Source organism: Thauera butanivorans NBRC 103042 (assembly GCF_001591165.1).
Lineage (GTDB): Bacteria > Pseudomonadota > Gammaproteobacteria > Burkholderiales > Rhodocyclaceae > Thauera > Thauera butanivorans.
The window spans coordinates 1-55500 of the sequence record NZ_BCUG01000038.1; the positions used below are offsets into that span (position 1 = coordinate 1).

The 55500-nt window shown below is 63.3% G+C and carries 54 protein-coding genes, 3 tRNA genes and 2 pseudogenes (1 of these 59 only partly in view); 29 read left to right on the top strand and 30 right to left on the bottom strand.

The features are described from left to right. The 11 genes from istB to TBU01S_RS23135 all read left to right on the top strand — a co-directional run. Positions 1–573 (top strand): IS21-like element helper ATPase IstB (istB, locus tag TBU01S_RS15275; protein ID WP_068637679.1); only part of this gene is annotated, 573 nt, incomplete at its 5' end. Positions 574–1521: 948 nt separating this feature from the next. Continuing rightward, positions 1522–2724, top strand: a complete 1203-nt coding sequence (locus TBU01S_RS24535; RefSeq protein WP_000954590.1) for a tyrosine-type recombinase/integrase — start codon at positions 1522–1524, stop codon at positions 2722–2724. Between the two features lie 147 nt (positions 2725–2871). Beyond that, positions 2872–3093, top strand: coding sequence for a helix-turn-helix transcriptional regulator (locus TBU01S_RS23120; RefSeq protein ID WP_001179606.1), 222 nt, complete (start codon positions 2872–2874; stop codon positions 3091–3093). A 4-nt stretch (positions 3094–3097) separates the two neighbouring features. Further along, complete coding sequence (locus tag TBU01S_RS15285; protein WP_001162384.1) at positions 3098–3925, top strand: helicase RepA family protein; 828 nt, start codon at positions 3098–3100, stop codon at positions 3923–3925. Further along, a complete protein-coding gene (gene repC, locus TBU01S_RS15290; RefSeq protein WP_000743064.1) occupies positions 3912–4793 on the top strand; it encodes a replication protein C, IncQ-type in 882 nt (293 codons plus the stop codon). The genes TBU01S_RS15285 and repC overlap by 14 nt, the downstream gene beginning before the upstream one ends. 1032 nt (positions 4794–5825) lie before the next feature. Further along, the gene (locus TBU01S_RS23125; protein WP_000024442.1) at positions 5826–6014 is read left to right on the top strand and encodes a FitA-like ribbon-helix-helix domain-containing protein; all 189 of its coding nucleotides are present in this window, start codon (positions 5826–5828) and stop codon (positions 6012–6014) included. Positions 6015–6154: 140 nt separating this feature from the next. After that, positions 6155–6934 (top strand): P-type conjugative transfer protein TrbJ, encoded by a 780-nt coding sequence (trbJ, locus tag TBU01S_RS15295; protein WP_000836966.1) that lies wholly within the window; start codon positions 6155–6157, stop codon positions 6932–6934. A 12-nt stretch (positions 6935–6946) separates the two neighbouring features. After that, positions 6947–7183: an entry exclusion lipoprotein TrbK gene (gene trbK, locus TBU01S_RS15300; protein ID WP_000718002.1), complete on the top strand. Its 237-nt coding sequence runs from the start codon at positions 6947–6949 to the stop codon at positions 7181–7183. Between the two features lie 10 nt (positions 7184–7193). Continuing rightward, the gene (gene trbL / locus TBU01S_RS15305; RefSeq protein ID WP_001405816.1) at positions 7194–8621 is read left to right on the top strand and encodes a P-type conjugative transfer protein TrbL; all 1428 of its coding nucleotides are present in this window, start codon (positions 7194–7196) and stop codon (positions 8619–8621) included. A 4-nt stretch (positions 8622–8625) separates the two neighbouring features. After that, on the top strand, positions 8626–8874 hold the full coding sequence (locus TBU01S_RS23130) for a hypothetical protein (protein WP_000213809.1): 249 nt from the start codon (positions 8626–8628) through the stop codon (positions 8872–8874). A 63-nt stretch (positions 8875–8937) separates the two neighbouring features. Further along, positions 8938–9162: a type I toxin-antitoxin system ptaRNA1 family toxin gene (locus tag TBU01S_RS23135; protein WP_000211355.1), complete on the top strand. Its 225-nt coding sequence runs from the start codon at positions 8938–8940 to the stop codon at positions 9160–9162. Positions 9163–9198: 36 nt separating this feature from the next. On the opposite strand, the gene TBU01S_RS23140 is transcribed toward TBU01S_RS23135, so the two are convergent. From TBU01S_RS23140 to TBU01S_RS15325, 5 genes are all read right to left on the bottom strand, one after another. Continuing rightward, positions 9199–9402, bottom strand: a complete 204-nt coding sequence (locus tag TBU01S_RS23140) for a hypothetical protein (protein ID WP_000131871.1) — start codon at positions 9400–9402, stop codon at positions 9199–9201. Positions 9403–9516: 114 nt separating this feature from the next. Further along, on the bottom strand, positions 9517–10584 hold the full coding sequence (gene arsB, locus TBU01S_RS15310; protein WP_001272375.1) for an ACR3 family arsenite efflux transporter: 1068 nt from the start codon (positions 10582–10584) through the stop codon (positions 9517–9519). Continuing rightward, complete coding sequence (locus TBU01S_RS15315; protein WP_000140066.1) at positions 10581–11087, bottom strand: arsenate reductase ArsC; 507 nt, start codon at positions 11085–11087, stop codon at positions 10581–10583. Before TBU01S_RS15315 ends, arsB begins: the two co-directional genes overlap by 4 nt. After that, a complete protein-coding gene (arsH, locus tag TBU01S_RS15320) occupies positions 11084–11851 on the bottom strand; it encodes an arsenical resistance protein ArsH (RefSeq protein ID WP_001239389.1) in 768 nt (255 codons plus the stop codon). The genes TBU01S_RS15315 and arsH overlap by 4 nt, the downstream gene beginning before the upstream one ends. Then, positions 11848–12180: an ArsR/SmtB family transcription factor gene (locus tag TBU01S_RS15325; protein ID WP_000447876.1), complete on the bottom strand. Its 333-nt coding sequence runs from the start codon at positions 12178–12180 to the stop codon at positions 11848–11850. The genes arsH and TBU01S_RS15325 overlap by 4 nt, the downstream gene beginning before the upstream one ends. Before the next feature lie 177 nt (positions 12181–12357). Between TBU01S_RS15325 and TBU01S_RS15330 the strand changes: the two genes are divergently transcribed. The 3 genes from TBU01S_RS15330 to TBU01S_RS15340 all read left to right on the top strand — a co-directional run bounded on the left by TBU01S_RS15330 (position 12358) and on the right by TBU01S_RS15340 (position 14990). Further along, a complete protein-coding gene (locus TBU01S_RS15330; RefSeq protein ID WP_017781383.1) occupies positions 12358–13065 on the top strand; it encodes a recombinase family protein in 708 nt (235 codons plus the stop codon). Beyond that, a complete protein-coding gene (locus tag TBU01S_RS15335; protein WP_000743213.1) occupies positions 13062–13286 on the top strand; it encodes a hypothetical protein in 225 nt (74 codons plus the stop codon). The genes TBU01S_RS15330 and TBU01S_RS15335 overlap by 4 nt, the downstream gene beginning before the upstream one ends. Positions 13287–13496: 210 nt before the next feature. Then, positions 13497–14990, top strand: a complete 1494-nt coding sequence (locus tag TBU01S_RS15340; RefSeq protein WP_001120888.1) for an IS91-like element ISCR2 family transposase — start codon at positions 13497–13499, stop codon at positions 14988–14990. Between the two features lie 175 nt (positions 14991–15165). Here the strand turns inward: TBU01S_RS15340 and TBU01S_RS15345 are convergent, their stop codons facing one another. Together TBU01S_RS15345 and sul2 are read right to left on the bottom strand one after the other, a co-directional pair. Beyond that, on the bottom strand, positions 15166–15468 hold the full coding sequence (locus TBU01S_RS15345) for a phosphoglucosamine mutase (RefSeq protein ID WP_000251875.1): 303 nt from the start codon (positions 15466–15468) through the stop codon (positions 15166–15168). An 86-nt stretch (positions 15469–15554) separates the two neighbouring features. Then, positions 15555–16370, bottom strand: a complete 816-nt coding sequence (gene sul2 / locus TBU01S_RS15350; protein ID WP_001043260.1) for a sulfonamide-resistant dihydropteroate synthase Sul2 — start codon at positions 16368–16370, stop codon at positions 15555–15557. 645 nt (positions 16371–17015) lie between these two features. On the opposite strand from sul2, the pseudogene TBU01S_RS24825 reads away from it, so the two are divergent. Next, a pseudogene (locus TBU01S_RS24825) lies at positions 17016–17270 on the top strand (Arm DNA-binding domain-containing protein); the annotation flags it as partial. Positions 17271–17372: 102 nt separating this feature from the next. After that, positions 17373–17588 (top strand): annotated as a pseudogene (locus TBU01S_RS24830) (integrase core domain-containing protein); the annotation flags it as partial. A 30-nt stretch (positions 17589–17618) separates the two neighbouring features. Here TBU01S_RS24830 and TBU01S_RS24835 read toward each other — a convergent pair. The 8 genes from TBU01S_RS24835 to TBU01S_RS15395 all read right to left on the bottom strand — a co-directional run bounded on the left by TBU01S_RS24835 (position 17619) and on the right by TBU01S_RS15395 (position 24528). Continuing rightward, a complete protein-coding gene (locus TBU01S_RS24835; RefSeq protein ID WP_068637682.1) occupies positions 17619–20531 on the bottom strand; it encodes a bifunctional diguanylate cyclase/phosphodiesterase in 2913 nt (970 codons plus the stop codon). A 9-nt stretch (positions 20532–20540) separates the two neighbouring features. Further along, positions 20541–21545 (bottom strand): substrate-binding domain-containing protein, encoded by a 1005-nt coding sequence (locus TBU01S_RS15365; RefSeq protein ID WP_083953640.1) that lies wholly within the window; start codon positions 21543–21545, stop codon positions 20541–20543. Positions 21546–22230: 685 nt separating this feature from the next. Further along, a tRNA-His gene (locus TBU01S_RS15370) sits at positions 22231–22306 on the bottom strand. Positions 22307–22321: 15 nt separating this feature from the next. Further along, a tRNA-Arg gene (locus tag TBU01S_RS15375) sits at positions 22322–22398 on the bottom strand. Between the two features lie 27 nt (positions 22399–22425). Beyond that, positions 22426–22502 (bottom strand) — tRNA-Pro (locus TBU01S_RS15380). 58 nt (positions 22503–22560) lie between these two features. Continuing rightward, entirely contained in the window at positions 22561–23832 is a 1272-nt protein-coding gene (locus TBU01S_RS15385; RefSeq protein WP_068637684.1) for a hypothetical protein, read from the bottom strand. Between the two features lie 31 nt (positions 23833–23863). Further along, positions 23864–24076 carry a DUF2249 domain-containing protein gene (locus TBU01S_RS15390; RefSeq protein ID WP_068637685.1) on the bottom strand — a complete coding sequence of 71 codons (213 nt, stop codon included), beginning with the start codon at positions 24074–24076 and terminating at the stop codon, positions 23864–23866. Continuing rightward, on the bottom strand, positions 24073–24528 hold the full coding sequence (locus TBU01S_RS15395) for a hemerythrin domain-containing protein (protein WP_068637687.1): 456 nt from the start codon (positions 24526–24528) through the stop codon (positions 24073–24075). The genes TBU01S_RS15390 and TBU01S_RS15395 overlap by 4 nt, the downstream gene beginning before the upstream one ends. 173 nt (positions 24529–24701) lie before the next feature. Between TBU01S_RS15395 and TBU01S_RS15400 the strand changes: the two genes are divergently transcribed. Next, positions 24702–25925 carry an MFS transporter gene (locus TBU01S_RS15400; protein WP_083953641.1) on the top strand — a complete coding sequence of 408 codons (1224 nt, stop codon included), beginning with the start codon at positions 24702–24704 and terminating at the stop codon, positions 25923–25925. 38 nt (positions 25926–25963) lie between these two features. Here TBU01S_RS15400 and TBU01S_RS15405 read toward each other — a convergent pair whose 3' ends face one another. After that, positions 25964–27220 carry an MFS transporter gene (locus TBU01S_RS15405; RefSeq protein ID WP_068637690.1) on the bottom strand — a complete coding sequence of 419 codons (1257 nt, stop codon included), beginning with the start codon at positions 27218–27220 and terminating at the stop codon, positions 25964–25966. 119 nt (positions 27221–27339) lie between these two features. Between TBU01S_RS15405 and TBU01S_RS15410 the strand changes: the two genes are divergently transcribed. Beyond that, a complete protein-coding gene (locus TBU01S_RS15410; RefSeq protein ID WP_245650934.1) occupies positions 27340–28200 on the top strand; it encodes an AraC family transcriptional regulator in 861 nt (286 codons plus the stop codon). A 34-nt stretch (positions 28201–28234) separates the two neighbouring features. Here TBU01S_RS15410 and TBU01S_RS15415 read toward each other — a convergent pair whose 3' ends face one another. After that, entirely contained in the window at positions 28235–29473 is a 1239-nt protein-coding gene (locus TBU01S_RS15415; RefSeq protein WP_068637694.1) for a BaiN/RdsA family NAD(P)/FAD-dependent oxidoreductase, read from the bottom strand. Between the two features lie 118 nt (positions 29474–29591). On the opposite strand from TBU01S_RS15415, the gene TBU01S_RS15420 reads away from it, so the two are divergent. Further along, positions 29592–33371 (top strand): DUF748 domain-containing protein, encoded by a 3780-nt coding sequence (locus tag TBU01S_RS15420; RefSeq protein WP_068637696.1) that lies wholly within the window; start codon positions 29592–29594, stop codon positions 33369–33371. Between the two features lie 22 nt (positions 33372–33393). On the opposite strand, the gene TBU01S_RS15425 is transcribed toward TBU01S_RS15420, so the two are convergent. The 8 genes from TBU01S_RS15425 to TBU01S_RS15460 all read right to left on the bottom strand — a co-directional run bounded on the left by TBU01S_RS15425 (position 33394) and on the right by TBU01S_RS15460 (position 40491). Beyond that, positions 33394–33924 (bottom strand): DUF3617 domain-containing protein, encoded by a 531-nt coding sequence (locus TBU01S_RS15425; RefSeq protein ID WP_068637698.1) that lies wholly within the window; start codon positions 33922–33924, stop codon positions 33394–33396. A 142-nt stretch (positions 33925–34066) separates the two neighbouring features. Continuing rightward, positions 34067–34636, bottom strand: coding sequence for a putative Fe-S cluster assembly protein SufT (sufT, locus tag TBU01S_RS15430; RefSeq protein WP_068637700.1), 570 nt, complete (start codon positions 34634–34636; stop codon positions 34067–34069). A gap of 12 nt (positions 34637–34648) precedes the next feature. Then, positions 34649–35101 (bottom strand): Fe-S cluster assembly sulfur transfer protein SufU, encoded by a 453-nt coding sequence (gene sufU / locus TBU01S_RS15435; protein WP_068637704.1) that lies wholly within the window; start codon positions 35099–35101, stop codon positions 34649–34651. A gap of 10 nt (positions 35102–35111) precedes the next feature. Beyond that, the gene (locus tag TBU01S_RS15440) at positions 35112–36353 is read right to left on the bottom strand and encodes a cysteine desulfurase (protein ID WP_068637706.1); all 1242 of its coding nucleotides are present in this window, start codon (positions 36351–36353) and stop codon (positions 35112–35114) included. Beyond that, positions 36350–37675 carry a Fe-S cluster assembly protein SufD gene (gene sufD / locus TBU01S_RS15445; protein WP_068637708.1) on the bottom strand — a complete coding sequence of 442 codons (1326 nt, stop codon included), beginning with the start codon at positions 37673–37675 and terminating at the stop codon, positions 36350–36352. The genes TBU01S_RS15440 and sufD overlap by 4 nt, the downstream gene beginning before the upstream one ends. 3 nt (positions 37676–37678) lie before the next feature. Then, the gene (sufC, locus tag TBU01S_RS15450; protein ID WP_068637710.1) at positions 37679–38458 is read right to left on the bottom strand and encodes a Fe-S cluster assembly ATPase SufC; all 780 of its coding nucleotides are present in this window, start codon (positions 38456–38458) and stop codon (positions 37679–37681) included. A gap of 20 nt (positions 38459–38478) precedes the next feature. Continuing rightward, positions 38479–39993: a Fe-S cluster assembly protein SufB gene (sufB, locus tag TBU01S_RS15455; RefSeq protein WP_068637711.1), complete on the bottom strand. Its 1515-nt coding sequence runs from the start codon at positions 39991–39993 to the stop codon at positions 38479–38481. An 18-nt stretch (positions 39994–40011) separates the two neighbouring features. Further along, positions 40012–40491, bottom strand: coding sequence for an SUF system Fe-S cluster assembly regulator (locus tag TBU01S_RS15460; protein WP_068637712.1), 480 nt, complete (start codon positions 40489–40491; stop codon positions 40012–40014). A 188-nt stretch (positions 40492–40679) separates the two neighbouring features. On the opposite strand from TBU01S_RS15460, the gene TBU01S_RS15465 reads away from it, so the two are divergent. Together TBU01S_RS15465 and TBU01S_RS15470 are read left to right on the top strand one after the other, a co-directional pair. Further along, positions 40680–40868 (top strand): hypothetical protein, encoded by a 189-nt coding sequence (locus tag TBU01S_RS15465; RefSeq protein WP_068637714.1) that lies wholly within the window; start codon positions 40680–40682, stop codon positions 40866–40868. Further along, complete coding sequence (locus TBU01S_RS15470) at positions 40861–41412, top strand: sterol desaturase family protein (protein ID WP_068637716.1); 552 nt, start codon at positions 40861–40863, stop codon at positions 41410–41412. Before TBU01S_RS15465 ends, TBU01S_RS15470 begins: the two co-directional genes overlap by 8 nt. A gap of 23 nt (positions 41413–41435) precedes the next feature. On the opposite strand, the gene TBU01S_RS15475 is transcribed toward TBU01S_RS15470, so the two are convergent. The 4 genes from TBU01S_RS15475 to TBU01S_RS15490 form a co-directional block, all read right to left on the bottom strand. Continuing rightward, positions 41436–41816: a DUF423 domain-containing protein gene (locus TBU01S_RS15475; protein ID WP_068637718.1), complete on the bottom strand. Its 381-nt coding sequence runs from the start codon at positions 41814–41816 to the stop codon at positions 41436–41438. Between the two features lie 80 nt (positions 41817–41896). Then, positions 41897–42346: a D-aminoacyl-tRNA deacylase gene (gene dtd / locus TBU01S_RS15480; RefSeq protein WP_068637720.1), complete on the bottom strand. Its 450-nt coding sequence runs from the start codon at positions 42344–42346 to the stop codon at positions 41897–41899. A gap of 75 nt (positions 42347–42421) precedes the next feature. Next, complete coding sequence (locus tag TBU01S_RS15485) at positions 42422–43708, bottom strand: O-acetylhomoserine aminocarboxypropyltransferase/cysteine synthase family protein (RefSeq protein ID WP_068637722.1); 1287 nt, start codon at positions 43706–43708, stop codon at positions 42422–42424. A 94-nt stretch (positions 43709–43802) separates the two neighbouring features. After that, positions 43803–44720 carry a LysR substrate-binding domain-containing protein gene (locus tag TBU01S_RS15490; RefSeq protein ID WP_068637724.1) on the bottom strand — a complete coding sequence of 306 codons (918 nt, stop codon included), beginning with the start codon at positions 44718–44720 and terminating at the stop codon, positions 43803–43805. A gap of 109 nt (positions 44721–44829) precedes the next feature. Here TBU01S_RS15490 and TBU01S_RS15495 point away from each other — a divergent pair, with 109 nt between their 5' ends. From TBU01S_RS15495 to TBU01S_RS15520, 6 genes are all read left to right on the top strand, one after another. Then, positions 44830–46224 (top strand): amidase, encoded by a 1395-nt coding sequence (locus TBU01S_RS15495; RefSeq protein ID WP_068637726.1) that lies wholly within the window; start codon positions 44830–44832, stop codon positions 46222–46224. Between the two features lie 64 nt (positions 46225–46288). Further along, positions 46289–47290 carry a DctP family TRAP transporter solute-binding subunit gene (locus TBU01S_RS15500; protein ID WP_068637728.1) on the top strand — a complete coding sequence of 334 codons (1002 nt, stop codon included), beginning with the start codon at positions 46289–46291 and terminating at the stop codon, positions 47288–47290. A gap of 26 nt (positions 47291–47316) precedes the next feature. Then, positions 47317–47829, top strand: a complete 513-nt coding sequence (locus TBU01S_RS15505) for a TRAP transporter small permease (RefSeq protein ID WP_068637730.1) — start codon at positions 47317–47319, stop codon at positions 47827–47829. Between the two features lie 13 nt (positions 47830–47842). Further along, positions 47843–49117 carry a TRAP transporter large permease gene (locus TBU01S_RS15510; protein WP_068637740.1) on the top strand — a complete coding sequence of 425 codons (1275 nt, stop codon included), beginning with the start codon at positions 47843–47845 and terminating at the stop codon, positions 49115–49117. A gap of 8 nt (positions 49118–49125) precedes the next feature. Then, on the top strand, positions 49126–50118 hold the full coding sequence (locus TBU01S_RS15515; protein ID WP_157659162.1) for an asparaginase: 993 nt from the start codon (positions 49126–49128) through the stop codon (positions 50116–50118). A gap of 22 nt (positions 50119–50140) precedes the next feature. Further along, entirely contained in the window at positions 50141–51226 is a 1086-nt protein-coding gene (locus tag TBU01S_RS15520) for a tartrate dehydrogenase (protein WP_068637744.1), read from the top strand. Positions 51227–51294: 68 nt separating this feature from the next. Here TBU01S_RS15520 and TBU01S_RS15525 read toward each other — a convergent pair whose 3' ends face one another. Next, positions 51295–52791 (bottom strand): IS1096 element passenger TnpR family protein, encoded by a 1497-nt coding sequence (locus tag TBU01S_RS15525; protein ID WP_245650935.1) that lies wholly within the window; start codon positions 52789–52791, stop codon positions 51295–51297. Between the two features lie 334 nt (positions 52792–53125). Here TBU01S_RS15525 and nirJ point away from each other — a divergent pair, with 334 nt between their 5' ends. Continuing rightward, positions 53126–54325, top strand: coding sequence for a heme d1 biosynthesis radical SAM protein NirJ (gene nirJ / locus TBU01S_RS15530; protein WP_068637747.1), 1200 nt, complete (start codon positions 53126–53128; stop codon positions 54323–54325). A 116-nt stretch (positions 54326–54441) separates the two neighbouring features. After that, positions 54442–55500 carry the 5' portion of a cytochrome D1 domain-containing protein gene (locus TBU01S_RS15535; protein ID WP_245650937.1) on the top strand. It continues 483 nt past the right edge of the window, so only the first 1059 of its 1542 coding nucleotides appear in the window; the start codon lies at positions 54442–54444; its stop codon lies off the right edge, out of view.

A 55500-nucleotide genomic window follows, 5' to 3' on the forward strand; every position in this document is an offset into this window, starting at 1 on the left:
GTTGAGCGCAAGCTCATCACAGGACTGGCCGATCTGTCGTTTACCGACCAGGCGCACAACGTCGTCTTCATCGGCGGGCCGGGCACGGGCAAGACCCATCTGGCAACGGCGCTGGGCGTCTCAGGGATTACGCGTCATGGCCGGCGAGTGCGCTTTTACTCGACGGTCGATCTGGTCAATGCGCTCGAACAGGAGAAGGCCGCTGGCAAAGCCGGGCGGCTTGCGCTGTCGCTGCGCAGCATGGACCTGGTCATCCTCGATGAGCTGGGCTATCTCCCCTTCAGCCAAGCCGGCGGCGCCTTGCTCTTCCACCTGCTCTCCAAGCTCTACGAACACACCAGCGTGATGATCACGACCAACCTGACCTTCGGGGAATGGGCCAGCGTGTTCGGCGACGCCAAGATGACGACGGCGCTGCTGGACCGGCTGACGCATCACTGCCACATCGTGGAGACCGGTAACGAGTCGTGGCGCTTCCAGCACAGCAGCGCGGCCGCCAAGTCCCGCATCCAGTCAAGGGAGAAGAGCAAGCGGGCTGTAGCGTCTGAAAGCGACGGGGCTGACCCGTTCTGAGCCGGCGCGACGCGGGGGAATCTGCTTCGGGCTACGCCCTTCGCAGATTCCCCCGCGTCGCCTCTCCCTCGCTCGACAGCAAGCACACAGGAGGGCAAACAGGACCGCGAATCCGATACACTTATCCACAGCTGCAGCAATGACGAGCAGCTATCGCCCCTGGTCAAAATTCAACCGGTACACCTGGTCAATATTGGACCGGCGCCGACACGTGGTGCTCTATGGCACGACTTGACACTGACTTGACGGTATCAGACACGGGTGTCCGGGCTGCTTCAGCCGCTGATACCGTCAAAGTACGGGGGTGATTCGGCTCTGATACCGTTAGCCCCGCAGAAGACGCTGTCGCTGATACCGTCAGACGAGGGGCGAAAGCCGCATCTGATACCATTAGCCCTCAGCATTCGAGGGGGGCTCCCCGTTGGAAAGGGCTCGACCACCCCTCAGTAGGGCAGTTTTGAGGGAGCCGAGGGCGATGCCGGTACGATGGGACAACATGAACTGGATGGAGCTAGCCAGGTGACCCCGCTGAGACGCGGCAATTTGTCGGTATCGTTGTCGGTATCAAGCCACCCGCATCAGGCCGAAAGCCTTGCTACACAATGGTTTCCACGATGCTATTGACAATCGAGTGGAATAAATGATTCCGCGTCTGGCACAGCCAGGCACCTGATGGCATGAAATGCCGCTAAGCCCGCGTAATTGCGGGCTTTTTTTTGTTTGTGTTTGGCACGATCTGGCAACGGGAGGAAGCGCCAAGCACCGTTTGAGCATGGCATTAAAGCTGGTATTATGGTTTGGCGATGCCATGATTGATGCCGATACCATGCTGCGTTCTTTTGTGTGTTCATGGTATTAATATTCTATAAGTTACTGTTTCGTAAGAAAAAATACGATAAATTCGAGATTTTTTCAGCATGGTATCGGAGACGAAGAAGGACAAGGTACATGCTGACCGATACCAAGCTGCGCAATCTCAAGCCCAGGGACAAACTCTACAAAGTGAATGACCGGGAAGGTCTCTATGTGGCAGTGACTCCAGCCGGCTCCATCTCGTTCCGTTACAACTACTCAATCAACGGTCGGCAGGAGACCATCACCTTTGGGCGTTATGGTGTCGGTGGCATCACCCTGGCCGAAGCCCGCGAGCTGTTGGGTGACGCCAAGAAGATGGTTGCGGCGGGCAAGTCGCCGGCCAAGGAGAAAGCCCGAGACAAGGCGCGGGTGAAAGATGCAGAGACGTTCGGTGCCTGGGCGGAGAAGTGGCTGCGTGGCTACCAGATGGCCGACTCCACCCGCGATATGCGCCGCTCGGTTTATGAGCGTGAGCTGAAGCCGAAATTCAGCAATCAGAAGCTGGTGGAGATCACCCACGAAGACTTGCGGGCGCTGGCTGATGCCATTGTTGAGCGAGGCGCACCGGCCACCGCCGTTCATGTGCGTGAAATCGTGTTGCAGGTATTTCGCTGGGCCATCGAGCGTGGGCAGAAGGTCGAAAACCCGGCAGAACTGGTGCGCCCAACAAGCATCGCTCGATTCGAGCCACGTGACCGAGCGTTGACGCCAGAAGAAATTGGGCTGATGTACCAGTACATGGAGCGAGTGGGCACAAGCCCAACAAACCGTGCGGCGGCCAAGCTGTTATTGCTGACGATGGTGCGCAAGAGCGAGCTGACCAATGCGACCTGGAGCGAGATCAATTTCAGCGAAGCGTTGTGGACGATTCCAAAGGAGCGGATGAAACGCCGTAACCCGCACCTGGTATTTCTGTCCCAGCAGGCTCTGGATATTTTCATTGCCATGAAAACCTTTGCCGGTGGTTCCGACTTCGTTTTGCCATCACGGTACGACTCGGATGCGCCGATGAGCGCTGCCACACTTAACCAGGTGCTGACGCTGACTTACAAGGCGGCGCAGAAAGATGGGAAGTCACTTACCAAGTTCGGACCGCATGATTTGCGGCGCACAGCCAGCACGCTGTTGCATGAGGCCGGCTACAACACCGACTGGATCGAGAAGTGCCTGGCGCACGAGCAGAAGGGCGTGAGGGCTGTCTACAACAAGGCTGAGTACCGCGAGCAGCGGGCGGCGATGTTGCAGGATTGGGCCGATATGATTGATGAGTGGACTTCGGGAGGCAGTAAGGGTTGATGTTTTTGCTATCTTTGATAGCATTGAAGTTGATGCCGTGAATTTATAAATAAGGCCGCCATTGGCATCGGGCAGGTCAATTACCGATTAGCTGCTTCGCGCAGCTACTCGATGAATAGCAACTATTCATTTGAGAGGTATTGACCCATGCAAAATATAAAGACCCTCATCAACAGGAAGAAGCTCCTGGAGATGATCCCGCTTTCGACACGAACAATTTATAACCTGGAGCAGCGAGGGGATTTTCCACGCCGTATCGCGTTAACCAGTAGAAATGTCGCCTGGGATTTGTCAGAGGTCGAAGAGTGGATTGAGGCACGTAAATCATCGGGTGATCAAGCTGCGCGACCTGGCCCTATAGAGGGCTAGTTATATGGCTCTTGATCTTATGGCGGCTTTCACGGAATTGCCGCCACCCATTGATTATGTTCTGCCTAATATGGTTGCTGGCACTGTTGGTGCTCTTGTGTCGCCTGGTGGGGCTGGTAAATCCATGTTGGCCCTTCAATTGGCTGCACAGATTGCAGGCGGGCCTGATTTACTTGAAATAGGCGAGTTTCCCACCGGGCAAGTGGTCTATCTGCCTGCTGAAGATCCACCGGCCGCTATTCACCATCGTCTGCACGCCCTTGGGGCACACCTCAGCGCAGCGGAACGGCAAGCCGTGGCTGATGGTTTGCTCATTGAACCCTTGATCGGTAAATGCCCAAACATCATGGCTGCTAGCTGGTTCGATGCTCTCAAACGAGCCGCTGAAGGTCGTCGCTTGATGATCTTGGACACTTTGCGGCGCTTCCACATTGAGGAGGAGAACGCTAGCGGGCCGATGGCGCAGGTTGTTGGGCACATGGAGGCCATAGCCGCTGATACAGGCTGCTCCATTGTGTTTCTGCACCACGCGAGTAAAAGCGCAGCCATGATGGGGTCGGGCGATCAACAGCAGGCCAGTCGTGGATCGTCCGTACTGGTTGATAACATCCGTTGGCAATCGTACCTATCCGGCATGACGCAAGGCGAGGCCGAGATACTGGGGGTCGATGATTGTCAGCGTGGGTATTTTGTCCGCTTTGGCGTCAGCAAGGCCAACTATGGCGCACCTTTTCAAGAACTCTGGTTTAGACGGCACGACGGCGGCGTGTTGAAGCCTGCTGTACTGGAGCGGCAGTGCAAGGTGAAAAGGAGACAGCGTGAAGAAGCCTAAGCATGACCTGACCCACGTCCGACATGATCCCGCGCACTGTTTGGCACCTGGCCTGTTCCGCAGCCTCAAGCGTGGCGATCGCAAACGCTGCAAGCTGGACGTGACCTACACCTTTGGCGAGGACGAATCCATGCGTTTCGTCGGATTCGAACCTCTCGGGGCCGATGATATGCGTCTTTTGCAAGGCATCGTGGCCCTTGGCGGCCCGAACGGCATCTTGCTAACCCCGGAACCGACCAGTGAGACGGGGCGACAGCTACGGCTATTCCTTGAACCCCGTTTCGAAGCCATTGAGCAAGACGGCTTGGTGGTTCGTGAGAGCCTGACCAAACTGCTCTCAGAAACGGGCATGACGGATAGCGGCGACAACATCAAGGCGCTCAAAGCCAGCCTGCTGCGCATGTCGAACGTCACCATCCTTGTGACGAAGGGACGGCGGCAAGCCGCGTTCCACCTGATGAGTCATGCTTTTGACGAGACGGACGGCAGGCTATGGGTTGCCCTGAATCCGCGTATTGCCGAAGCGATCCTGGGGCATCGTCCATATGCCCGTATCGACATGGCGGAAGTGCGGGTGCTACAGACTGATCCGGCACGGCTGATGCACCAACGGCTATGCGGCTGGATCGACCCCGGCAAATCCGGGCGCGTGGAACTGGACACGCTTTGCGGCTATGTCTGGCCAGATGAAGCCAATGCCGAAGCTATGAAAAAACGCCGTCAGACTGCCCGGAAGGCACTGGCCGAACTTGCCGCCGTGGGTTGGGTAGTGAACGAATACGCCAAGGGAAAATGGGAGATCAAGAGGCCTGGCCCCACGGCAACTGCACCCGTTTACCGTCGTAACGTTCCCTTGTTACCGTCGTAACGCTCCCCTTCTGCCGTCGTAACGTTCCCCGTCCCAATTTGGAAAACCCAGACGGTGCGCTGCTTTGCGGGCAGTTTGGGAAATCCATCCAAGATTATCTAAAGATAATCCATCATGCGCGGTGCAGCTCGCGCCTTGAGGGCGCGTTCTGACCTTGCCAATAAAGCCCTGGCGGGCTTTATCAATCGGCCATAGGCCGATGGTTTAACGCCAAGAAGAGAAGGCGGCTTCAGTGGCCGCTGAAACGCCTTGTGAGAGGGGAAAACAACCCGGAGTCCCTTATTCCATGAGCTGAAGCAGAATCTGCGTCTAACGGTGCTGGAGGGCCGCTGTGTGCACTTGTAGTTATCTGTACTGAAACCTTGGCTCGAAACGTGAAATGGCTAAGCAGTGCCCATTCGTTCGGTAAGAATAATAAGAAGATTATTATTCTTATTATTACCAAGCAGGAATGAGCCGTGTGTGTTGGACGCCCATAACCAGTAACCTGCGTGAAGGTGTCAACATCAGGAAAGGTTGCCCCTCAAGTATCAATACGTCGCCTTAGTGGTATGACGGGAGGGGAGGCAAATTTCTTGTGTTCATTGACACTTGAGGGGCGGGTTATGCCCTTCTTTTTTGGCGTCCAACTCGCCCCATCGGGGCGAATGGTTTGTGTCGATTGTTGGCATTTTAGGTTCCGATTTAAAGCCGATTGAGCAGCGATTTTGAAGCGACTATGTCGATTGCAGGCCGATTTGGTGACGATTACGGTTATGTTGCCAAGAATCGGTGTTTGTTTGACGATAAAACGCTTTACGTTCGATATGCGCTAGATTTTCAATAGTGGGTGAAATGCGGGCAGGATGGGTGAAGTTAGCTAACCGGCAAGCCGGTTATCTATCTTCACTGTCCCTTATTCGCGCCGGGGGCACTCAACGGGAATCCTGCCCTGCGGGGCTGATCGGCTACCGCCGGTTGCAAGAGTATAGGTCTTGCTATTTTTAATATCTTTGATAGCATGGTTGTCGGGTACACCAAAAGGGTATTGATATGGCAAATGTGCTTATCAGGAATTTACCCGCCGAGGTGCACCGTGCGTTGAAAGTTCGAGCAGCGCTCAACGATAGGAGCACCGACGCGGAAATACGCGAAATACTGACGGCGGCAGTACAGCCGCTAGAGCTTGAAGAGATTGGCCGGGAAGTTGGCTTGTCCGAAAGCGATAAAAAAACAGAGTAGTTTTACGTTTGTAAGTCCGGGCCTCAGCGCCAAGGGCAATACCGATCAGCTAGTGGCGTAGCTCTTCGATGAAACGTTGCCGAGAACAAGCACAACGCTTGGTCAAGGCAATGCCTTCTTTTCATCGACGGAGTACGACCATGAAGTCCAAAATTTTAGCGGCTAAAAAAACCGCTCTAGCCGTTGCACTCGCAACCGGCTTTATCACCACTACCACCGCCCCTGTGCAAGCTGGTATCCCCGTCATCGACGGCGGCAACCTGGCCCAGAACATCATGACGGCCATCGAGTCGGTGGCGCAGACGCTCAAGCAGATTGAGCAGTACCAGACCCAGTTGCAGCAGTACGAAAATCAGCTCCAGAACACGATGGCCCCAGCCGCGTATATCTGGGATCAGGCGCAGACTACGATCAACCGGCTGATTGCCGCGCAAAACACGCTGGCCTATTACGAGAACCAGCTAGGCAGCCTGGATCGTTACCTGGCCAAGTTTCAGGACGTGGCCTATTACCGCAGCTCGCCATGCTTCAACGGCAGCGGCGGATGCACGCCGGCCGAAAAGGCAGCGATGGAAGAGAACCGCCGCCTGGCGTCAGAGTCGCAAAAGAAGGCCAACGATGCCCTGTTCCAGACCGTTGCCGACCAGCAAAAGGCTTTGAAGGATGACGCCCGTACCCTGGAGCGGCTGCAAGGCGCGGCCCAGGGTGCAACTGGCCAGCTACAGGCCATCGGCTACGCCAACCAGCTCGCCAGCCAGCAGGCCAATCAGCTCTTGCAGATTCGCACCATGTTGACCGCCCAACACAACGCGGAGGCAGCCCGGATTGCAGCAGAACTCGATGCCGAGGCGCGAGGTGATGCCAGGGCCGAGCAAATGCGTACCTGGACGTTTCGCCCGAGTCCGGCAGACAACTACTAGGGAGGCGGTGAGATGAAAAAAATCTTTTTTACTACCGCGGCTACGTTGCTGTTGTTGGCTGGATGTGAACAGGAAAGGATGCCCGAACCAAATGCGGCGACGTGTGCCCCCGATGCGTTCCAGGCAGCACTGAATGAAATGCGCAGCGAAGCGAACCGAGAGGCCTTTACCGAGGAATGCAGAGCATTCCAGAAGGCCAAGCAGATGCGTCAGTGGGAGTTCAAGCCCAGCCCTAAAGATGATTATTGAGGTGGTCGCCATGAGAAAGAAAATTGCTCTAGGTGGCTTGATGATGGTCGCCACAATGGTGCTGGCTGAACCTGCAATGGCGCAGGAGCTAAGTAGCAGCGGTGTTATGAATGATGTGCTCAAGCGTTTTCATGATGCTGCCGCAACATGGGGGCCAGCTATTGAGTCCGCTGCATCGCGTTTGTTCTGGACGCTGGTTGTGATTTCGATGGTCTGGACATTCGGCATGATGGCTTTGCGCAAGGCCGACATTGGCGAGTTCTTCGCGGAGTTCGTTCGCTTCACGATCTTCACCGGCTTTTTCTGGTGGTTGCTGACGAATGCGAACCAGGGCATGAATATCGCCGGTACGATTGTTCAGTCATTGCAAACTCTGGGCGCGCAGGCGGGGGGACTTTCCAATAGCAATCTTGGGCCCTCCAGCATCCTTGATCTTGGTTTCGAGTTATACAACCGCACAGTACAGGCCACCTCGGAGCTGGGATGGCGGCAGATGGCAACTGCTCTGGTCATGGAGCTAATGGCCCTGGCTGTTTTGTTTGTCCTGGCGTTGATTGCGGTCAACCTGTTGCTGTTGCTCGCATCAGCCTGGATTCTGTTGTATGCCGGTGTGTTCTTCCTTGGCTTTGGTGGAAGTCGTTGGACTTCCGACATGGCGATCAATTACTACAAGACCGTGCTGGGCCTGGCCGCACAGCTTATGGCAATGGTGCTTCTGGTTGCGATTGGCAAAGAGTTCATCAATCACTACTACACGCAAATCAGCGAGAACATGGCATCCCAGGAACTGGCCGTGATGTTGGTTATATCGGTCATCTTGCTTTTCTTGGTCAACAAAGTTCCGCCGATGATTTCTGGTCTTGTGTCTGGTGGTGGTATTGGCGCAGCCGGTGGAATTGGAAACTTCGGTGCGGGTGCGGCAGTTGGGGCGGCGGTGACGGCGGCCAGTATGGCAACTGGCGGCGCTGCCCTGGCAGGTAAAGCGGTTATGGGTGCCGCAGCCGGTGCAGCCGGAGGTGCAAGTGCACTCCAAGCGGCTTTTCAGAAAGCATCAGCGAGTATGGAAACCGGCGGTGACATGTCCAGCATGGGGTCAGTTGTCAGCAGTGGCGGAAACGGTGGTGGTGAAGCGGGTACTGCTGGCAGTAGCCCATTCGCCCAAGCGGCTGGCTTTGGTGACAGCGGCAGTAGCTCAAGCGGTGGCGGCTTTGCCAAGGCCGCGAAGCTGGCCACAGGCACGGCCTCCGAGTTAGCCAAGGGTGTCGGCTCTCAAGTGAAGCAGGGATTCCAGGAGCGAGTGAGCGAAACCACAGGCGGAAAACTGGCTGCTTCGATACGCGAAAGCATGGAGCCGAAAGAAGCAAGCCAATCTGGCCAGTTCGAGGGCAATAGCTTGGGCGCCGATTCTGGCCCAGATAGTAACGAAGTCAGGAGTTAGCACGATGACGACATCAACATACATGGCCGCATTGGCGGCCCTGGATGAAGCGCCAAGGGAAGAAGTCAGCCAGGTATTTATTTCGCCGCTGGGTGATCAATCGACCGAGGTCGATGCAGAGACAGAAACAGCCGCTTTTGTATCACGGCCAGACCCTATGAGAGAGAGCGAAACTAAGCCGATAAGTATTGAGGTTAATGGCGGCAGGAATGAGCGGTCAGCATTCGCGGAGGCGGCGGGGCTGTACCTGTAGGCGCACCGGGCTGGCCACAACCAGCCCGGCACTTTCAATCAACACCTACTGGAGAGGTGAATTATGACAACACAACATATTATCGAACCAGGGCAAGCAGTGCATCAAGCAGCGGCTATTCTTTCTTCTTTGGAGTACATCAACCAAGCGGAAGCGCGGAGCCTTGGGCCATTGGCCGAAGCCGTCGCTAATGCTTTTATGGTGGTGTACTACCAAGCTGAAACGGGCCGGGCGACACAGGCTGATTTTCAAGAAGCAATGAACGCCTTGCGCCAAGCGTGCAGCTAATGACGAAAGGGCGGCCACTCGAACTGGCCGCCTTTTTCAATCTTCACTGTTTGGCCATTCCCGACCCACAGACGGCGCATCCATCCATTCGCGTTCCTCCGGCGGCAGCGGGTAAGCCCCGGATGCTTCCGCGTCGGCCAGTAGTTCGGCCAGTGTGTAGCGCACCCGACCAGTGGAAACGGCGCGGGCCGGGTCGGCCTTCTCATGCAGCCTGTTCTCTAGGTTCTTTGGGTCTGTCATCGGGCGACCTCAGCAAGCATGGATACTAGGTGTTCCAGGTCAGTGATCGAATGCGCCAGGAAGCGGCCGGCGCGGCAATCTGCAATCATTTCCTCAGTTTTTTCCTACTCATGTTCAACCTCGTTCGTACCAGCTCTTCGAGCGATTCACCACGCGCACGACCAGCAGCATCACCGGCACTTCGACCAGGACGCCGACCACGGTTGCCAATGCAGCGCCGGAGTGCAGACCGAACAAGCTGATGGCGGCCGCCACGGCCAGCTCGAAGAAGTTGCTGGCACCGATCAGGGCCGAAGGACAGGCGACAGAGTGCTTTTCCCCCGCCCGCTTGTTCAGCCAGTAGGCTAACCCGGAATTGAAGAACACTTGAATCAAGATCGGCACGGCTAGCATGGCGATCACTAACGGCTGCCGGATGATGGCCTCGCCCTGGAAGGCGAACAGTAGAACCAACGTCAGCAGCAGCGCGGCCATCGACCACGGCCCGATCTTCTGCATGGCCCGTTCAAAGGCGGCCTGTCCTTGCTTGAGCAGATGCCGCCGCAAGAGCTGCGCCAGGATCACCGGCACGATGATGTAGAGCACGACCGAAATCAGCAGCGTGTCCCAAGGCACCGAGATCGAGGACATGCCCAGCAGCAGGCCGACGATGGGCGCGAAGGCCACGATCATGATGGCGTCGTTCAGAGCCACTTGCGAGAGCGTGAAAAGCGGGTCGCCGTTGGTAAGGCGGCTCCACACGAACACCATTGCCGTGCAGGGCGCGGCGGCCAGCAAGATCAAGCCCGCGATGTAGCTGTCCAGTTGATCGGCCGGCAGGAACGGAGCGAACACTTGTCGGATGAACAGCCACCCCAGCAGGGCCATCGAGAATGGCTTGACGGCCCAATTCACGAACAGCGTGACGCCGATGCCGCGCCAATGCTCTTTGACCTGGTGCAGCGCCCCGAAGTCGATCTTGACCAGCATCGGGACGATCATTACCCAAATCAGCAGGCCCACCGGCAAATTGACCTGGGCCACTTCCATGCGGCCTATGGCCTGGAACACGTCAGGAAGGCCCTGGCCGAGCGCAACACCGGCGACGATGCACAGGGCCACCCACAGCGTCAGGTAACGCTCGAAGCCGCTCATCGGGGCCTGGCGCGGCTTCGCGGCGATGGCCTGTGCGCCGGCGCTCATGCTTCCTGCTCGGTCTTGCCGATGTTCGCCAGCTCGCGCTTGATGGCCGTCTGGTCAAGCATTTTGAGAGGCAGATTCACGAACAGGCGGACGCGGTTCATCATGTGCCGGAAGGTTTGTTCGAAGGCCCGGCGCTTCTCGGCGTCAGTGCCTTCGACGGCGGCCGGGTCTTCAAATCCCCAATGCGCCGAGATCGGCTGACCAGGCCACACCGGACACATTTCGCCGGCGGCGTTGTCGCAGACGGTGATGATGAAGTCCATCTTCGGTGCGTCGGGCGTGGCGTACTCGTCCCAGCTCTTGCTGCGCAGATTCTCGGTCGGGTAATTCACCGACTCCACCTTTTCGACGGCGAAGGGATTGACCTTGCCGGTTGGGTGACTGCCGGCGCTGTAGGCGCGGAAGCGCCCTTGCCCCATCGTGTTGATGAGAGCTTCGGCCATGATGCTGCGCGCCGAATTGCCGGTGCAGAGGATGAGGACGTTATAGATTCTTTCGGTCATGATGTTTCGCTTTCTGGTAGTGGCTGGGGAGCAATGGCGATGGATGAAAGATCGGTGGCCTCGTCGATGACGTGGCCGGCCGCTTTCCGTTCGGAATAGCGGTCTGTCAGTGCTTCACGGTGCGGCCGTACCAGCGCCGTGAAGCGCACCAGTTCTTCCATCACATCGGCTATTCGGTCGTAGTACGGCGAGGGCTTCATGCGGCCCGCCGCGTCGAACTCTTGGAACGCTTTGGCGATACTCGACTGGTTCGGAATGGTGAACATTCGCATCCAGCGGCCGAGCAGACGCAAGGTGTTCACGGCGTTGAAGCTCTGCGAGCCGCCGGATACCTGCATCACGGCCAGGGTGCGGCCTTGGGTCGGCCGGATGCCGGCCATTTCAAGCGGCAGATGGTCAATCTGCGCCTTCATGACACTGGTAATCTGACCGTGGCGTTCCGGGCTGCACCAGACTTGTCCCTCTGACCACTCGGACAGGGCGCGCAGCTCCTTGACGGCCGGGTGATCGTCGCTTTGCACTTGATCGGGCAACGGCAAATCGGACGGGTCGAAGATGCGTGTTTCTGCGCCAAAGAATTGCAGCAGCCGGGCCGCTTCCTCGACGGCCAGCCGTGAGAACGAGCGGGCGCGCAGCGAGCCATACAGCAGCAGGATACGCACCGGCGGGGCGTCGGGTGCCAGCCCGAGCGCCGGGCGCTCGATGGCAAAGGATTTGTCCAAAGCGGGCAAAGAATCGGGGTCGGAAAGATGGCGAAGTCTCATGCCAACACCTTCCCGGCTTCCGTGGTGCAAGACAGGTTGCACACCTGGCCGCCGCAGCAGTTTTCCGTGAGAAAGGCCACCAGGTTAGTGGCCGTCGAAAAGTTCGCCTCGTAGATCACAAATCGGCCTTCTTGCCGCGACGTGACCATGCCGGCGTGTGCCAGCTCTTTCAGGTGGAAGGATAGCGAAGACGGCGGGATGCCGGCCGCTTCGCTGATTTTTCCGGCGGCCATGCCGGCGGGGCCGGCCTGGACGAGAAGCCGGAACACCGCGAGGCGCGATTCTTGAGCGATGGCCGCCAGGGCGGCTACAGCATTTATCGTTTCCATGTTTCAATAATAGTCGAAATATGGAGTGTGCTCAATAGCTCATTTAAGCTGTAAAAATGAGCTAGGCGCATTTAGATCGATATGTGATAAATTGGCCTGCCAGTTTAAGATGGGTGCATTTGAGTATGCCCAAAGGAGCCCGCAAGTATGCGCAGGACGAAGCCAGTAGCCGCGCCGATGGTGGCGCGGGTCTATCTGCGCGTCAGCACCGACGCGCAGGACTTGGAACGCCAAGAGGCGATCACTACGGCCGCGAAGGCCGCCGGCTACTACGTCGCCGGCATCTACCGTGAGAAGGCATCCGGCGCACGCGCCGACCGGCCTGAGCTGCTGCGCATGATCGGCGACCTACAGCCCGGCGAGGTGGTCATTGCCGAGAAGATCGACCGCATCAGCCGCCTACCTTTGCCCGAGGCCGAGCGCCTGGTGGCCTCGATACAGGCCAAAGGCGCACGCCTGGCCGTCCCTGGCGTGGTCGATCTATCCGACCTGGCGGCCGAGGCCCAGGGCGTCGCCAAGATCGTGCTGGAAGCCGTGCAGATCATGCTTTTTCGCCTGGCCTTGCAGATGGCCCGCGACGACTACGAGGACAGGCGCGAACGCCAGCGCCAAGGCATTGAGTTGGCCCGCCAGGCCGGGCGGTACAAGGGCCGCCGTGCTGATCCGAAGCGCCGCGCCCAAGTTGTCGCGCTGCGCAAGTCCGGCTACAGCATCAACAAGACCGCCGAGCTGGCCGGGTACAGTGCGGCCCAGGTGAAACGGATATGGGCCGAGGTCAGCCAGGCCGAAGCGAAGCAGCACGGCGCGTTCGTGGAGGACGCATTGACGGAAGCCGATGCCCTGGCCGCTGTCGGCCAGGATGAGCGCCAGGAGGAAAGGGCATGAAGAAGCCGAACCAAGACGACGAGCCGTTTTTCATCACCGAGGAGATTGCGGCCGAAATGATCGCCGGCGGCTATGAGTTCGAGCTGCCGCCCATTCCTTGCACCATCCGCCTACGCGACGTGCTGGAGCGCATGACCGATGCTGAGCTAGCATTGCAGCCGGGCGAGATCGCCGACCAGGAGCGTGAACGCTGCCGGCGCAAGCCGTGTTCAACCTCATGATCTGGTCATGGTATTTTTCATGGCACTGAGCCTGATAGTTCTTGCAAATTGTTGTCACTAAAGGGTTTTGTGTGCTTGTTTACAATCGAGTGGGAGTGACGGGCACTGGCTGGCAATGTCTAGCAACGGCAGGCATTTCGGCTGAGGGTAAAAGAACTTTCCGCTAAGCGATAGACTGTATGTAAACACAGTATTGCAAGGACGCGGAACATGCCTCATGTGGCGGCCAGGACGGCCAGCCGGGATCGGGATACTGGTCGTTACCAGAGCCACCGACCCGAGCAAACCCTTCTCTATCAGATCGTTGACGAGTATTACCCGGCATTCGCTGCGCTTATGGCAGAGCAGGGAAAGGAATTGCCGGGCTATGTGCAACGGGAATTTGAAGAATTTCTCCAATGCGGGCGGCTGGAGCATGGCTTTCTACGGGTTCGCTGCGAGTCTTGCCACGCCGAGCACCTGGTCGCTTTCAGCTGTAAGCGTCGCGGTTTCTGCCCGAGCTGTGGGGCGCGGCGGATGGCCGAAAGTGCCGCCTTGCTGGTTGATGAAGTACTGCCTGAACAACCCATGCGTCAGTGGGTGTTGAGCTTCCCGTTTCAGCTGCGTTTCCTGTTTGCCAGCCGGCCCGAGATCATGGGGTGGGTGCTGGGCATCGTTTACCGCGTCATTGCCACGCACCTGGTCAAGAAAGCGGGCCATACCCACCAAGTGGCCAAGACGGGCGCGGTCACCCTGATCCAGCGTTTTGGATCGGCGCTCAATCTGAATGTTCACTTCCACATGCTGTTTCTCGACGGTGTGTATGTCGAGCAATCCCACGGCTCAGCGCGTTTCCGCTGGGTCAAGGCGCCGACCAGCCCAGAGCTCACCCAGCTGACGCACACCATCGCCCACCGGGTGGGTCGCTATCTGGAACGGCAAGGCCTGCTGGAACGGGATGTCGAAAACAGCTATCTGGCCTCGGATGCGGTGGATGACGACCCGATGACACCCCTGCTGGGGCACTCGATCACTTACCGTATCGCTGTCGGTTCACAGGCGGGGCGAAAGGTGTTCACTTTGCAAACTCTGCCGACCAGTGGTGATCCGTTCGGTGACGGGATTGGCAAGGTAGCCGGGTCCAGCCTGCACGCCGGCGTGGCGGCCAGGGCCGATGAACGCAAGAAGCTCGAACGGCTGTGCCGGTACATCAGCCGCCCGGCGGTATCCGAGAAGCGGCTGTCGTTAACACGAGGCGGCAACGTGCGCTACCAGCTCAAGACGCCGTACCGGGACGGCACCACGCACGTCATTTTCGAACCATTGGATTTCATTGCAAGGCTGGCCGCCCTGGTACCGAAGCCCAGAGTCAACCTAACCCGCTTCCACGGGGTGTTCGCACCCAACAGTCGGCACCGGGCGTTGGTCACGCCGGCAAAACGGGGCAGGGGCAACAAGGTCAGGGTGGCTGATGAACCGGCAACACCAGCACAACGGCGAGCGTCGATGACATGGGCGCAACGGCTCAAGCGTGTTTTCAATATCGACATCGAGACCTGCAGCGGCTGCGGCGGCGCCATGAAAGTCATCGCCTGCATTGAAGACCCTATAGTGATCAAGCAGATCCTTGATCACCTGAAGCACAAAGCCGAAACCAGCGGGACCAGGGCGTTACCCGAAAGCCGGGCGCCACCGGCTGAGCTGCTCCTGGGTCTGTTTGACTGACGAGCCTGAAGGCCAACGATACCAATCAAAATGCTGCGTTCACAGCGCCGCGGCAGGGATCCGCCGTGCTGGTTGTCGGAAAAGGAGCCGCTAGTGGGAAAGAGGAGGGTAAATTTTCAGCGTTGCTGGCTCCCCGTCAGCCGGATTGGGTTGCATCGCAGGGGTGTCGAAAGAGTCAACTGCGGTCCAAAGCTGTTGGACTTGGGTGAAAAGGGCGTTTATTCTTCCTATACGTTGTCGGCAGCGGGCCAAAAAGGAATACGTCCATGCCCATCGAGGTGAAACCGGCTGTGAGCGCGGGTTCAAGCATATAGCCCGACAGGCGCGTATCCTTGCCGATCACGACACGATGGCGGTGGTCACCGCGACGAAAGACACGGCCAGCCGCCATGCCGACGCGCAAGGCGGTTTCCGCCGTCATCGCGCCTTCGTTGGCTTTGCCACGAATACCGTCTGTGCCGAAATATTTGCGCACCATAAGGTCGATTATCCTGTCGTCGGGTCGCCCTCAAAGGGGACATGCCTGCTGAACCGCGAATATAGAGAAATATCCCGAATGTGCAGTTAACGAATTCTTGCGGTTTCTTTCAGCGCCGCCAATACCGCCAGCCCGTCGCGCAAGGGGCGCGGCTCGTGTGTGCGGATGAAGTCAGCTCCACCTGCGGCGGCGGCAAGCTCTGCAGCGAGTGTCGCGGCCCCGACATCCCCCGGACCACGGCCTGTGAGCGCGCGCAGAAAGGATTTGCGCGAAACAGACAGAAGCACCGGCAAATCGAAGCGCAGCCGCAATTCATCGAACCGCGCCAGCACCGAGAGCGAGGTTTCGGGAGCAGCCCCCAGAAAAAACCCCATGCCGGGATCAAGGACAAGGCGGTTGCGTTTGATACCGGCACCCGTCAGCGCCGCGATGCGCGCGTCAAAGAACGCCGCAATGTGATCCATGATGTCGCCAGCGGGTGCCTCGCGCCGATCTGCCTGCCCGTCTTGCACCGAATGCATAACGACGAGTTTGGCAGATGATTTCGCCAATTGCGGATAGAACGCAGCGTCTGGAAAACCGCGAATATCATTGAGATAGGCCACACCACGCGACAAGGCATAGGCTTGCGTCGCGGGTTGATAACTGTCGAGCGAGACGGGAATGCCATCTGCCTTGAGCGCGTCCAGCACCGGCGCGATACGCGCGATTTCTGTGTCGGACGAAACAGGCGCGGCGTCGGGATTGCTGGATGCCGGACCGAGGTCGATCACATCTGCCCCCTCGGCCATCAGCTTACGCGCCTGCGCAATGGCTGCGTCTGGCGCCAGATACCGGCCTCCATCGGAGAAACTGTCCGAGGTTATGTTGACGATGCCGAAAATGATGAGCGATTTATTCATGGGGGCTTCTATAATAATAATAATCGAGCATGAGTCTCATACGGATGCTCGGGTCGAAAGGGAATCCCCAGGCGAGTAACCTGTTTGCGGTGATCCATTAGCTGCAGGAGCAGAAGAGCATACATCTGGAAGCAAAGCCAGGAAAGCGGCCTATGGAGCTGTGCGGCAGCGCTCAGTAGGCAATTTTTCAAAATATTGTTAAGCCTTTTCTGAGCATGGTATTTTTCATGGTATTACCAATTAGCAGGAAAATAAGCCATTGAATATAAAAGATAAAAATGTCTTGTTTACAATAGAGTGGGAGTAGAGGTTGAAAAATTATTCTTTTAAATCAATATGTTGCAGTGTTGTGCAAAAATAATTCACTGCAATCCAATATTTTTAAGTTGTTGATTTGAAATAGTCTTTACTCAGTACCTCCTGCGCATCAGGTGCTGTCAGGTGATGAATTTGACGGTACGGCTGACGGTACGAATGAGCTCTTTGCGCTAGGCCGCATTGGGGCGAGATCTGGTTGTCATAGAAATACCGTCCGTGACGGTAGGCATTGATCCCAGAAGCTAGGTTTCATGCGGGTTCGCAGGCATCTGTACGCCTCTTGATTGGTGACGGTATTTGGCCGTCTCGATCAGGAGAAAAATTTAGATGCTCACAGACCTCGCCCTTCGGAACCTCAAACCTCGCGCGACCCTTTACAAAGTTGCTGACCGCAACGGCATGTACGCGGCCGTCTTGCCGACGGGCTCCATTTCCTTCAGGTACGACTACCGCATCAATGGCCGGCGTGAGACGCTGATCATCGGCCGCTATGGTTTTGGCGGCATCTCGCTCGCCGCGGCGCGAGAAAAGCTGCTGGATGCCAAGCAACTGGTGCGCGACGGCATTTCACCGGCCCTGCAGAAGCGACGAGAGAAAGCTCGCGATCCCGAAACCAAGACTTTCAGTGACCATGCGACCCAGTGGCTTTATGGGGCCACCATGGCTGATTCGACGCGGTCGATGCGCAAGAGCGTGTTGGACCGGGATAACGGCAGCACGCTCAAGGCCACCACGGTGCTCGCGATGTTCCACTGGCTGGGCGTCAAACCGTCGTACTCGCGTCCACGCGTCTCAGACGACAACGCCTTCGTCGAGTCGTTGTTCAAGACGGCCAAATACCGGCCAGAATTCCCGGCGCACGGTTTCGCCAACCTTGAAGCGGCCCGCGCCTGGGGGCACGCCTCGAAAAGGCTTGACAGCGGAAATTTTTTAGGGCTGATCGGAGTTTATTGGCTCTAATACGGTGGCGTGGCAACCCGTAGGCGCCGCATATTGGTGGACGAGTTGAACGAAGGCGGCCTCGGGCAATGGTCGACCGAACAGGTATCCCTGGTAGGCATCGCAGCCGAGTTCTGCCAGAAAGGCACGCTGCTCCTCATTCTCCACGCCCTCTGCGATGGTCTCGAGGCCGAACGTTCGGGCCAACGCCAATATGGTTTCGATGATTGCTGCATCCGCGCTATTCTGCCCGGCTTGGTTTACGAAGGACCGATCAATCTTGAGCTGATTGAGAGGCAATTGGCGTAGATAGCTCAGTGATGAGTATCCAGTGCCGAAATCGTCCAGGGAAAATGCGATTCCATGATCCTTCAGGACATGCATCTTGTGGATGGTGTCTTGGGTGTCGCCGATCAGCAGGCTCTCTGTTAGCTCGAGCTTGAGGCGATGCGGCGGTGCCTGTGTAGAGGCCAGGATGCCAAGTACCTGAGTGGTAAATTCCGGCTCCCGGAATTGGCGAGCACTGATGTTAACGGCCAGCGTCAAATCGGAGAGCACTGGATCCTCAGACCACGCAACCAATCGCTGGCATGCGGTTTCCAGAGCCCAGTTGCCGAGCTCCACGATGAGATTGGACTGCTCGGCCACTGGGATGAAGATCGCAGGGCTGACGAGGCCTTTGTTGGGTCGGTGCCAGCGCAGCAGGGCTTCGGCACCAACGGCACGTCCGGTCGCGTCGACCTGGATCTGATAGTGCAGTTCGAGTTGTTGTTCTTCAACTGCCTGATGCAGGCAACTTGCCAGGCTGGCATAGTCAGCCGCGGTTTTTTGCATGGTCGGGTCGAAGAAGCGCAAGGTGTTGCGCCCGCTGGCTTTGGCTGCATACATCGCGAGTTCGGCATGTTTCAGAAGCTCTGCCGCATCGCCGTCCTGGCCATGAAATAGGGCAACCCCGATGCTGGATGTGCAGCGGTATATATCGCCGCCCACACGGTATGGCCCCTGGAGTCTTGCCAATAAGTTCTCGCCGATCGCGCGGGCATCGGCCTGTGCTGTCGCGAGCTTGGGGTCCAATTGTGTCAGCAGGACTACGAACTCGTCTCCGCCCCATCGAAAAACGGCATTGGGTTCATGCACCTGGTTCCGCAGGCGTAGTGAGATCTCCTGCAGCAGCTGGTCACCGAGCTTATGCCCTTGAGATTCGTTCAGGAACTTGAAGTTGTCTAAATCGATCAGGAGGATCGCTCCGCAGTTATCCTGCTGGCTCGAGCGGGCGCAGGCCTTCTGCACCGAATCCAGCAGCAGGTGCCTGTTCGGCAACTGAGTCAGCGTGTCGTAATAGGCCAGGCGTTCGATTCGTTCTTCGGCCTGTTTGCGTTGTGTGATGTCGACGAACGCACCGACGTAATGGGTGATCTGTCCTTGCGGATCACGTACGGCGGTTATGGCGAGCCATGCGGGGTAAAGTTCGCCGTTCTTGCGGCGGTTCCAGATCTCGCCATTCCATTTGTCGGTTTTGACAATGGAACACCACAGGTCTTGATAGAAGGATTTGTTTTGCCTCCCGGACTTGAGGGTCCGGACCGGTTTGCCCTGGATTTCATGGAGTTCGTAACCGGTGATCGCGCTGAAAGCACGATTGACGCGGATGACGTTTGTCTCGGCATCGGTGATGATGACTCCCTCCTGGGACTCGAAAGCCGTCGCCGCGACCCGCAAGTCGACCTCCGCCTGTCGCTGGGTCTCGGTTTTTTCGAGGAAGATATTGAACCATCCAATCAGCTGATTGATCTCCCGCAGAGATTTCATCTGCGGCATGCGCCATCCATCACTGAGCCGGTTCGCTCGAAAGTTCTGAAATCCATCGGATAGGGCGCGAATTGGTCGAATTACTCGTTGGTCGAATAGCCAGCTGGGCCAGATCACCAGCAGCAAGGCAATGACCAGCAGAACGCTCCCAATACGGGTTATGTCCCGGAGGGGGGCGAACAACTCGTTCTCGGGCGTCAGGCTGACGATATGCCAGTTCCACTGAGGGAGCCAGCGGAAATTCATCAAGGTAGGATGATTCTCGAGCTGTATCGCGAATGTCCCCTCGGGGGCGCCGAGCAGGTCGATGATATCAGGAGAAACGGCAAGACTGATTAATTTGGAGTCGGGATAGTAAAGAACGTTTCCTGTATCGTCGACGACCATCAGTTTCGATCCGCGCACTGTTCTTGGCTCATTCAGGTCTCGAAACAGGGCCAGAGGATCATAGTTGACCAGCAGCACCCCAAGTGGCTTCTGCAGCGCCCCGCTGGCATCGGTTTGCCACAGGGTCTGGCTGGCCACGATGACCTTGTGCTGATCTGAAGTAAGACTGATATTGCTACGTATGCCGTGCCAGCGGATCTTGCCGTTCGCTTGTCTGGACTCCTGCATGAGCCGCTCAAGTTCTGCCTGGTCGATGTTGCTTGTATCCAGTGTGTCACCGACACGATGATGTTGCCCGCTGTATGTGATCAGATCGATAGAGACCAGCCCTGCCAAGTTTCCGTAGCTATTCAGGATCGCACTGATCCGAGATTGGATGGAGAGCTCGTCGTGGGTTCGAAAGCGAAAGCTTGGAATGCGGCTTGCCGTGCTCTGCTGGCCCACGGGTTCGTCAGCCGCATGGCTAAGCGCAATCTTGATCTCATCGATCGTGCTGATATTGCGCAACAGGTCCTCGATCCGGTCGAGTTGGTGCTTCAGGTAGGCTTCTCGGTCGGCCAGCAGGTCCATGCTGTGTTGAAGAGCCATCCCTGAAATGGTGCTTCGCACGATGCTGAATGTAAGGACTTGATACAGCAGAAACGGAGGGATGCAGAGGGCGAGAAGAAAGCCTATCAATTTGACGGAAATGCTGTTCGGCAGCTTCATCTCTTGATCTCATTCGCCATTCGCTTGAATCAACAGAACGGTATCGATCTCGACTCGCTGCGGGATGGCCTTGCCGGCCAACAGATCGATCGCGGCCTTTACGCTTTTATAGCCTTGCTCCATTGGCTGCTGGTCGACTGTGGCAACCATCTGGCCCTGCTCGAGCGCCTTCCGCGCTTCAGGAATGCCGTCGAAACCAGCAAGCTTGATGTGTGCGATGTTCCGGTCTGCAAGATACTTCATCGCACCAATGGCAATCACATCGCTGATGCAGTAGATGGCCTGTATGCGGGGGTGCTCCCTGAGAAGGATGCCGGTGACCTCGTAGACTTCGTCGGGAGACCACGTATTCTTGCTGGCAACGAGCTTCATCCCGGCATCGACGAACGCCTGACGGGCACCGAGGGCACGCTGCCGTGTATTGAGAGCGTTCGAGTTGCCCTCAAGAAGAGCGACCTCTGACCCTGCAGGTATGGCAGAGGCTAGGGCACGGGCCGCTTGATAGGCTGCCTTGGTATTGTCAATGCCCACGAAAGGCGGCGCTCTTACGCCCTGTCGAGTCAGTGCGTCGGCATCTAGCGGCGTATCGGCGACGATTACGGGAATGCCCGCATTGTGAGCCATTGCAACACTGGGGGCCAATCGTTCGGAATCGGTAGGGATGAGTACGATGGCGTCAGCTGTTCGATTGGAAACAATCTGCTCGATAAATTGAATCTGCTGATCGATTGCGGCCTCGGATCCAACCGATCTGACGAATAGCCCTGCGTTGGATTCGGCTTGAGCACGCCGTGCTCCCTGCTCCATCTCCAGAAAGTAAGGATTCGAGAATGATTTCAGCAGCAGTGCAATCCTCGGTGTTGCATCTTTCGGGGGGGCGTTTTCTTGCTGAGCCACATGAGCAGATTCGCCCGAAACCACGAGCGCATCGACCCGACGGGATTTTTCATCGGAGCATGCGGCAAGTGTGAACACAATAAATGCCGATAGGAGAAGATGCTGCAATGTTTGCATTGATGTAAGCTCAGGTGGTGCGGCTCACAGATCGTGGTTGATTTTCCCAATATCGCCGCCAGGGTGTCGCTCAGAAAGATACGGTCGCGCGCTAGTGGAGACGATGTGTTTGAAGGAGGCAGTTCTTCGTCGAAGAAAATATTCCGGTATGTGTATGGCGTGGATCGTTGTGTGGCTGGTCACTCTGGATGCATGCACAAAGTTTCCAGCCTGGAAAAGCTCGAGCATATTTCGATACTAATCGTATCCGATTAATTTATCCAGAATCATGGCCCATTCTGGGAGATTGCGGCCCAGTATGGTTTCCGCGGGGGTGCAGATCAAGCATTCCCCTGACACGGGCCCCGAGCCGGTGTTGTTTCAGGCGGCGTGCGGCAGGCTCTCTCCGGGCTGTTGAGGATGCCTGCCGGGAAGGCCTGATCGGGGTTTCTGCCTTGCGTCATTCGGCCCTGGTGAGGCCGTTCGTGGTTGTAGTGGTGCAGATACCTGCACCGGTTCCGTGGGACACGACCGAAGCAGGGCGCAAGGCCAGCGACTTGACCGGTCATCGCACCGAGTCCGTGGTGTCGAAAGTGTATGACCGCAGGCGGATACGCAAAGCGCCCGCCGCGCGGTGATCTTACAAATTTTGTAAGAAGCCGCAGACGACGGGCGCTGCTTTCGGGGCTAAACCCCTTTAAATACTTGGGGCGACATACCGGGATCGAACCGGTGACACCTGGAGCCACAATCCAGTGCTCTACCAACTGAGCTAATGCCGCCACTAAAACCTGTCCTGGCCTGCCCGGCAGGGATCGAACCTGCAACCCCCAGCTTAGAAGGCTGGTGCTCTATCCAATTGAGCTACGGGCAGAGTCCCGCGGGCAATCGGGGTGTGAGCTGGTCGGGGTGGAGGGATTCGAACCCCCGACATCTTGCTCCCAAAGCAAGCGCGCTACCGGACTGCGCTACACCCCGAGAGCCGCGAACTATACAGAGGTCCCGCGATGCCGTCAAATATCTTTTGCGGAATTTTTCACGTTTCCCGCGCGCGCTGCCAGTTACGCACAACGCGTAGCATGTTGAGCAGCAGCCACCCGAATTCGATAAGCATCAGCAGCCCGGCAATACGTGCGACAGTGTCTGCGAACACGCCCAGCACGAGGGCGGCGAGTACCGCGAGATGGAGCTTCAGCTGCTGCTTGACAGGGGTGTCGGGCAGCAGCTTCTTCATGTTCGGTGCGCGGATGCCGGCCTGGGTGAGGTGCAGCCAGGCAAGGAAAGGGACGATCTTGTACAGCATCGCGCTGATGGCGCCGGCGAAGCCGCCGTGCAGGATCAGCACGCCGGCGAGTACCGACCAGTGATCGGAATCGACGACGAGATTGCCGCCCAGCGCGGCGATGCCGGCGAGCATCGCGAGCATCGCCGCGCGGAAGGCATGGAAGGGCGCATCCGGCGTGCTGCGGCGGGTGCGCGACTGCAACCTCAGAGTCTGCACCGAGAAGACGCCGGAGGCGAGCATCAACGCGATGCCGAGCACGATGCCGGTGCCCTCGGCATCGAAGCTGCGGGCCAGCGACCACGAGGCCAGGCCCGCCAGCACTGCGGGTGCCCACCAGCGGGTGAAGCGGGCCGGGTAGCTCGGCGTGATCTGGAACATCGGTACCACGACCCAGCTTGTCGCGGCCAGCAGGATGCCGCCCCAGCCCAGCCAGCCCCAGGCGGCATGCAGATCCACCGCCTGGGCCAACGGTATCGGCAAGGTCGCGCCGCGGCCGATGGCGAGTGCGAGCGCCAGCCCGAGCACCGCGGTCACTGCCAGGCCGGCCATGGCCAGGCGCAGATCTCGCGGGGCGTGGCTGGGGATCTTGACCGATGGCGAGCGGATCAGGCCTGCCAGCGCGGCGATCAGGAAGATGCCGATGCCGCCGAGCAGCAGCATCGCACCGCCGATGATGGCGTCCGGGAGGCCGAAGGCGAGGCCGCCGGCGAGCCCGGCGGCGCCGAACGTGAGCAGTGCGTGGCTGCTGCTCGCGACGCCCAGCACTGCGGGGAAGCGGACGCCGGCAACCACGGGCAGGATCTGTTGCAGTGCGCCGATCATCACCTGCAGCATGAAGCCGGCTGCCAGCAGGTGGACGGCAGCGAGCGCACCCGGCGTCCATCGCGAGCCGAGCACGCCGTCGCCGAACAGCAGCACGAGTCCGGCACACATGCCGAACAGTGGCGCCGTCAGGAAGAAGCGCAGCGGTGCCGACAACGGCGGTGTGTCTTCGTAGGCGAGCCCGGGATTGGCGCTGCTCATGGTCTGCTTGCAGTGTTGCGTGAGGGGGCCGTCATGGACGGCCGATCAGGATCTCCACGGCGCCGTCGTCGCGGATGTTCACCTCGTTGCGATAGCCGTCGCGGTCGAGCATGCGCAGCAGCGGATGCGGCATGCGATCGAGCAACAGCGTGAATTGCTGGCCGGGCTGCAACTCGGCCAGCGCTTCCATGGCGCGTTCGAAGGGTTCGGGAGGCTCGAGGCCGCGGGCGTCGACGATGGTCATGATGTGTGCTCCACGGCAAGCGCTTGGGAAAGATGGCTACAGAGCTCGTCCCGGGCATGGGCGAGGCGGGCGTCGCACATCGGATAGAGGATGTTCTCCTCCTTCATGTTGTGCTGCTGCATCATGATCAGCAGGGTTTCCGCCTCGCCGGCGAAATCGTCCGCATCGCGCGCCTGCAGCGCTGCGCGCAGGCGTTCGAGTGCGGCGCGCATGTCGACGTGCTCGCCGCGCATGACCTGGGTTGGCCCCTGGGTCATGCCGGTGGCGGCTTCGAAGGCGGGGAAGAGCTGCTGCTCCTCGGCGTCGAAATGGGCGTTCAGGCCGTGGGCGAATGCTTCCAGGGCTTCGCTTGCGCCTTGCCAGTCGTTCTCGGCGGCGAGCGTTTCTGCGCGGGCGAAATCGTGATCGCAGGCGCGGTGATCGTGGGTCATCAGTTCGGCTATCGTGCTCATGGTCTGCTCCGATGGGACTGAGGCCATTCTCCGCCGTGACCGGCGGCTGGCATTGATACGAGTCAAGTCGGGTAAGGCGCTGCCGGCCGGAGCCGGGCGGTTCGCATTCGATTCGTTTGAGGAATCGTATGCCGCGCAGGCACAATCGCGCTTTTCGTTCCGCCGGAGGCGGCATGTCGAATGCGGCTGCGCCGGGCGCCTGGAGCCGGATCTTCCTGCCCTTTGCGCTCGGCTACTATCTGTCCTACCTGCTGCGCACGGTCAATGCGGTGATCTCGCCGGCGCTGACCGGCGAGCTCGAGCTGTCGGCGGCGCAGCTCGGGCTGTTGACCAGCATGTACTTCTTCGCCTTCGGGCTGGCGCAGATTCCGGTCGGGATCGCGCTCGACCGCTATGGCCCGCGCCGCGTCGAGAGCGCCTTGCTGCTGCTGGCCGCGCTGGGCGCGGCGCTGTTCGCGCAGGGCGACTCGATCGGCAGCCTCGGGCTGGGGCGGGCGCTGATCGGGCTGGGCGTGTCGGCCTGCCTGATGGGCGCGCTGAAGGGTTTTGCGCTGTGGTATCCGCCCGAACGGCAGAGCTCGATGACGGGCTACGTGATGGCTTGTGGAGCGATGGGGGCGCTGACCGCCAGTGCACCACTCGAAGCGATGATTCCGCTGCTCGGCTGGCGGGGCGTGTTCTGGGGCATCGCGGCCGTCGCGCTGGCGGCTTCGGCGAGCCTGTTCTTCAGCCTGCCGCGCGAAACCGCGGCCGGCGGCAACGTGCGTCTGGCAGGCATCGTGCAGGGCGTGGCAGGCATTTTCGCCGCGCCGGCCTTCCTGCGCTTTGCCGGCTCCTCACTGTTTTTCGTCGGTGGCTTCATGGCACTGCAGAGCCTGTGGGCCGTGCCCTGGCTGATGCACGTCGAAGGGCTGGAGCTGGCCGCGGCGGCCCGCATCCTGCTGGTGCTGAACCTCGGCATGCTGACCGGGCAGCTGTCCATCGGCATGTTCGGCGTGCGTCTGGTCCGCCTCGGCGTGCAGCCGCTGCGCCTGCTGCAGGTCGGCTATGCCTGCCTGCTGCTGGTATTGGCGGCGATCCTGTTCAGGGTCGGCCCGGTCGTCGTGGTGTGGTTCCTGCTCGGCGTGCTGTCGGCGGTGAATTCGCAGTCCTACCTGGCGGCGGCGAACAATTTCCCGCGCGAGATGTTCGGCCGGGTCAGCACCTCGATCAATCTGATGGTCTTCCTCGGCGCTTTCCTGGTGCAGTGGGGCATCGGCCTGGTGCTCGATCTGCTGCGCAGCTGGGGCTGGGCGATGCCCGAAGCGCTGAAGTTCGCCCTCGCCGTGCTGCTGTTGCTGCAGGCCTTCAGTTATCTGCCGCTGCTGGGCTGGCGCGCGGGAAAAAGCGGGAACTGAAAGCGGCGGAGTCTTTCGAGGCGGCGAGCTGCCCCCGGTCAGACCGTTGCATGCCGCTGCTGCCGGGCGGCGCGCGCGGCAACGCCCAGGCCGGCCAGCCCGGCCGAGCAGACGCCGAGCACCAGTGCCAGGGCCGAACCGTAGAAGATGCCCGAAGTCATGCCGGCATCGAGCATCGCGCCGAATATCGGTGCCGCGATGCAGAAGCCCAGGTCCAGTCCCGAATACACCGTGCCGTATACGCGCCCGGTCGCACCGGGCGGTGCCGCACGCTTGATCAGCATGTCGCGCGAAGGGCCGGCCAGGCCGATCCCCAGGCCAGCCAGGGCCGTCAGCGCCAGCGCCGCGATGCCCGACGGCAGGCCGGAGCCTGCCAGCGCCAGCAGCACGGCCGTCGCGAGCAGGCACACGCCGATGGTCTTCTCGAGCCGCTCCACGCGCGCGACGAGGAAGCCGCCGACCACCATGCCCGCGGCGCCGCACAGCATGTAGCCGGTGACCACCATCGCCGTCAGCGACAGCGGCAGGCCGTAGAGCTGCTGCAGCGTGGGGCCGGCGAAGCTTTGGATGGCCGACAGCGAGCAGGTGCTCCAGAAGAAGAAGGAAAAGCACAGCCACACGGACGGCAGCTTGAGGAAGGCGAGCGGATGCTCCTCGGCGGCGGCAGCAGCGTGTTTCGCTGCCTGGCCACCCCACGCGCCCTGGCGGTCGTCGAGCGCATCGCGGTTCCAGACCATGATCGCCAGCACCGCCAGCGCCAGCCCGGCGCCGGACAGGCAGGCGATGCGCCACGAGCCCGTGGCTGCGGCGATGCCGGCCATGAACACCGGCGCCGCCGCCCAGCCCAGGTTGCCCGAGATGCCGTGCACCGAGAAACCGTGTCCCAGCCGCTGCGGCGACACGCGCTTGTTGAGAATGGTGAAATCCACCGGGTGGAAGGGGGCATTGCCCAGCCCCGCCAGTACCGAAGCCAGCAGCAGGCCGGCATAGCTGCCGGACGAAGCCGCCACCAGTCCCGCCAGCACGAAGCAGGACAGCGCGCAGAACAGCACCGGCCGGGCACCGACGCGATCCACCAGAAACCCCGACAGCGCCTGCCCGACGCCCGAGATCACGAAGAACACCGATACCAGCAGCCCCAGTTCGGAATAGCTGAAGCCGAACTCCGCGATCAGGAACGGAAACAACGGTGGCAGCAGCATGTGGAAGAAGTGCGAGGAGCCGTGCGCCAGGCCGATCAAGCCGATGGTGCGGGCGTCCTGCCGCAGCGAGGGGGCGTGTGCGATGGAGCTCATGCAGCGGATGATAGGCAGCCTGCCGGCGGCAGATATGCGACAGCAGGACATATACTGTCGCGATCATGCCAAACCAAGCCAGACTCCGGCCTGCCGCGCCTGCTGATGCCAAGCCACGGATGAAGCCCCGCGCGAGAAGCGCCCCGGCCTGCGTGGTGGCGGCAGCGACACCGCATCTCTACGTGCCCACGGCCGAACGTCCGGTGCGGGCGAAGATGCGCAAGCTGCGCGCCGATACGCAGGTGATGCCTCATCGCCACCCCTGGGCGCAAGTAGCCATCTCCGCCACCGGCGTGATCCGCCTGGGCACCGAGCGCGGCACCTACATCGTGCCGCCCTGGCGCGCGCTGTGGATTCCGCCCGGCGTGGAGCACGCGGTGACGGTGGTGGAGGACGCCGACATGCGCACGCTCTACTTTCATCAGCCGGCCGGGCGTTTCGGGCCGGACGTGGCGCCCGAGGACGATGGCCCCTGGCGCGGCTGCCGGGTGCTGGAGATGTCGGAGCTGCTGCGCGCCCTGGTGCGCGAGATGCCTTGCGTGCCCGACGATGCACCGCCGCTGCCGGCCGCGCTGCGGCAGCGCGAGCAACTGCTGAGCACGCTGATCCTGGACGAACTGCGCAGCGCCAGTGCGGTGCCGCTGGGCGTGGACCTGCCCCGCGACAAGCGCCTGCGCCAGTTGTGCGAGGCGGTGCTGGTCGATCCCACGCGCCATGAGACCCTGGCCGACTGGGCGTCCGGCACCGGGGCCAGCCCGCGCACCGTCGCACGCCTGTTCCGCCATGAGCTGGGGCGGACTTTCACGCAATGGCGGCAACAGGTCGTCCTGGCCCGGGCCGTGGCCCTGGCCGCGGGCCGCATGCCGGTGAAGCAGATCGCCGCGGAGCTGGGCTACAACAGCCCGAGCGCCTTCAGCGCCATGGTGCATCGTGCCGTGGGCATGCCGCCGGCGCGTTTCCTCGGGCTGCAGGACGACTGAAGGAGGGCGGCAGCGGCTGCCGCCGGTGCGCGGATCAGGCCGCCAGCCCGCAGGCCACGCCCGACGACCAGGCCCACTGGAAGTTGTAGCCGCCCAGATGGCCGGTGACGTCCATCACTTCGCCGATGAAGTACAGGCCGGGGCAGGCGCGCGCTTCCATCGTGCGCGAGGACAGCGCATGGGTATCCACGCCGCCGAGCGTGACTTCGGCCTTGGCATAGCCTTGCGTGCCCGAGGGCGCCAGCTTCCAGCCCGAAAGCGTGGCGGCGATGGCGCGCAGTTCGGCATGGCGGAAGCCGTTCATCGGCTTCGTCCAGCCCTGCAGTTCGCACCAGGCATGGGCGAAGCGGCGCGGCAGGCGCTCGGCCAGCAGGTTGGCGAGCAGGGTGCGTTCGCCGGCGTGTTCGAGCAGCCAGCCCTCGGTGTCGAGGTCCGGCAGCAGGTCGAGCGTGACGGGTTCGCGCTCGCCGTCGGCGTAGGCCTGGGCCTGCCAGTAGTTCGACACTTGCAGGATGGCCGGCCCCGACAGGCCACGATGCGTGATCAGCGCGGCTTCGCGGAATACCGGGCCGCGGCAGCGGGCTTCGACTTCGAGCGAGATGCCGGCCAGCGGCGCGAGCCGTGACAGGGTCTCCGGCGGCAGCGTCAGCGGCACCAGCGCCGGCAGCGGCGCGATCACCGGCAGGCCGAACTGCTCGGCCAGCTTGTAGCCGAGCGGGCTGGCGCCGATCTTCGGGATCGACAGCCCGCCGCTCGCAACGACCAGGCTGTGCGCAGCGAAGCGACCGATGCTGGTGTCGACGAGATAGCGTTCGGCCTCGGCATCGCCTCGGGTCACTTCCAGCACCTTGGCGGGCATGGCCCAATCGACGCCGCCGTCCCCGCATTCGCTGCGCAGCATGTCGATGATCTGCTGGGCGGAATCGTCACAAAACAGTTGGCCCCAATCCCTTTCGTGGAAATCGATGCCGTGGCGCTGCACAAGACCGATAAAATCCGCCGCCGTGTAGCGCGACAGCGCGGAGCGCACGAAATGCGGATTGCGGCAGAGATAGTTTTCCGCGCCGACGCGACGGTTGGTGAAGTTGCAGCGCCCGCCGCCGGAAATGCGGATCTTTTCGGCCAGCTTTTCGGCGTGATCGACGAGCAGCACACAGCGGCCGCGCTGGCCGGCGGTGGCCGCGCACATCATGCCGGCGGCACCGGCGCCGATGACGATCACGTCGTAGCTGCGGTCGGCCGGCCGGCGGCCGGAGGGGGCTGGGTGCGCCACGTGGGTACCTGCGATGACGAAAGCGGCGCAGAATACGCGCTGCGCTACCGGGCGGCAAACCGCACCGGCCGGATGCCGCGACGAACAGAACGAGAATGTCAGCTTGCTGGAGTGCTTTATGACTGATACCACCACCGGCCCGAATGCACCGCTCCGCAAACGGAGCCTGCTTCGCCCGGCGTTGTGGGCTGCGGGCGTGGTGATCGTGATCGGCGCAATCGGCTTCTTTGCCGTGCCGCCGGTCGCCAGGCATTACGCCGTGAAAATCCTGGGCGAGACGCTGGACAGGCCGGTGTCGATCGAAGGTGTCGCCCTCAATCCCTTCACCGCCACGGCCGAAGTGCGCGGGCTGAAGATTCTCTCCGCCGATGCCGGCAGCGAGGCGTTCGCCTTCGATGCGCTGCGGATCAACGCCGAACCGATCCAGTCGCTGATCCAGCGCGGCGTGGTGGTGCACGAAGTGGCGCTGCGCGGGCCGCGGCTGGAAGTCGGCATCGACGAGGGCGGGCGCCACAGCTGGAGCGACGTCGCCGAGCGCATCGAAGCGATGCTCGCCGACCAGGAAGAGCCGGCCGGCGACGAAGCCGGCGCGCTGTTCTCGATCGGCAACATCCGCATCAGCGGCGGCCACGTCCGCGTGGACGACAAACCGCGCGGACTGGTGCACGAAGTGGCGGACCTGGAAGTGGGCCTGCCCTTCATCTCGAACCTGCCGGTGAAGGTCGATGTCTTCGTCGAGCCCAGCCTGTCGGCCACGCTCGACGGCAACCCGCTTCACATGAAGGCGCGGCTCAAGCCGTTCGCGGACTCGCACGACACCATCCTCGACGTGGTGCTGGACAAGTTCGACCTCACGCCGTGGCTGGTCTACGCGCCCTTCGATCCGGCATTCAGCCTGCCGTCGGCCCAGCTCAGCAGCAACATCGAACTGTCGTTCAGGCAGGCCGGAGGCGGTGCGCCCGAACTCGCGCTGAGCGGGCCGCTGAAGCTCGAAGCTTTCCGGTTGCTGGACAAGGAAGGGACGGCGGTCGCGAACATCCCCGAATTCGAGCTCGAGTTCGCCGACGTGCAGCCGCTGATCAACCGCTGGCATTTCACCCGCCTGCGGCTGGCCCAACCCGAGATCGATCTGGTGAGGCTGGAGGACGGCGGCATCAACCTGATGAAGCTGCTGCCGGCGACGTCGGAGCAGGCACCCGAGGCGAAGCCGAATGGCAACAAGCAGCAGAAGGGGAAGAAGGAGGACGCGAAGGAGGCCGGAGAGCCCGCGGCGGATGCCGCTCCCAGGGGCGCCGCGGCCGAGAAGCCTGACTTCCTGCTCGCGCACGCGCGCATCCGCGACGGTGTCGTGCGCTTCCAAGACCGCAGCTTGAAGCAGCCTTTCAAGACGCGGATCGAGGCGATCAACCTCGACCTGCGCGATCTCGCCACCGATTCCGACATGCCGGCCGAGATCCGGCTCGACTACGTCACCGATGCCGGCGAGAAGCTGGTGCACGAAGACCGCCTGCGTCTCGAGCCCTTCGAGTTCGACGGCCTGTTGAACTTCGAGGCCATCCAGGCGCCACGCTACGCGCCTTACCTTGCCGAAGCCCTGCCCGGCGGCGAACTGCGCGGCGGCGTGCTCAGCGGCGCACTGCGCTATCGCGTCGCGCTGGACGACAAGGGCGAACCCCGCATCGATCTCAAGGCCGACACGCTGGCGGTGCGCGACTTCGCCCTCGCACTGAAAGGCGCCAAGGATGCCGCGCTGAAAGTGCCCGAACTCGATGTGCGCGAGGCGGTGCTCGACCTCGACGCGCAAAGCGTCAAGCTCGCCGCGCTGGACATCAAGGGCGCAAGCGTGTCGGCGGTGCGCCTCAAGAACGGCGACATCGACCTGCTGGGAATCACCGGCCCGGCGGCGAAACCCGGCAGCAAGCCCGCCGCCCGGAAAGCCGGCAAGTCCAAGGGTGGCAAGCCGGCCGCCGAAGCGCCGTGGGTCGTCGCCGTCGACAAGTTCGCGCTGCAGGCTGCGTCGGTGCGGATCGAGGACCGCACGGTGAACAAGCCGGTAGTGCTGGCCGTCGACAACATCGGCCTGGAAGTCGACGGCTTCTCGACTGCCAAGGATGCGCTCAGCCAGCTCAAGCTCGACTCGCGCATCAACCGCAACGGCCGGCTCGGCGTCACCGGCAGCCTCGGGCTGGAGCCGCTGAAGGCGGAACTCCGCATCGACGCGCGCAGCGTCGACCTGCTGCCGGTCCAGCCCTATGTGCTCGAGCAGGCCAAGATATCCATTTCCCGCGGCGCACTCAGCACCCAGGGGCGGCTCAGGCTCGACACCGGCCGGCGGGGCGACCTGCGCGCCAGTTTTCGCGGCGACCTCAGCGTCGGCAACTTCGCCTCGGTCGACCGGCTCAATGCCACCGATTTCGTGCGTTGGCGGACGCTGCGCATCGGGGGCATCAACGCCACTTCCGAACCCTTCTCGCTGGCGGTGCAGCGCATCGCGCTCGACGACTTCCAGACCCGCCTGATCCTCGACGAACAGGGCCGCCTGAACCTGCGGGAAATCCAGGGCGAGCAGGCCGGCGGCGAGGCCGCGGCCGCCGCGCAGCCGTCTCCGCAGCCTTCGGCACTCGACCCCTTCATCGACCCGTCGCTCGCCAATACCGGTCCACGCCAGGTCGAAGGCCAGCGCAGCGCCGAACTGCCGCCGGCGCCGGCCGAACCGCCGCCGCCGATCCGCATCGACCGCATCGAGATCAAGCGCGGCAACATCGCCTTCAGCGATCGCTTCATCCAGCCGCACTACGACGTCAACTTGACCGACATGGCGGGGGAACTCACCGGCTTGTCGACCAATCCCGACACGCTTGCCAAGCTGGATCTGAAAGGCAGGGTGGACAAGGCCGCGCCGGTCGAGGTCGCGGGCGAACTGAACCCCTTTCGCCACGACGCGCATCTCGACATCCTCGCCTCGGTCAAGGATTTCGAGCTGACCGGCCTGTCGAGCTACGCCGGCAAGTACGTCGGCTACGGCATTGCCAAGGGCAAGCTGTCGGCCGAGCTCAACTACAAGATCGAGGACCGCAGGCTCACCGCCACCAACCAGATCTTCCTCGACCAGCTCACCTTCGGCGACAAGGTCGACAGCCCCGACGCCATGAACCTGCCGGTGCAGCTCGCGGTGTCGCTGCTGCAGAACAGCCGCGGCGAAATCGACCTGCACCTGCCGGTCAGCGGCACGCTGGACGACCCCGAATTCAGCGTGTTCGGGCTGGTGGTCAAAGTGCTGGTCAACCTGATCGGCAAGGCCATCACCTCGCCGTTCGCGCTGCTCGGCTCGGTGCTGGGCGGCGGCGAGGAGCTGTCGCAGCTGGAACTGGCGCCGGGCATGGTCGAGCCGGACGAAACCCAGCAGGAAAAGCTCGCCACCCTGGCGGGTGCGCTGCTCGATCGGCCAGCATTGCGGCTCGACATCACCGGCCGCGCGGACCCCGCGGTCGATACCGACGGCCTCAGGCAGGCGGCGCTGCAGCGCGCGGTCAGGGCGCAGAAACTCAAGGCGCTGATGGACAAGGGCGAAGCGGCGCCTTCGCTCGACGACATCGAAGTGGGCGCAGAGGAATATCCCGAACTGCTGAAGAAAGCCTACCGCGAAGGCGATTTCAAGAAGCCGAAGAATTTCATCGGCATGACCAAGGACGTGCCCGTCGCCGACATGGAAGCGCTGATCCTGGCCAATACCGAAGTCGGCGACAACGAACTGCGCGCCCTGGCGCAGCAGCGCGCGCAGGCGGTACGCGACTGGCTGGCGGGCGAGGGCGGCGTGCCCGGCGAGCGCATCTTCGTGCTCGAACCCAAGGTCGAGGCGGCCGGCGAGAACGGGCAGGTGCAGTTCTCGCTGCGCTGAGCTGCATCCGCCGAGCCGGCGTTCAGCGCGCGGGCGGCTCGATTGGTTCGGCGAGGTTCAGGTTGCCGACGCCGTTCTGGCCCTTGATCAGGAACTTGCCTGCCGCCTGGTCGCTGCGGCAGGGCCCGAGCCGGCGGCCGCTGATCTCGGTACGGGCCACCGCAGCGCCGCCGCCTGCCGGGGACGCGCTGAACTCGCCCTGGAAGTTGTACTGGAAATCGCCGGAGAACCTGCCTTCGATCGTCGCGGTGCCGTCCTGTGTATCGCACTGCGCACGGTAGTGGATGTAAAGGCCGTCCTTCGACCATGCCTGGTCCCGGCAGGTGGTTCCGGCGTTCGCCGGCGTGGCCAGCACTTCGTCGCGGCCGTCCCTGGCAATGCAGATGTGGAAACTCTCGGTCTTCGCCGCTTCGCCTGCGGGCCCATGGTTGACCAGCCACAGGCCATGCATCCGTTGCGGTGCTTCGATGGCGCCTGGGGCGGGCGTCGGATCGGCGTGGGCGGTTTGGAGCGCTGCGGCGGTGGCGAGCAGCAGCGGAACGAGGGCGCGCATGTTCAGTTCCAGGATTGGGTGTGGGTATCGGTGGGTATCGGATCGACCGCGAGATCAGCCGCAGATTAACCGCGTGCCGCAGCGTGGAAATTGAGCAAGGACAATACTCGCTCCCGTTTTCGCGAGGCTCGGAACAGCCCCCTCAGAACAGCCCCATTTCCAGCCGCGCCGCTTCGCTCATCATCTCCCGGCTCCACGGCGGGTCCCAGGCCAGCTCGACGCTGGCCTCTTTCACGCCCGGCAGTTCGAGCAGCTTTTCGCGCGCCTCGTCGGCGATCAGCGTGCCCATGCCGCAGCCGGGCGCGGTCAGCGTCATGCGCACTTCCAGGCGGAAGCCGCCTTCCGGCAGCGGCTCGGCGGTGCAGCCATAGACCAGGCCGAGATTGACGATGTCGATCGGAATCTCGGGGTCGTAGCAGGTGGCCAGCACTTTCCAGGCGTTCTGCTCGACGGCGGCGGCGTCGACTTCGCCTTCGGCCGGCGCGGGCATCGGCGGCGGGAGCTGGGGTTCCAGCCCCAGCGCATCGGCGTCGCGTTCGGCGATGCGGTACAGGTTGCCGCCGCACATCACCGTGATCGAACCGCCCAGGCGCTGCGTCACCAGCGCATAGGCGCCTTCGGGCAGTGTCTCGGGCTGGCCCCAGGGCACGCTCACGGCGTCGCAGTCGCGTGCCAGCACGCGGGATTCGGTTTCGGCATAGCGTTCACCCATGGTCGTCTCCGCTCATTCGGTGCGGGCCGGCTCCTGGGCGCCGACGATCGCGTTGTGCAGGGTATGCCAGGCCAGCGTGGCGCATTTCACTCGCGCCGGAAACTCGCGCACGCCGGACAGCACCGCCAGCTTGCCGAAATCGCGGTCGGGTGGGGCATCGGTAAGCAGGGCGTGGAAGTCGTGGAACAAGGCTTCGACTTCGGCCACCGGTTTGCCCTTGACCGCTTCGGTCATCAGCGAGGCCGAGGCGGTGGAAATCGCGCAGCCGTGGCCGACGAAGCTGACGTCCTTCACCACGCCGTCCTCGATGCGCAGATAGACCGTGAGCTGGTCGCCGCACAGCGGGTTGTGGCCGTCGGCCTGGTGGTCGGCATCGGCCATGGCGTGGAAATTGCGCGGCTGTCGGTTGTGGTCGAAGATGACTTCCTGGTACAGCTCGCGCAGGTCGGGGGCGCTGTCGTTCATGAGGCGTCCTTCAGGTTCCGAACAGTTTCTGGGCCTTGCCGATGGCGGCGGCCAGGACGTCGACATCGGCTTGCGTGTTGTACATCGCCAGCGAGGCGCGCGCGGTGCCGGGAATGCTGAAGCGGTTCATCAGCGGCATCGCGCAATGGTGGCCGGCGCGGATCGCGACGCCTTCGGCATCCAGGATGGTGCCGAGGTCGTGCGGGTGGATGCCGTCGACCAGGAAGGACAGGATGCCTGCCTTCTCCCTGGCGGTGCCCACCAGCCGTATCCCGGGCAGCGTGCCGATCGTCGCGGTGGCGTAGTCCAGCAGGGCGTGCTCGTGGGCGGCGATGTGCGCCAGGCCGATGCCCTGCACGTAGTCGATCGCGGCGGCCAGGCCGATGGCGCCGGCGATGTTCGGCGTGCCGGCTTCGAAGCGCTGCGGGGCGTCGGCCCAGGTGCTGCGCTCGAAGGACACGGTGCGGATCATGTCGCCGCCGCCTTGCCAGGGCGGCATCGCCTGCAGGATGGGCTTGCGTGCGTAGAGCACGCCGATGCCGGTCGGGCCGTACAGCTTGTGGCCGGAGAAAGCGTAGAAATCGCAGCCGATGGCCTGCACATCCACCGCCTGGTGGGCCACGGCCTGGGCGCCATCGACCAGCACCAGCGCACCGGCGGCATGGGCACGCGCGGTGAGCTCGGCCACCGGGTTGATGCTGCCCAGCGCGTTCGACACGTGGGTGATGGCGACGAGCTGGGTGTCCGACGTCAGCAAGGCGTCGAAGGCGTCGAGGTCGAGCTCGCCGGCGTCGCTGACCGGCGCGACCTTGAGCACCGCGCCGGTCTGCTCGCACAGCAACTGCCAGGGCACGATGTTGGAGTGGTGCTCCATCGCCGTGATCAGGATCTCGTCGCCGGCGCGCAGTTCGGCGCGGCCCCAGCTTTGCGCGACCAGGTTGATGGCCTCGGTGGTGCCGCGGGTGAACACGATCTCGTCCGCGTGCGCGGCGTTGATGAAGCGCTGCACCGTCACCCGCGCGGCATCGTACAGCTCGGTCGCATGCTGCGACAGCCAATGCACGCCGCGGTGGATGTTGGCGTTGGATTCCAGATAGAAGCGCCGTTCAGTTTCGATCACGGCCAGCGGCTTCTGCGTCGTCGCGCCGTTGTCCAGATAGGCGAGCCGGCGGCCATGCACCTTGCGGGCGAGGATCGGGAAGTCGGCGGTGACGTCGAGCTGCGCCGTGTGGATGTCGGCAGGGGAATTCACAGCAGTTCCTCCAGCAGGGCGCCGCCCGGCAGGCGGGCGAGCAGGGTGGCGCGGGCGTGGCGGCGCAAGGCGTCCTGGGCGATGCGCTCGATTACTTCGGCGGCGAAAGCGTAGGTCAGTAACTGGCGCGCATGGGTTTCGTCCACGCCGCGGGTGCGCAGATAGAACAGCGCGTTGTCGTCGATCTGGCCCACGGTGGCGCCGTGCGCGCATTTGACGTCGTCGGCGTAGATCTCCAGCTCGGGGCGGGCGTCGGCCTCGGCCATCTTCGACAGCAGCAGGTTGTCGCAGCGCTGTACCGCGTCGGTGCGCTGCGCGTCCTGGGCGACGATGATGCGGCCGGCGAACACGCCGCGGGCGTTGCCGTCGACCAGGCCGCGATAGTGCTCGCGGCTGGTGCCGTGCGGCCGGGCATGGTCGATCAGCGTGTGGTGGTCTACATGGCGCCGGCCATCGACGTGGTACAGGCCGTTGAACAGCGTCTCGCAGCCTTCGCCGTCGAAGCGGGTGCGGATGTCGTTGCGCGCCAGCCGGGCGCCGAAGGACAGCGAGTGGGTGGCGAAATGCGAACCGCGCGCCTGCTCGGCCTCGATGCTGGCGAGGTGGATGCTCTGTTCGTCCTGCTGCTGCAGCTTGATGTGGCTGATGCGCGCATCCTGCGCTGCCTGCACGCGGGTAACCACGGTGCCGAGCGTGCTGCCGCCGCCGAGATGATGTTCGACGATATTGGCCTCGGCATTGGCTTCGGCCAAGATCAGGTTGCGCACATGGCTGTCGGCCGCGCCGGTGGCGCCGATGAAGACCAGATGCAGCGGCTGCTCCAGCGCCGTGCCGGGTGCCAGATGGACGAAGGCGCCGTCGCTGCACAGCGCGAGGTTGAGCGCGTAAGGGCTGCTCACGACGGCAGTGTCATCCCCTGCGGCGCTGCCGAAAGCGGCTTCGACCGCCTCGGGCTGGCGGGCCAGGGCTTCGGACAGGGCGCTGATCGTGACGCCCGCCGGCAGCGGCGGCCTCACCGACAGTGTCGGCTCGAAATGCCCGTCGACGAATACCAGCCAGTGGCCGCCGTCGTCGAAATCGGCGCGCAGCGCCGCCAGCGTGGTGGCCGGATGCGGCGCGTCCTCCGGTGCGATCAGCGGCTGCTGGTCGAGGAAGGCGAGCGAGGTGTGGCGCCAGGCTTCGAGCCGGCTGGTCGGCCAGCCGGCGGCGGCAAAGCTGTCGATCGCGTCGCGGCGGTGGCCGGTCAGCCAGGGCAGCGCGGCGCCCGGCAGCGTGGCGGCGCGCTCGCGGTGGCGTGCGACCCAGGTATCGATGGTATTCATGGTTCAGCCTCCGGCCGCGCCCGCGGCTTGCGCGGCGCCGGCACCGCTTTCGATCCAGCCGTAGCCGTGCTGTTCCAGCTCCAGCGCCAGTTCACGTCCGCCGGAGCGCACGATGCGGCCTTTCGACAGCACGTGCACCCGGTCGGGCACGATGTAGTCGAGCAGGCGCTGGTAGTGGGTGATGACGATCATCGAGCGCTCAGGCGAGCGCAGGCGGTTGACGCCTTCGGCGACCACTTTCAGCGCGTCGATGTCCAGGCCCGAGTCTGTCTCGTCCAGCACCGCCAGCTTCGGTTCCAGCAGCGCCATCTGCAGCACTTCGTTGCGCTTCTTCTCGCCGCCCGAAAAGCCTTCATTCACCGAGCGGTAGAGGAATTCCTCGCGCATGCCCACCGCCTTCATCTCGGCCTTGACCCTCGACAGGAAGTCCATCGCGTCGTATTCGGGCAGGCCGCGATGGCGGCGGATGGCATTGACCGCCGCCTTCAGGAAATAGGCGTTGGAGACGCCGGGGATCTCGACCGGGTACTGGAAGGCGAGGAACAGCCCGGCGCGGGCGCGTTCCTCGGCGGGCAGTGCGAGCAGATCGGTGCCGTCCCAATCGACGCTGCCGGCGGTGACCTCGAAAGTGTCGCGCCCGGCCAGCACCTGGGCCAGCGTGCTCTTGCCCGAACCGTTGGGGCCCATGATGGCGTGCACCTCGCCGTCCTTCACTTCGAGATCCAGGCCGTTCAGGATGGCCTTGCCATCCACCGCGGCGTGCAGCTTGTCGATCTTCAGCATGTCATTTCTCCCTGTTTCACTCAGCCGACGCTGCCTTCGAGGCTCACGCCCAGCAATTTCTGCGCTTCCACCGCGAACTCCATCGGCAGTTCCTTGAACACTTCGCGGCAGAAGCCATTGACGATCATCGATACCGCATCCTCGGCGCTGATGCCGCGCTGCATCGCGTAGAACAACTGGTCTTCGCCGATGCGCGAGGTGGTGGCCTCGTGCTCGACGCGGGCGGTCGGGTTGCGCGCCTCGATGGTGGGGAAGGTGTGGGCCGCGCAGCGGTCGCCGATCAGCAGCGAATCGCACTGGGTGTAGTTGCGCGCGCCTTCTGCTCTGGGCGTGACCCGCACCAGGCCGCGGAAGGTGTTGCTGCCGCGGCCGGCCGAGATGCCTTTCGAGAGGACGGTGCTGCGGGTGTTGCGGCCCATGTGGATCATCTTGGTGCCGGTGTCGGCCTGCTGCAGATTGTTGGTCAGCGCCACCGAATGGAAGTCGCCCACCGAATCGTCGCCGCGCAGGATCACGCTCGGGTATTTCCAGGTGATCGCCGAGCCGGTCTCGACCTGCGTCCAGGAAATGTGCGAGCGGGCGCCGCGGCAGTCGCCGCGCTTGGTGACGAAGTTGTAGATGCCGCCCTTGCCGTCCTTGTCGCCGGGGTACCAGTTCTGCACGGTGGAGTACTTGATCTTGGCGTCGTCGAGCGCGATCAGCTCCACCACCGCGGCATGGAGCTGGTTCTCGTCGCGCATCGGCGCGGTACAGCCTTCCAGATAGCTGACCGAAGCGCCTTGCTCGGCGATGATCAGCGTGCGCTCGAACTGGCCGGTGTCGCGCGCATTGATGCGGAAGTAGGTGGACAGCTCCATCGGGCACTTGACGCCCTTGGGGATGAAGACGAAGGAGCCGTCCGAGAACACCGCGGAATTCAGCGCGGCATAGAAGTTGTCGCCCGGCGGCACCACGCTGCCGAGGTACTGGCGCACCAGTTCGGGGTGCTTCTTCACCGCCTCGGAGAAGGAGCAGAAGACGATGCCGTGCTCGCCCAGTTCCTTCTGGAAGGTGGTGGCGACCGACACCGAATCGAACACCGCATCCACCGCCACGCCCGCCAGCCGCGCGCGCTCGTGCAGCGGCACGCCGAGCTTCTCGAAGGTGCGCAGCAGTTCGGGATCGACTTCGTCCAGGCTCTTCGGCCCGTCCTTCTTCGACTTCGGCGCCGAGTAATAGACGATGTCCTGGAAATCGACCGGCGGGAAGCTCACCGCGGCCCAGGTCGGCGGCGCCATCGTCAGCCAGCGGCGATAGGCTTCCAGCCGCCAGTCGAGCAGCCAGTCCGGCTCGCCCTTGCGTGCCGAGATCAGACGGATGGTGTCTTCCGACAGGCCCTTGGGCACGGTGTCGGTTTCGAGCCGGGTCTCGAAGCCGGCGGTGTAGTCCTGTTCCAGGAAGGCGCCGAGGGCGTCGCCGCGCGTGGCGACAGGGGCGCTCTTGGGGGAGGCTGGGGAGGTCACTGGGGAGGGGGTGGCAGAGGTCGGGGCGTTCATCTCGGTTTCTCCTGTCGTTCAGCCCGGGTGGCGTACCAGGCGGCTGGGGCCGCGCACGCGCCGGCCGGCTGGGGAAGTGGCGTCGGCAAACCTGGGGGGTGGCGTCATCTCGGCGATGCTCACGCCCTGCAGGGCCTCGCGGACCACGGTGTTGATGCGCAGCCAGCCGTCGCGGATGCGACAGCCGGTTTCCAGCGTGCAGGTGCCGCTGCCGGCGCTGCATTCGGTCAGCCCGAAAGGCTGTTCTTCCAGCGCATCGACGATGTCGGCGATGCTGATCCGTTCGGGCGGCCGCGACAGCAGGTAGCCGCCGCGCGTGCCACGCTGGCTGACCACCAGTCCGTGCCGCCCCAGCGCCTTCAGGACCTTGCTGACGGTGGCCAGGCCGAGGCCGAGGGCGTCGGCCAGTTCGGTGGCGCTGACGACCTGCGTCGGCGTCGCCGCCATGTGGGTCGCGATCAAGGTTCCGTAGTCGGTGAGCTTGCTGATCCGTAGCATGATGAAGGGCCTCCGGGGTGGCCTTGCTGTCTAGCGTGTTTAAACTGTACTGAATTAGTACTGTATTTGCAAGACGGCACCACGGCCAGGGACGGCGGTCGAAGAATGCACGGGAACTGCCGCCGGAATGGCGCGTGGATGCGCCGCCGGGCCTATGATGCGAAGAGGAGCACGCAGGAGGAAGCGATATGGAGCTGGAAGTGGGTCGGGTCTATCCGGTGCGCCTGTGCAGCGGCGAAATCCGCGCCTGGCGCTTCGATGGCCGCGATGGCCGTGGCCTTGCCTGGTGGCATGACATCGAGACCGGCAAGGGCTTCAACGAGTCGGGCGTGCTCTACGCTTGGGAGTTGCTGCCGGAGGGAGAGAGCGATGGCTGAGCCGTGGTGGATTCGCGTGGCGCTGCCTTTTCCCGCCTCGCTGGCGTTGCCGGCACTCGGTCTGGGCGTCGCCTGGCTGATGTGGCCGCAGGCGGCCGGTGCCTGGGCGCCGATGCTGGCACTGCTTGCCGGGCTGGCTGCCTGGACGCTGGTCGAGTACCTGCTGCACCGCTTCTTCATGCACGGCGTCGAGCCTTTTACCGCGTGGCACCTGCAGCATCACCGCGATCCGCTGGCGCCGCTGCGGGTGCCGGTCGCGTTCAGCCTGATGCTGGTGCTGGCCATGCTCGGCCTGCCGTTCATGGTGCTGGGACCGGACAGCCTGGCGGCACCGTTTTCGGCCGGCCTGCTGCTGGGCGACATGCTGCAGGAAAGCGTGCATCAGAGGCTGCATGCACATGAAGTGTCAGGCCATTGGCTGCCGTATCTGCGTGATCACCACGCCTGGCACCACTTCAGGGACGAAGGTCTGGCCTTCGGCACGCTGACGGATTTCTGGGACCGCTGCTTCGGAACCTGCCCGCCATCGGAGCGGGGACGCTGACGACGGCGGTGCGGAGGCCAGATTCAGGACCGGCGCTTGCCCGTGCGAAGCGCCTGCCAGGCGAGCACGACCCAGCCCAGGATCATCAGACTGCCGCCGACCGGCGTCACAGCCCCGAGCCAGCGCGGCCCGCCCAGCGCCATCAGGTACAGCGTACCGGCAAAGATCACCGTGCCCGCCGCCAGCAATGCGGCAGGCAGCAGGCTGCGCGGCAGCCGGGCCGCTCCCAGCGCGACCAGACCGACTGCATGCCACATCTGATATTGCACCGCCGTCTGCCACCAGGCCAGCGCATTGGCGTCGAGCAGGCTGCGCAGGCCGTGCGCGCCGAATGCGCCCAGGGCGACACCGAGCGCGGCGAGCAGGGCGCCGGCGAAGAGGGGGAAGCGTTGGAGATCGTGCATATCGAGCTGTGTTCCTCCGGGCGAGGCAGGGAAGGGTAAGGCGCGGATGTCTGGTTTGACGAGGGTTCTCATGCTGCCGCTCAGGACGCGGGAGCGATCCGCAACGGAATCGTCACTGGCCCGTCGTTGATCAACTGGACTTTCATGTCGGCGGCGAAGCGGCCGGTCTGCACTACTGGATGTGCGGCGCGCGCGCTGGCGACGAAGTGTTCGTACAGTGCCTCGCCGGTGCCCGGATTGGCGGCTTTGCTGAAACTCGGGCGGTTACCGCCGCCGGTGTCCGCCGCCAGCGTGAATTGGCTGACCACCAGCAGACCGCCGGCGACGTCCTGCAGCGAGCAGTTCATCCTGCCGGCCTCGTCGGCGAAGATGCGCAGCTTCAGGATCCTGGCGAGCAGTTTGTCGGCTTCGACCGGCGTGTCGCCGCGCTCGGCGCAGACCAGCGCGAGCAGGCCGGGGCCGATTTCGCCGATGGTTTCGCCATCGACGACGACGCGTGCTTCGGAGACGCGCTGCAGGACTGCGAGCATTTTTCGGGAGTCTTCAGGCCGGCGCCCCGAAGGGCGCCGGGCGTCGATGCACCGCCGGGGTGGCGGTGCTTTCGGTCAGACGGCGGCGAGCGCCTGCTCCAGGTCGGCGATGAGATCGTCGATGTGCTCGATGCCGATCGACAGCCGCACCATGTCGGGCGTCACGCCGGCCTTGGCCAGTTCTTCCGGCGACAGTTGGCGATGGGTGGTGGAGGCCGGGTGGCAGGCGAGCGATTTGGCGTCGCCGATATTGACCAGGCGGGTGAACAGCTTCAGCGCATCCTGGAAGCGGGTGCCGCCTTCGATGCCGCCCCTGTTTCCGTTCCCCTTTACGCCGAAGGACAGGATGCCCGAGGCGCGGCCGCCCATGTACTTCTGCACCAGGGCGTGGTCGGGGTGGTCGGGCAGGCCGGCGTAGTTCACCCATTCCACCTTGGCATGGCTCTTCAGGTACTGCGCCACCTTCACGGCGTTGTCGCAGATGCGGTCCATGCGCAGCGCCAGGGTCTCGATGCCTTGCAGGATCAGGAAGGTGTTGAACGGCGACAGCGCCGCGCCGGTGTTGCGCAGCGGCACCGTCCGGGCACGGCCGATGAAGGCCGCCGGGCCGAGCGCTTCGGTATAGACCACGCCGTGGTAGGACACTTCCGGCTCGTTCAGGCGGCGGAAACGGGCCTTGTGCTCGGCCCACGGGAACTTGCCGGAATCGACGATCACGCCGCCGAGCGAGTTGCCGTGGCCGCCCAGGTACTTGGTCAGCGCGTGCACGACGATGTCGGCGCCGTGCTCGAAGGGGCGGCACAGGTAGGGCGAGGGCACGGTGTTGTCCACGATCAGCGGCACGCCGGCCTTGTGCGCGATCTCGGCCAGGCGGCCGATGTCGGTGATGTTGCCCAGCGGGTTGCCGACCGATTCGCAGTAGATCGCCTTGGTGCGCTCGTCGATCAGCCCGGCGAAGCTGTCGGGGTCGCCGGAGTCGGCGAAGCGCACTTCGATGCCGAACTGGGGCAGGGTGTGGGCGAACAGGTTGTAGGTGCCGCCGTACAGCGCCGTCGCCGAGACGATGTTGTCGCCGGCCTCGGCGATGGTCTGGATGGCATAGGTGATCGCCGACATGCCCGAAGCCACCGCCAGCGCGCCGATGCCGCCTTCCAGCTCGGCCACGCGCTGCTCCAGCACCGCGTTGGTCGGGTTGGTGATTCGGGTGTAGATGTTGCCCGCCACCTTGAGATCGAACAGGTCCGCGCCGTGCTGGGTGTCGTCGAAGGCATAGGACGTGGTCTGGTAGATCGGCACCGCGACGGCCTTGGTCGTGGGATCCGGCGAATAGCCGCCATGCACGGCGATGGTTTCGAGCTTCATGCGAGGGTCTCCCCTTTGGGTGAAAGTGTGGCGAGAGTATAGCGAGGGTGGAAGATGGCGGGGGCGGCACGCCGATCGGGACGAAGCAGCCCTGCTACGGGGCGGTCCGTTCCTGTTCCCAGCGCTGGAAATATTCTTCCATGTGCTTGACGCAGAGCTTGATCTTCGCCGATGAGCTCAGGCGCTCGGGATAGACGGCCCAGATGTTGGCTTCCTGGGTGTATTCGGGCAGTACCGTCACCAATGCGCCGGTCTGCAGGTGGCTGCGTACGTCCCAGATCGAGCGCAGCGTGATGCCATGCCCGCGAACCGCCCAGGCGACGGCGATCTCGCCGTTGTTGGTGACCAGCGAGCCGCGCACCTTGACGTTGTAGTTGCGGCCGCGCCGCGTCAGTTTCCACAGGCCGACCGGATGGTCGCGCTCCTTGATGATCAGGCAGTTGTGCTGCATCAGCGTGCCCAGGTCCGGTGGTGCGCCGTGCTTCTCGATGTACGAGGGCGAGGCGCACAGAACCCGGTGGTTGCGTGCCAGGCGCCTGGCGATGTAGTGCGGCGAGATGACGTCGCCTATGCGGATGTCGAGGTCGATCTTGTTCTGCGCCAGGTCGAGCAGGTGGTCCAGCACGTCCAGCCGGACCTGGATTTCGGGGTATTTGCGCGAGAACTCGGCCAGGCTTTCGCCCACCACCCGGCGGCCGAAGCCGAAGCTGGTGGATACCCTCAGCACGCCGCGCGGCTCGTTGCGCTTGACGCCGAGTTCCTCGTGCAGCTCGATGACGTTGTCGAGGATCCTGCGTCCCAGCTCATACACCTGCTCGCCCTGTTCGGTCAGGGACACATGGCGTGTCGAGCGGTGGAAAAGCTTGCATTCGAGCTGGGCTTCCAGGGTCTGGATGCGCTTCGTGACGTAGGCCGGCGAGGCGCCGAGGCGCTGCGCCGTCTGCGAGAAATTCAGTGTCCGCACCACTTCGCAGAACACCTGCAGGTCTTCGATGGAGAACTTGTTGTTCATGATCCGTAAAAACTGATTTTAATTTCGGCTGCTTGTCCGGCCCTTCCCCGGATCGTACGATGAATTGAACTTATCGATCCATCGAACGACGCAAAGGAAGGGGAAGAGCTTGAACGCGACCGGTCTCTCGCTTGCCGAACTTGCCCGCGGGCTCCGCAGCCGCAGGTTCAGCGCGGTCGAAATCGTCGATCGCTGCCGTGACGCCCATCGGCGCAGCGAGCCGCTGCTGAATGCCTGGAAGACCTGGAACGGCGATGCCGCGCGCCTGCTTGCCCAGTCCGTCGACAAGCTGTTCGACAGCGGGATGGACTTCGGTCCGCTGATGGGCTTGCCCGTGTCGGTGAAGGATCTCTACGGCGTGCCGGGCATGCCGGTGTTCGCCGGCACCGACCAGGCGCTGCCTGCCGCGTGGGAGGCGGCAGGTCCGGTGGCGGGCGCGGTGCTGCGCCAGTTCGGCATCGTGATGGGCAAGACGCATACCGTCGAATTCGCCTTCGGCGGGCTCGGCGTCAATGCGCACTGGGGAACGCCGTTCAATCCCTGGAGTGCCGACGGGCACCGGACACCCGGTGGCTCCAGCTCGGGCGCCGGGGTTTCGCTGGCACAGGGCAGTGCGTTCGTCGCGCTCGGCACCGACACTGCCGGATCGGTGCGGGTGCCGGCGTCGATGACCGGCCAGGTCGGGCTCAAGACCACGCATGGCCGCTGGCCGCTCGAAGGCGTCGTGCCGCTGTCGCCGTCGCTGGACACCGCGGGCCTGCTGACCCGCAGCGTGGAGGACATGGCCTTCGCCTTTGCCGCCGTCGATGCTCTGCTCGGCGGCCGCCGGCCTGCTTGCGCCATGCCGTCGCTGAACGGCCTGCGCCTGGGCGTGGCTGAAAATTTCTTCTGGGACGGGCTCGACCCCGGCATCGGCGAGAGCGTTTCCGCCGCCATCGAGCTTCTGGCGGGTGCGGGAGCGCGCATCGTCCCGGTGCGGGTGCCGCACTGCGACGACGTCTACGAAATCTTCCGCCAGGGCGGACTGGCGGCTTCCGAGCTTGCCGCGTTCATGAACATGGAATTCCCGGCCAGGATCGCCCGCCTCGATCCGGTCGTGCGCGCCCGCGTCGCCGCTGCGGAGCAGGTGTCCTCGGTCGAATACCTGCGCCGCAGGCAGGTGCTGCAGGCCTGCGCGCAGCGGGCGACCGCCGTGTTCGACGACGTCGATGCGCTGCTGGCGCCGACCGTCGCCATCACGCCGCCGCTGCTGGACGGCATTGCCGACGGTGCCGCCTATGCGCGGGCCAACATGATGGCGCTGCGCAATACCGTGATCGGCAATCTGTTCGGCTGGTGCGCGCTGACCCTGCCGGTCGGCTTCGATGCCCGGCGGATGCCGGTCGGCCTGCAACTGATGGGAGCGCCGATGACCGAGGCGCGCCTGATCGGCATCGGCCTGGCGGCCGAGGTGCGGATCGGCCGCGGGCCGGAAATCCTCGGCCATGCGCCGGCCCTTGCCTGAACGGCCCTGCCGTGTTCCACCGGTTTTACTGTGTGTCTGTGTGTTCATCAAGGAGGAGACTCTCATGTCTGCCAACAAGAAAAGCTGGAAGAAGATCGTTGCCGCGTCCCTCGTCGGTGCACTGTTCGCGGGTGCGGCGCATGCCGCGGAGTTCAATTTCACTTTCGCCCACGTGCTGGTCGAAAGCACGCCCAACGCCAAGGCCGCGGTGAAGTTCAAGGAGGAGGTCGAGCGCAACTCGAACGGACGGATCGCGATCAACATCCGTCCTGCGGCGCAACTGGGCGGTGACGTCGAGATCATCGAGCAGACCCAGATGGGGCTGGTGCACATCGCGATTCCGCCGACCGGCAACCTGGCCAACTTCGAGCCGAAGATGTACCTGTTCGACCTGCCTTTCCTGCTCCCCGACACCGCGTCGATGAAGCGTGTGCTCGACGGCGAAGTCGGTCGCGAACTGCTCGACACGCTCGACAAGAGCAACCTGTACGGGGTGAATTTCTGGGGCGCGGGCTTCCGCCACATGACCAACAACGTCCGTCCGATCACCGGGCCGGACGATCTCAAGAACATCAAGATGCGCACCCTGCAGGCGCCGGCGATCCTCGCCACCTACCGTGCCTTCGGCGCCAACCCGACGGCGATGGCCTTCACCGAGGTCTATAACGGCCTGCAGCAGGGCGTCGTCGAAGGCCAGGAGAACCCGCTCGCCAACATCTACTCGATGCGCTTCCACGAAGTGCAGAAGTACATGACGCTGACCGGCCATGCCTACCACACCTATGTCGCGGTTGTGAACAAGGCTGCCTGGAATTCGCTGCCCGACGACCTGAAGCAGGTCATGCGCGATGCCTTCGATGCGGGCCGCGACCATGGGCGCCAGCTCACCGACGACGACGAGGCGCGGATCGTCGCCGAGATCAAGGACAAGATCGAGATCCGCGAACTGACCCCGGAAGGGCGCGCCGCCTTCATCGAGAAGTCGCAGCCGATCTACAAGCAGTTCGAAAACCGGGTGACGCCGGCCCTGCTGGAGAGGGCCGTCAAGGCCGCGGCCGGCAACTGATCCTGGAATCGTGAGAGGGGACGGCAATGCTCGAAGCGCTCAACAAATGCATCGACTGGGTCGAGAACGTGATGATGGTGGTCCTGATGCTGGTCGCCACCATCGTCGCCATCGTCCAGGTCGTGGCGCGGTATGTCTTCAACAATTCCCTTTACTGGTCGGAGGAGCTCATCCTGTATTCGCTGATCACGATGAGCTTTCTCGCCGCCAGCATGGGAGTGAGGTATGCCGCCCACATTGCGGTGGAAATGCTCTACGCTTTTGCCGGGCCCCGGCTCACGCGGGTGCTGAAGTACGTGGCCGCGGTACTCGGCCTGCTGTTTGCCGTTTCGCTGATCCACTATGGCGGGCGCCTCTTCATCAACACGCTGAACATGGGGCAGTTGTCGCCGGCCATGCAGATTCCGGTGGCCTACGTCTATCTGTCGATTCCGATCGCCGGTGCGTTCATGACCCTGCGCTATCTGCTGATCCTGCGGACGCTGTGGAGCGGGCGGGACTACCAGCCGCTGCTGACTTCGATCAGCCCGACGACCTGAGGAGCGCCGAATCGTGATTTCCGCCCTGATTCCGATCTTCTTCAGCTTGCTGCTGTTCGGGCTGCCGATCTTCGCCGCCCTCGCTTTTGCCGTCACCGCGGTGCTGAACGTTTCCGGCGGCATCGACCCGCTGGTGGTGCCGATGCGGATGTTCTCGGGGATGAACAACTTCTCCCTGATGTCCATCCCTTTCTTCATCCTCGCGGCCGAGCTGATGCGCATCGGCGGGCTGCCGGACCGCCTGATCGAACTGGCCAAGGTGCTCATCGGCTGGCTGCCCGGCGGGCTGGCGGCGGCCACGGTGCTGGCCTGCCTGTTCTTCGGCTCGATCTCGGGCTCCAGCCCGGCGACGGTGATCGCCATCGGCACGATCATGTACCCGGCGATGGTCAAGGCGGGCTACGACAAGTATTTCGCCATCGGCCTCATCGCCACCGCCGGCACGCTCGGCCCGATCGTGCCACCGAGCATCGCGCTGATCATTTATGGTTCGGTCACCGGCACCTCGGTGGGCAAGCTGTTCGCGGGCGGCCTGCTGCCCGCGCTGCTGATCGGCAGCCTGCTGATCGGCTACACCACCTGGTATTCGATCCTGCGCAAGTATCCGCGCGACCCTTTCCCGACGCTGCGCCAGATCGGCCATGGCTTCGGGCGCGCGGCCTGGGGCCTGGGCCTGCCGGTGATCCTGCTCGGCGGCATCTACAGCGGCGTGTTCACCCCGACCGAATCGGCGGCGAGCGCATGCCTGTACGGCTGGTTCGTCGGCGCGGTGATCTACCGCAACATCGGCCTGCGCAGCCTGCTCGAGATCCTGCGCAACACCGGCCTGCTGTCGGGCACGCTGCTGCTGATCACCGCGGGCGCATCGGCTTTCTCCTGGCTCCTGGCCTCGACCGGCACGCCGACCCAGATCGCCACCCAGGTGCTGTCGAGCACCGATTCGCCGCTGCTGATCATGCTGCTGTTCAACGTGATCATGCTGGTCGCCGGCTGCTTCCTCGACAGCGCCTCCGCGATCATCATCCTGGCGCCGCTGATGCAGCCGATCGCCGCGCAGGTGGGTGTCGATGCGGTGCATTTCGGCATCATCACCCTGGTCAACCTCTCGGTGGGCATGCTGACGCCGCCGGTGGGCCTGAACCTGTTCGTCGCCATGGGCATCGCCAGGATGACGCTGTACGAGATCTTCCGCGCGGCCCTGCCCACCATCGCCCTGATGCTGATCGCGCTGCTGCTGGTGACCTACGTTCCGACGATCAGCATGCTGCTGCCCAACACCCTGTATTGAGGATGTCGATGAAAACCATCCATCTGCTATCGACCGGCGGCACCATCGCCAGCGCGCCGGGCCAGGACGGGCGCGACATTTCCGGCGCACTGCCCGGCGAGGCGCTGGTGCAGGCGCTGGCCCTGGGCAGCGAGATCCGGCTCGAAGTGCATTCGGTGCTGCAGAAGCCGAGCAATGCGATCGACGCCGGCGACTGGGCACTGATCGCCCGCGAGTGCGCCGCGCTGATGGCCTCGGGGAAGGCCGACGGCATCGTCGTCAGCCACGGCACCGACACCCTGGAGGACACCGCCTACTACCTGGAATGCGTGCTCGACACGAGCCGGGCGCCGGTGGTGGTGACCGGCGCCCAGCGCGTGCCGCATGCATTGGGCAGCGATGCCTACATCAACCTCCGGCGCGCGATCGAGGCCGCGGCCGACGATGCCTGCCGCGGCCTGGGCGTGCTGGTCGCCTTCAACGAGTCGCTCTACGGCGCAAGCTTCGTGCGCAAGGTGAGCAGCTTCCGGCTCGATGGCTTCGATGCGCCCGGCCTGGGCTGCCTGGGCTTCATCGACAACGGCCGCGTCGCGCTGCTGCAGTATCCGGCGCGCCAGCCGCGCCTGGGCCACGCAGCGCCGCTGCCCAGGGTGGACATCGTCCCGGCCTATGGCGGCGCGGCCGCCGCCATGCTGGCGGCCGTTGTCGCCAGCGGCCCGGCAGGGCTGGTGCTCGATGGCGTGGGGCGCGGCCATGTGCCGCCGGAATGGATGCCGGTGCTGCGCGAGGCCATCGCCGGCGGCCTGGCGGTGCTCGTGTGCAGCAGCACACTGCATGGCGCCACCCACCAGAGCTACCAGTTCGCGGGTTCGCTGCACGAGCTCGAACAGGCGGGCGCGCTCGCCGTGGCCCATCTTTCGGCACGCAAGGCCCGCATCCGGCTGGCGGTCGCCCTGGCCGGGGGCATGAGGGCGCCAGAGGCATTGCGACAAGCATTCACCTGGCAGCGCGAGCGCTGCTGAACCTCTCGACAAGGAAGAAAAAATGTCCGCACTCAAGATCGCCGTCATTCCGGGGGACGGAATCGGCAAGGAAGTGATGCCCGAAGCGATGCGCGCGCTGGACGTGCTGTGCCAGCGCCACGGCCTCGAACTGGCGTTCGAGCATTTCGACTGGGCCTGCGCCGAGTACTACCGGCAGCACGGCGACATGCTGCCGCCGGACTGGTTCGAGCGCCTGAAGGGCTTCGACGCGATCCTGTTCGGCGCCGTCGGCTGGCCCGACGTGGTGCCGGACCACGTCTCGCTGTGGGGCTCATTGCTGAAGTTCCGCCGCGAGTTCGACCAGTACATCAACCTCCGCCCGGTGCGGCTGATGCCGGGCGTGCCGTGCCCGCTGGCCGGCAAGAAGCCGGGCGACATCGACTTCATGGTCGTGCGCGAGAACACCGAAGGCGAATACACCGACCTCGGCGGCCGCATCTACGGCGGCACCGAGCGCGAGATCGTCATCCAGGAATCGGTCTTCTCGCGCCACGGCGTCGACCGCGTGCTGGAATTCGCCTTCCAGCTCGCCGCCCGGCGCGAGCGCAAGCACCTGACTTCGGCAACCAAGTCGAACGGCATCGCGATCAGCATGCCGTACTGGGACGAGCGCCTGGAAACCGTCGCCGCGGCCCACCCCGACGTGCGCTGGGACAAGTACCACATCGACATCCTGTCGGCGCGCTTCGTGCTGTCGCCGGAGCGCTTCGACGTGGTGGTGGCGTCCAACCTGTTCGGCGACATCCTGTCCGACCTCGGGCCCGCCTGCACCGGCACCATCGGCATCGCGCCGTCGGCCAACCTCAACCCCGAGCGCCGTTTCCCCTCGCTGTTCGAGCCGGTGCACGGTTCCGCGCCGGACATCTACGGCCGCAACATCGCCAACCCGGTCGGCATGATCTGGTCGGCGGCGCTGATGCTCGAATTCCTCGGCGAACGCCAGCCCGCCTGCGCGGCGGCGGCGCAGGAACTGCTGCGCGCGATCGAGCAGGTGCTGGAGCACGGCCCGCGCACGCCGGACCTGGGCGGTAATGCGGATACGACGGTGATGGGCAAGGCGATCGCTGACATCCTCGAGCAAGCCTGAGGAAAGGCGCGGCAATTGCTGATCGCATCTGGCGGGTAGCGGCTGGGGGCGCCAGTCCCCAGCGGAGATCAGCGAATCAGCTTGAACAGCGACGAGACCTGCTTCTGGTGTTCCGCAAGCTTGAAGACCTCAGGCCGGTAGGGGCCGAGCCACTCGAGCACTTCACGGCTCTCTGCCCGGCGAGGCGTGCGCTTGGCGTCGAGGATGCGATAGTAGCCATGAACGCCGCCGCAATCTTCAGGCGGGCATGCCCGCCCGCCTTCGAGCAGTGCGGCCGGTTTGCGCAGGGGGGCGCTCGGCAGCCGCTTCTCGATCGTGATGTGATGGTGCCACGCATCGCCGAAGTCGTAGATGTAGGTGAAGCTTCTGCGGCGGCCGATCACTTGGCCGAGTTCGACATGCTCGCCGGGCAGTGTGTCGCTGAAGGGGAGGCCGTGGTCTCCGCTGGTACTGATGCGGTGATCGCCGACCTTGAATTCGTGCAGGTGCGCATCTTCCCAGCCCATGGCGCACTGGATCACGTGATGGAGCGCTTCGAAAGTCAGCGTGTTCTCCACTTCGACGCGGCGCCATATCGGCGGATCGATGCCTTCCAGCGCGATGTGCAGCAACAACCGGCGTTGCGGATAGTCCTGGGGAAGATCAGCGAGTGGGTCGTCGAGGCGATTTGCCAGCAAGGCATGCAAGCTCTCGATCAGATGCCGGTTGTCCTGTTCCGGATCCCGAGCCAGTTTGGCCGTCCAGTATTCGACCCGGGCGCATGCGTCGGCGTCCCGGCCTTCAGCCAGCAGCAGCAGCACTTCGAGCTGCGGCAAGGAGCTGTCGTTCGGGGTGAGACGTTGGGCCTCGTTGAATGCCCGCCAGGCGCCCTGGCGGTCACCGCGGTCGGAGCAGAGGGTTGCCTCGCGCTGCAGCGCAGCGCTGCGCAGTTGGCGGTCCGGTGATGTCTTCAGCCGTGCGACCAAGTCTTGCCGTGCCTCATCCTGCTGGAGCTCCAGGTAGCAGTTCATAAGAACGGTGAAGGCATCTTCGGCGCGTTCGTCGAGCTTGCTGACGTCGGCGAAAAGGGGGCCGAGCAAGCTGAGTACGTCGCCGAAGCGACCTGCGTGAAACCAGTGATCGGCAACGAAGGCGAGATGCTGAGGCGGAGCACCGAGCGCGGCAACTTCAGCCAGGCGGGATTTTGGCAGGTGCTCGAGCACGCGTGCCAGCATTTCTTCGGGCGGGAGCATCAGGTTCATGCCGGCATGATCGCCGGCGCCGCAGCATTGCTTGTATTTGCGCTGCGAGCCGCAGGGGCAAGGTGTGTTGCGCTCGGGGCGAGCCAGTTTCCGCGGGTGGAAGTGCTTGTCCGGAATCGGGGTTGCATTCCAGAGATCGTAGGCGATCTGGGTGGCCAGGCCGCGAGCGGTACGATCCAGATCGGCTTTCGTGCTCGGGACGCCTGCCTGAGCGATGATGGCCGCAGCCAGTCGATGCAGGGCCCGCTGCAAGTGGGCCAGCAGGGCAGGGAAGTCGTTCGACTCGAGAATGACGCCTACGGCGCTGTCCAGCGCATCTTCCAACAAGGTCTGCAGGGTCTGGTCGGAGCCGGCTGCGCGGGTAGGGGTGTTCATGGGGCCTCGATATCGATGGATGGCGGTTTCCGGCCTTCACCGGTTTTCGGAACGGGCGAGACCTTAGCGCCAAACGCCGCATTTCGTCCACGTGATTCTTGGTTGCCGGGAGTGAGGAGAATGGGTGGAACCAAGCATGACGCGATGCAAGACGCCAATCGGGTTTGGGCCGGCTCGGCCCGAACGATATTCTTGCTTGCCGGGTCGATGGCCAAGCCTTGACCCGCATCATTTTCCCCCGCCGGGCGCTCGGCTCTAATGGGCTCCACACAGGAGAGCCCTCATGTTCCGTATCGCCAACTTCATCCGCGAACTCGATCAACCCACGCCGGTCGGCCCGCGCCGCAATCCGCCCGGCCCGGTGGTCATCTGGAACCTGATCCGGCGCTGCAACCTGACCTGCGAGCACTGCTACTCGATTTCGGCCGACAAGGATTTCCCCGGCGAGCTGAACACCGCCGAGGTGTTCAAGGTCATGGACGACCTGAAGGCAGCGCGGGTGCCGGTGCTGATCCTGTCGGGCGGCGAGCCGCTGCTGCGGCCGGACATCTTCGACATCGCCCGCCGCGCCAAGTCGATGGGCTTCTACACCGCGCTGTCGTCCAACGGCACGCTGATCGACGCCTCGAACATCGATGCGATCGACGACATCGGCTTCGACTACGTCGGCGTCAGTCTGGACGGCATCGGCGCCACGCACGACCATTTCCGCCGCAAGCAGGGTGCTTTCGAGGCCTCGATGGCGGGCATCCGGCTGTGTCTGCAGCGCGGCATCAAGGTCGGTGTGCGCTACACCATGACCGAAGGCAATGCCCACGACCTGCCGGCGCTGCTGAAGCTGGTCGAAGACGAAGGCATCGACAAGTTCTATTTCTCGCATCTCAACTATGCCGGCCGCGGCAACAAGAACCGCGCGGGCGACGCCCGCCACCGCACCACGCGCGAGGCGATGGAGCTGCTGTTCGAGACCTGTCTGGAGCTGCACCGGCGTGGCATCGAGAAGGATTTCGTCACCGGCAACAACGATGCCGACGGGCCTTTCCTGCTGCAGTGGGTGCAGCGCCGCTTCCCCGATCGTGCCTCGCACATCGAGGCCAAGCTGCGCCAGTGGGGCGGCAACGCCAGCGGCGTGAATGTGGCCAACATCGACAACCTCGGCATCGTGCATCCGGACACGATGTGGTGGCACGTGCCGCTGGGTGACGTGCGCAAGCGTGCCTTCGGCGAGATCTGGAACGATCTGGACAATCCCTTGCTGGCCGGCCTGAAGCAGCATCCGCGCGTGCTTGAAGGCCGCTGCGGCGGCTGCCGCTATCTGGACATCTGCAACGGCAGCTCGCGCGTGCGCGCCTCGCAGATCACCGGCAACCCGTGGGCGGAAGATCCGGGCTGTTATCTGGACGACGACGAGATCGGCTTCGCCGGCGGCGGCGGGCGCGTCGTCACCACACCCTGGACGCGTATCGCGAAGGTGCCGGCATGAGCAAGAATTCCTGCGCCCGCAGCAATACAGCGGCCCTGCCTGCTGAGGGGGTGTTTTCGTTCCGGGGCAGTCCGGCGATGAAGGCGTCGTTGAGCGCGATCCTGTTCGGTGCCGCGATGCTGGCGGCCGGAAGCGGTCATGCAGCCGACGCGGGCCGCCCTGACGTTTCCGCGCTGTACGCCCAGCATTGCGCTGCCTGCCACGCGCCCGACCGCCTGGGCGGCATGGGGCCGGCGCTGCTGCCGGACAACCTGTCCCGCCTGCGCAAGCCCGAGGCGCTGAAGATCGTCGCCGAGGGGCGCACCGCGACGCAGATGCTGGGTTTCGCCGAGCAGTTGAGCAAGGACGAGATCGCCGCGCTGGTCGACTGGATCTACAGTCCGGTCGAGCCGCCGCCGCGCTGGACGGACGACGACATCCGTGCCTCCTGGATCCAGCACGTCGATCCGGCCACACTGTCCGACAAGCCGGTGTTCGATGCCGATCCGATGAACGTCTTCCTCGTCGTCGAAGGTGGCGACCACCACGTCAGCGTGCTGGACGGCGACAGGCTCGAGCCCATCCATCGCTTCCAGTCGCGCTTCGCGCTGCACGGCGGTCCGAAGTTCGCCGCCGACGGGCGCTACGTGTTCTTCGGCTCGCGCGACGGCTGGATCACCAAGTATGACCTGTGGAACCTGAAGGTGGTGGCCGAGGTGAGGGCGGGCATCAACACCCGCAACGTCGCCGCGTCGCCGGACGGCAAGCACGTGGCGGTGGCCAACTACCTGCCCAACACGCTGGTGCTGCTCAACGGCGACCTGAACCTGGTCAAGACGATCGCCGCCACCGACCGCGACGGCAAGCACAGCTCGCGCGTCTCGGCGGTGTATGACGCCACGCCGCGCCAGTCCTTCATCGCTGCGCTGAAGGACGTGCCGGAAGTGTGGGAGATCAGCTACACCAGGGCGGTGGAAGACATCCCCACCGGCTTCATCCACGACTACGCGCAGAAAGAGGGCAGCTTCATCCCCGGCTACCTGAACCCGCGCCGCACCATCCTGCAGGAAGTGCTGGACGATTTCTTCTTTACCCAGGACTACGCCGAGCTGATGGGCGCCTCGCGCGAAGGCGTCGGCCAGGTGGTCAACCTCGACATCCGCCGCAAGATCGCCGACCTGCCGCTGGACGGCATG

Coding starts and splice junctions, on each gene's coding strand:
- TBU01S_RS15500 (WP_068637728.1), top strand. CDS start 46,289: ATGTCTGCCAACAAGAAAAGCTGGAAGAAGATCGTTGCCGCGTCCCTC.
- TBU01S_RS23135 (WP_000211355.1), top strand. CDS start 8,938: ATGACAACACAACATATTATCGAACCAGGGCAAGCAGTGCATCAAGCA.
- TBU01S_RS15520 (WP_068637744.1), top strand. CDS start 50,141: ATGTCCGCACTCAAGATCGCCGTCATTCCGGGGGACGGAATCGGCAAG.
- TBU01S_RS15515 (WP_157659162.1), top strand. CDS start 49,126: ATGAAAACCATCCATCTGCTATCGACCGGCGGCACCATCGCCAGCGCG.
- TBU01S_RS15420 (WP_068637696.1), top strand. CDS start 29,592: ATGACTGATACCACCACCGGCCCGAATGCACCGCTCCGCAAACGGAGC.
- arsH (WP_001239389.1), bottom strand. CDS start 11,851: ATGAGACTTCGCCATCTTTCCGACCCCGATTCTTTGCCCGCTTTGGAC.
- TBU01S_RS15365 (WP_083953640.1), bottom strand. CDS start 21,545: ATGCAAACATTGCAGCATCTTCTCCTATCGGCATTTATTGTGTTCACA.
- TBU01S_RS15460 (WP_068637712.1), bottom strand. CDS start 40,491: ATGCTACGGATCAGCAAGCTCACCGACTACGGAACCTTGATCGCGACC.
- TBU01S_RS15485 (WP_068637722.1), bottom strand. CDS start 43,708: ATGAAGCTCGAAACCATCGCCGTGCATGGCGGCTATTCGCCGGATCCC.
- TBU01S_RS15505 (WP_068637730.1), top strand. CDS start 47,317: ATGCTCGAAGCGCTCAACAAATGCATCGACTGGGTCGAGAACGTGATG.
- trbJ (WP_000836966.1), top strand. CDS start 6,155: ATGAAGTCCAAAATTTTAGCGGCTAAAAAAACCGCTCTAGCCGTTGCA.
- TBU01S_RS15335 (WP_000743213.1), top strand. CDS start 13,062: ATGAAGAAGCCGAACCAAGACGACGAGCCGTTTTTCATCACCGAGGAG.
- TBU01S_RS24835 (WP_068637682.1), bottom strand. CDS start 20,531: ATGAAGCTGCCGAACAGCATTTCCGTCAAATTGATAGGCTTTCTTCTC.
- sufU (WP_068637704.1), bottom strand. CDS start 35,101: ATGAACGACAGCGCCCCCGACCTGCGCGAGCTGTACCAGGAAGTCATC.
- sufT (WP_068637700.1), bottom strand. CDS start 34,636: ATGGGTGAACGCTATGCCGAAACCGAATCCCGCGTGCTGGCACGCGAC.
- arsB (WP_001272375.1), bottom strand. CDS start 10,584: ATGAGCGCCGGCGCACAGGCCATCGCCGCGAAGCCGCGCCAGGCCCCG.
- TBU01S_RS23140 (WP_000131871.1), bottom strand. CDS start 9,402: ATGACAGACCCAAAGAACCTAGAGAACAGGCTGCATGAGAAGGCCGAC.
- TBU01S_RS15490 (WP_068637724.1), bottom strand. CDS start 44,720: ATGAACAACAAGTTCTCCATCGAAGACCTGCAGGTGTTCTGCGAAGTG.
- sufD (WP_068637708.1), bottom strand. CDS start 37,675: ATGAATACCATCGATACCTGGGTCGCACGCCACCGCGAGCGCGCCGCC.
- TBU01S_RS15475 (WP_068637718.1), bottom strand. CDS start 41,816: ATGCACGATCTCCAACGCTTCCCCCTCTTCGCCGGCGCCCTGCTCGCC.
- TBU01S_RS15285 (WP_001162384.1), top strand. CDS start 3,098: ATGGCTCTTGATCTTATGGCGGCTTTCACGGAATTGCCGCCACCCATT.
- TBU01S_RS23120 (WP_001179606.1), top strand. CDS start 2,872: ATGCAAAATATAAAGACCCTCATCAACAGGAAGAAGCTCCTGGAGATG.
- TBU01S_RS15405 (WP_068637690.1), bottom strand. CDS start 27,220: ATGAGCTCCATCGCACACGCCCCCTCGCTGCGGCAGGACGCCCGCACC.
- TBU01S_RS15315 (WP_000140066.1), bottom strand. CDS start 11,087: ATGACCGAAAGAATCTATAACGTCCTCATCCTCTGCACCGGCAATTCG.
- TBU01S_RS24535 (WP_000954590.1), top strand. CDS start 1,522: ATGCTGACCGATACCAAGCTGCGCAATCTCAAGCCCAGGGACAAACTC.
- dtd (WP_068637720.1), bottom strand. CDS start 42,346: ATGCTCGCAGTCCTGCAGCGCGTCTCCGAAGCACGCGTCGTCGTCGAT.
- TBU01S_RS23125 (WP_000024442.1), top strand. CDS start 5,826: ATGGCAAATGTGCTTATCAGGAATTTACCCGCCGAGGTGCACCGTGCG.
- TBU01S_RS15340 (WP_001120888.1), top strand. CDS start 13,497: ATGCCTCATGTGGCGGCCAGGACGGCCAGCCGGGATCGGGATACTGGT.
- TBU01S_RS15470 (WP_068637716.1), top strand. CDS start 40,861: ATGGCTGAGCCGTGGTGGATTCGCGTGGCGCTGCCTTTTCCCGCCTCG.
- TBU01S_RS15390 (WP_068637685.1), bottom strand. CDS start 24,076: ATGACCATCGTCGACGCCCGCGGCCTCGAGCCTCCCGAACCCTTCGAA.
- TBU01S_RS15325 (WP_000447876.1), bottom strand. CDS start 12,180: ATGGAAACGATAAATGCTGTAGCCGCCCTGGCGGCCATCGCTCAAGAA.
- TBU01S_RS15385 (WP_068637684.1), bottom strand. CDS start 23,832: ATGAGCAGCGCCAATCCCGGGCTCGCCTACGAAGACACACCGCCGTTG.
- TBU01S_RS23130 (WP_000213809.1), top strand. CDS start 8,626: ATGACGACATCAACATACATGGCCGCATTGGCGGCCCTGGATGAAGCG.
- nirJ (WP_068637747.1), top strand. CDS start 53,126: ATGTTCCGTATCGCCAACTTCATCCGCGAACTCGATCAACCCACGCCG.
- sul2 (WP_001043260.1), bottom strand. CDS start 16,370: ATGAATAAATCGCTCATCATTTTCGGCATCGTCAACATAACCTCGGAC.
- TBU01S_RS15425 (WP_068637698.1), bottom strand. CDS start 33,924: ATGCGCGCCCTCGTTCCGCTGCTGCTCGCCACCGCCGCAGCGCTCCAA.
- TBU01S_RS15395 (WP_068637687.1), bottom strand. CDS start 24,528: ATGAGCACGATAGCCGAACTGATGACCCACGATCACCGCGCCTGCGAT.
- TBU01S_RS15330 (WP_017781383.1), top strand. CDS start 12,358: ATGGTGGCGCGGGTCTATCTGCGCGTCAGCACCGACGCGCAGGACTTG.
- TBU01S_RS15410 (WP_245650934.1), top strand. CDS start 27,340: ATGAAGCCCCGCGCGAGAAGCGCCCCGGCCTGCGTGGTGGCGGCAGCG.
- TBU01S_RS15345 (WP_000251875.1), bottom strand. CDS start 15,468: ATGGTGCGCAAATATTTCGGCACAGACGGTATTCGTGGCAAAGCCAAC.
- TBU01S_RS15400 (WP_083953641.1), top strand. CDS start 24,702: ATGTCGAATGCGGCTGCGCCGGGCGCCTGGAGCCGGATCTTCCTGCCC.
- sufB (WP_068637711.1), bottom strand. CDS start 39,993: ATGAACGCCCCGACCTCTGCCACCCCCTCCCCAGTGACCTCCCCAGCC.
- sufC (WP_068637710.1), bottom strand. CDS start 38,458: ATGCTGAAGATCGACAAGCTGCACGCCGCGGTGGATGGCAAGGCCATC.
- trbL (WP_001405816.1), top strand. CDS start 7,194: ATGAGAAAGAAAATTGCTCTAGGTGGCTTGATGATGGTCGCCACAATG.
- TBU01S_RS15465 (WP_068637714.1), top strand. CDS start 40,680: ATGGAGCTGGAAGTGGGTCGGGTCTATCCGGTGCGCCTGTGCAGCGGC.
- trbK (WP_000718002.1), top strand. CDS start 6,947: ATGAAAAAAATCTTTTTTACTACCGCGGCTACGTTGCTGTTGTTGGCT.